Source organism: Microbacterium sp. (assembly GCF_017305435.1).
Classification (GTDB): domain Bacteria; phylum Actinomycetota; class Actinomycetes; order Actinomycetales; family Microbacteriaceae; genus Microbacterium.
On the sequence record NZ_JAFKIP010000004.1, the window covers coordinates 342,760 to 400,430 of the forward strand.

The following is a 57,671-nucleotide window of genomic DNA, read 5'->3' on the forward strand; positions in this document are numbered from 1 at the left end:
CACTGGATCGACTTCGGATCGCGGGCGGCGATCGCCTCGATGCTCTCGACGAGCGCCGTGCGCTCGGCGATCGCCGCGTCGACGGCCGCGCGCTGGGCCTGCGCCTCTTCCGCGGATGCCTCGGAGAGGGTCGCGTCGAGGGCGTCGAGCCGCGCCACGAGGGCGGCGAGATCGCCGACGGCGGCCGCGCCCACGATGCGCTCACGGACGGTGGCCGACGTCGAGCGCAGGTCGGATGCCGACGCGCCTCCCGAGCGGTGACGCGTCTCGAGGAGCGTCACCTCACCGGCGAGATCGGCGTACTTGCGCTCGAAGTAGGCGAGAGCCTCGGCGGGCGTCCCGTCGGGGTACTGTCCGACGACGCGCCACTCGTCGCCCTCGCGCACGGAGACGGTGCCGTCGTCCTCGACACGTCCGAACGGCTCGGCGGACACCGACGGAGCTGGCGCGACCGCGGGACGGGTCGCGGGCGGCCGCGGCACCGGGATGCGCGCAGGCGTGGGAACGGGAGCGGGCGTCGGGACCTCGGGGGTCTCGTCGGCCGGGGTTTCGGTGGCGTCAGTCACGGATAGCACCTCGTCGCGGCGCACGCCGCATGGGGGTTTCGGTCGGCTCACAGCCTATACGGCACGCGCCGCCGACTGGTGGGAGGGGTCAGGGCGCCGTCGGCGTCGGCGTGGGCGCCGGGTCCTCCGGCGTGGAGGAGCTCGTGGGCTGAGGCGCCCCCGGGATCGTCGGTGCGACCGTCGGGGTCGCCGTCGGCGTCGGGGACGGCAGCGGGGCGCCCGGGCCCGTCGTGAAGTAGAGCACCTGCCCGCCGATGATGGCGAGGATGAGGATGCCGCCGGCGAGGCCGGCGACGAGGTTGTCGCGCCGCCTCCGGGCCGTCAGGCCGTCGTGGAACTCCTGGCGCGCGCGGTACAGCCGCGTGCGCTCCTTCGCCTCGCGCGATTGCTTCTTGCCTGCACCCGTCGCCACGGGAACCTCCCTCAGATCCCGATGAGCCGGGCCGTAGGCATCCTAACCGGTGGCGCCGCGGCGGCCGGTGCGGGGCGCGCCCCGGTGTCGCAGGCGACGACTAGCCTGGACGGATGTCCTCGGCATCCGCTCTCTTCCAGGGTCAGACCCCGTTGGCGGTCCGGATGCGGCCGACCTCTCTCGATGAGGTCGCCGGGCAGTCGCACCTGCTCCGCCCGGGCTCGCCGCTCGTCGCCCTCGCCGACTCCGCACAGGGAGCGGCCGGCGCGGTCTCGGTGATCCTGTGGGGCCCGCCGGGAACCGGCAAGACGACCCTCGCGCAGGCGATCGCACGGACGTCCGGGCGTCGATTCGTGGAGCTCTCCGCGGTGACGGCGGGGGTCAAGGACGTCCGCGAGGTCATGCAGGACGCGCTCGACCAGCGCGATCTGTACGGCGCCTCGACGATCCTCTTCCTCGATGAGATCCATCGCTTCACGAAGGCGCAGCAGGACGCGCTGCTGCCGGGGGTGGAGAACGGCTGGGTGATCCTCATCGCGGCGACGACCGAGAACCCGTCGTTCTCCGTCATCTCGCCGCTGCTGTCGCGCTCGCTGCTGCTGACGCTGAAGACCCTCACCGACGACGACCTCGCGATGCTCCTCGAGCGCGCGGTCGCGGACCCGCGCGGACTCGACGGCGCCATCGAGCTCTCGCCGGAGGCGCGCACCGCGCTCGTCCAACTCGCCTCCGGCGACGCGCGGCGCGCCCTCACCTCGCTCGAAGCCGCGGCGGCCGTCGCGGGCGACGCCGGCGCCATCACCGCCGATCACGTCGCGCAGGCGGTCGACCGCGCGCTGCTGCGCTACGACCGCCAAGGCGACGAGCACTACGACGTCATCAGTGCGTTCATCAAGTCCATCCGCGGGTCCGACGTGGATGCCGCGATGCACTACCTCGCGCGCATGATCGAAGCGGGGGAGGACCCGCGCTTCATCGCGCGCCGACTCGTCATCTCGGCATCCGAGGACATCGGGCTCGCCGACCCGCAGGCGCTCGTCATCGCGACCGCGGCCGCCGATGCAGTGGCCTTCATCGGCATGCCGGAGGGGCGCATCCCGCTTGCGGAGGCGACGGCGTACCTCGCCACGACGGCGAAGTCGAACGCGGCCTACCTCGCGATCGACCAGGCCATCGCGGATGTGCGCGCCGGCGGCATCGGGCGAGTGCCGATCCATCTCCGGGACGCCCACTACCCGGGCGCGAAGCGACTCGGGCACGGCAAGGGCTACGTGTATCCGCACGACCTCGAGGTCGGCGTCGCGACGCAGCAGTACTTGCCGGACGAGCTGCGCGGGCGCCGCTACTACGAGCCCACCGGGCGCGGCCTCGAGCGCGACATCGCGGCGCGCGTCGAGAAGATCCGGAAGATCCTGGGGGAGTGACACCGATGAGTGAGGATCGGACGACGCCGCCACACGACGGGGACGAACGGTTCGACGCCTTCTGGGCGGACGTCGATCTCGTCGATGCGGATGCCGCACGCCGAGCGCTCGCCTCTCTGCTGGCCGAGCGCGGTCTGGATGACGCCCGTGCCGCCTACGAGCGCGGTTCGCTGCACGATTCGCTCGGTGAGGAGGCCGAGGCCGTGCCGCTGTACCGTGCGGCTCTGGCCGAAGGCCTCGACCCGAGCCTGCAGACGCAGGCGACGATCCAGCTCGCGAGTACGCTGCGCAATCTGGGCGACGCGTCCGGCGCGATCGCGCTGCTGCAGGCGATCCCGGCGGACGATCCTCTGACTGATGCGGCGCGCGCCTTCCTCGCGCTCGCGCTGTTCGATGACGGCAAGCCCGCCCCCGCTCTCCGGACCGCGTTGCAGACACTCGCGCCCCGCCTTCCGCGCTATCAGCGTGCGGTCGGCGCCTATGCGGGGGAACTGCAGAACCCCGACCGGATCCGTGCCATCGCCGTCGGCCTGCTCGTGCAGGACGGCTGGGTGCTCGCGGAGGAGTATGCCGGGTCCGCTCAGAGCGGGTCGTTCCTGCGGGCTCCAGGCGGCGGCGTCGAGTTCGGCGAGCGCGCGGACGACGCCGTCCGGCGCGAGTTCGCGGAGGAGCTCGGCGTGACGCTCGACGAGGCGCGACTGCTCGGCGTCACGGAGAACATCTTCGATGCGCACGGCAAGCGCGGTCACGAGATCGTCTCCGTCTACGGCATCCGCTGCGCCGAGCTCGAAGCGCTGCCGAGGGGCGCGCGGCTCGATGTGCAGGATGCCGACACGAGCGTCGGCTGGTATCGGATCGACGCACTGCCCGCACCGTTCTACCCGGTGGGATGCCTCCAACTGGCCGTCTGATAAGCTTGACCGGCTCGAAACCGGAGTTTTCGGGCATCCCCCTCTTCTGACGAAGACCCCTCGGCATGCCCCGGCGTGCAGTCCGAGCGGGGCGAGGAGCGGGAGATACGTCCGCGAGCCGTGACAGACACGGCCGCGTCACCAGAAGGAGAGCTTCGTGGCAACGAAGTCCCAGGACCGCCGCAAGGTGCGCCTCTCGCGCGCTCTCGGCGTCGCCCTCACCCCCAAGGCCGCCCGCTACCTCGAGAAGCGTCCCTACGCTCCCGGTGAGCACGGCCGCACCAAGCGCAAGCAGGACAGCGACTTCGCCGTCCGCCTGCGCGAGAAGCAGCGTCTGCGCGAGCAGTACGGCATCCGCGAGAAGCAGATGCGCAACACGTTCAACGAGGCCCGTCGCAAGGACGGCCTGACCGGTGAGAACCTGGTCGAGCTCCTCGAGATGCGTCTCGACGCCCTCGTGCTGCGCGCCGGCTTCGCCCGTACCACGGCGCAGGCCCGCCAGCTCGTCGTGCACCGTCACATCCTCGTCGACGGTCAGCTCGTGGACCGCCCGTCCTTCCGCGTGAAGCCGGGTCAGCTCATCCACGTCAAGCCCAAGAGCGAGGCGCTCGAGCCGTTCCAGGTCGCTGCGGCCGGCGGTCACGCCGAGGTGCTGCCGAACGTTCCGGCGTACCTCGAGGTCGAGCTCGACAAGCTCCAGGCGAAGCTCGCGCGTCGTCCCAAGCGCGCCGAGGTGCCCGTCACGTGTGACGTGCAGCTCGTCGTCGAGTACTACGCGGCGCGCTAAATCCAGGTCTGCATGCGATCGAAGGGCGTCGGGGTCTCCCCGGCGCCCTTCGGCGTTTGCACCTAACATGGACAGCATGAAGAGCGTGCTGTGGTTCGTCCTGGGTCTTGCGGGAGGCTTCGTCGCCGCCCACATCATCGACAAGGATCCGCGCGGACACGACGCCCTCGCCGAGGTCGACGCACGGATCACCGAGTTCACCGACCGCATCGGCGAGGCGTACCGTGCGCAGGAGGCGAAGATCGACGGCATCGCCGCGTCGGTCAAAGACGCCGCCGCCCAGATCGCCGACTGACCCGACCCGTCGCTCCGCCGCGCGCCCTCCGGCGCGGGCGTACACGCACCTGCTTTCGCCCGAGGAACCCACATGAAGACCGCCGAGATCGCCCAGCGCTACCTGGACTACTTCGAGAAGAACGGGCACACGATCGTGCCCTCGGCATCCCTCGTCTCGCCCGACCCGGCGCTTCTGTTCGTGATCGCGGGCATGGTGCCGTTCATCCCGTATCTGTCCGGCGACGTGCCTGCGCCGTATCCGCGCGCGGCCGACAACCAGAAGTGCATCCGCACGAACGACATCGAAGAGGTCGGCAAGACCCCCCGGCACGGCACCTTCTTCCAGATGCTCGGCAACTGGTCGTTCGGCGACTACTTCAAAGAGGGCGCGATCCGGTACGCGTGGGAGCTGCTGACCTCCTCCGAAGCGGACGGCGGGCTCGGCTTCGACCCGAAGGACCTGTGGGTCACCGTCTACGAAGAGGACGACGAGGCGCACGACCTGTGGCGCGAGATCGCGGGCCTGCCGGAAGAGCGCATCCAGCGCCTCGGCAAGGACACGAACTACTGGTCGACGGGGCTTCCGGGCCCGGCGGGACCCTGCTCCGAGATCTTCTTCGACCGCGGCCCGGCGTACGGCATCGACGGGGGACCGGCGACCGATGACGACCGCTACGTCGAGATCTGGAACCTCGTGTTCATGCAGTACGAGATCACCGACGTGAAGAGCAAGTACGACTTCACGATCGTCGGCGAGCTGCCCGCCAAGAACGTCGACACCGGCATGGGTCTCGAGCGCATCGCGTTCCTCAAGCAGGGCGTCGACAACATGTACGAGACCGATCAGGTGCGTCCCGTGCTCGACAAGGCGGTGGCGCTCTCCGGCAAGACCTACGGCGAGAACCACGAGGATGACGTGCGCTTCCGCGTCGTCGCTGATCACGTGCGCTCCTCGCTCATGCTGATGAGCGACGGCGTCACGCCGTCGAACGAGGGGCGCGGGTACATCCTCCGCCGCCTCATGCGCCGCGTCATCCGCGCGATGCGCCTGCTCGGCGTCGACGCCCCGACGTTCGCCGAGCTGTTCGCGACATCGCGGGATGCCATGAAGGACGCGTATCCCGAGGTCGCGACGGACTACGCGCGAATCTCGCAGTACGCCCTCGCCGAGGAGGCGACCTTCCTGCGCACGCTCGCGGCGGGCTCGGAGAACCTCGACGCGTCGATCGCGGCGGCGAAGGCCTCCGGAGCGACCGGCATCGGCGGCGCGGAGGCGTTCCTCCTGCACGACACCTACGGGTTCCCGATCGACCTGACCCTCGAGATCGCCGAAGAGGCGGGTCTCACGGTCGACCGGGGCGCGTTCGACACCCTCATGTCCGAGCAGCGCGCCCGCGCCAAGGCCGATGCCCGTTCGCGCAAGCGCCAGCTTGCCGACACGAGCGTCTACCGCGACCTCCGCGCGAAGGGCGAGACGGTCTTCACCGGCTACACCGACCTCGAGACGGAGTCGACGGTCCTCGGCATCCTCGCCGAGGGACACCCCGTCGCGAGCGCCGGTGCCGGCCGGATCGTCGAGGTCATCCTCGCCGAGACCGCGCTGTACGCCGAGAGCGGCGGCCAGGTGGCCGACAAGGGCGTCATCGTCGGACCGGGCTACGAGCTCGAAGTGCTCGACGTGCAGCGTCCCGTGCCCGGCCTCGTCAGCCACACGGTCGAGGTGACGACCGGAGAGGTCGCCGTCGACCAGCCCGCGACGACGGTGGTGGATGCCGCGAACCGCCGCGCCGCGCAGCAGGCACACTCGGCGACGCACCTCGTGCACGCGGCTCTGCGCGACACGCTCGGCAAGACGGCGACGCAGGCCGGCTCGCTCAATCGCGCGGGGTACCTGCGCTTCGACTTCACGTGGGGCCAGGCGCTGTCCGACGCGACGAAGACGGAGATCGAGGAGATCGCCAACAACGCCGTCCGCGACAACCTGGACGTGACCACGCGAGTCCTCTCGCTCGATGAGGCGAAGGCGGCCGGGGCCATGGCGCTGTTCGGCGAGAAGTACGGCGAGACCGTGCGGATGGTCGACATCGGCGGCCCGTGGTCGCGCGAGCTCTGCGGTGGCACGCATGTCGCCTCGAGCGCCGAGGTCGGGCTCGTGAGCCTCGTCGGCGAGTCGTCCGTCGGCGCCTCGAACCGCCGCGTCGAGGCCCTCGTCGGGCTCGACGCGTTCCGCGAGCTCGCCGCCGAGCGCGCGATCGTGTCACAGCTCACCTCGTCGCTCAAGACGCCCAAGGACCAGCTCGCCACGAAGATCGCCGAGCTCTCCGCGAGCCTCAAGTCCGCCGAGAAGCGCATCGCCCAGTTCGAGGCGAAGGCGCTCGAGGGGCGCATCCCCGCCCTCGCGGGCGCGGCCACGGCGGTCGGATCGTTCCGCCTTGTCGCCGAGTCGCTCGGCGTCGCGGCGTCCGCCGACGACGTACGCTCGCTCGCCCTCCAGGTGCGCGAGCGGGTCGGCGCGGGTGCGGTCGTCGCGCTCGGCGCGGAGGTCGCGGGGCGCCCGGTCGTCATCGTCGCCACGGACGACGCCGCCCGTGTCGCCGGTGCGAAGGCCGGTCAGCTCGCCAAGGCCGCCGCATCTGCGCTCGGCGGCGGCGGCGGCGGACGCGACGACGTCGCACAGGGCGGCGGAACGGATGCCGCGGCGCTGCCCAGCGCACTGCGCGCCGTGCGGCAGGCGCTGGAGGCGGCGACCGCGTGAGCGGCTTCCGCCGCGGAGTCCGGCTCGGCATCGATGTGGGAAAGGCCCGCGTCGGCGTCGCGCGCTGCGACCCCGACGGGCTGCTGGCGGTGCCCGTCGAGACCGTGCCGCGCAGCGAGGCATCCGTCGCGCGCATCGCCGCGCTCGCGTCGGAGTACGAGGCGTTCGAGCTCCTCGTCGGCCTGCCGGTGAGCCTGTCGGGCGGAGATACGGCATCCACCGCGGATGCGCGCGACGTCGCCGCCGACCTCGCTGCCGCGACGGGCCTGCCGGTCCGCCTCGTCGACGAGCGGCTGAGCACGGTGTCGGCACACGCCGCGCTGCGGGATGCCGGAAGATCCCAGAGATCTTCTCGTAGGATTATCGACCAGGTCGCCGCGGTGGTGCTGCTCCAGCAGGCCATCGACGTCGAGAAGGGCACCGGTACCCCGGCCGGCGCTCTGCTTTCCGGATCGCAGGAGAACCCCTGATGCCCGACACCCCGCCGAACGACGATCCGTTCGCGGACCTCTTCCAGAAGCTGCCGACGCCCGCGTCGACACCGGCTCCGAACCCGGCGCCCCGGTCCGTGACGCCCCCCGCCGCCGTGCCCGGCAGCCGTCGCGCGGCGCGCGAGGCGGCGGAAGCCGAGCGTACGCACGAGGATGCCGCGGCCCCCGCAGCCCCCGTCGCCTCGGCTCCGACGCCGCAGCGATCGGCGGAGACTGTGGAGACTCCGGAACCCGCGGCGCCGCGGGGTGCGGGCTCCCCGAGGGTGACCCGCGGTCTGCTCGACGATCCGGAACCCGCGGTCGATCCCGCTCCCGTCGCTGCGCCGCGTGCGACGCAGGGCGTCGAGGCGCTCTTCGCCGCCGACACCCACCACGACGACGATCGCGCCCGCATCGAGCGTCACCAGCGAGATCGGCGCAAGAGCCGCATCGCCGGGTGGGTCGTGTTCGCGGTGATCCTCGCGATCCTCGGTGGCATCGTCGGCGGCGGCTTCTACGTCTGGACGACGTACGAGGACAAGATCCGCGCCTTCATGGGTTGGGAGGAGCCGAAGGACTACGAGGACGGCATCGCGGAAGGCGATGTGAGCGTGACCATCGTGTCGGGCGACACCGGCTCGTCGATCTCGACGACGCTCTTCCAGTCCGGGGTCACGAAGACCGACAGCGCGTTCTACGACTACCTCATCAAGACCGCTCAGAACCCCACCTTCCAGCCGGGGGTGTACGCCCTTCAGCAGAAGATGTCCTCCGCGGCTGCGCTGAAGGCCCTCCAGGACCCCGCGAACCGCCGCGAGAACACGGCGCAGCTGCCCGAGGGGTTGACGCTCGAGTCGACTCTCGCGCGAGTCGCCGACGGGACCGGCACCCCGCTCGCCGATCTCCAGGCCGCCGTCGCGGACCCATCGGTGTACGGCGTCGCCGCGTCGTCGCTCGAAGGCTGGCTGTTCCCCGCCACGTACACCTTCGACCCGGGGACGACGCCGCAGCAGATGATCCAGACGATGGTTGACCGCACGGTGCAGTCGCTGGATGCCGCCGGGGTGCCGGTCGACCAGCGCGAGCGCATTCTCACGATCGCTTCGATCATCCAGCGCGAGGCGCGCTTCACCGCGGACTTCTACAAGGTGTCGCGTGTGATCGAGAACCGCCTCGACCCGGACAACGAGGAGACTCACGGCCTCCTGCAGATGGATTCCACGGCGCAGTACGGGTACAACGAGATCAACAAGGGGACGGCGAGCTCGTCCGCCGAGGCGCTCGAGAACGACAATCCCTGGAACACCTACCTGCATCCGGGCCTCCCCATCGGGCCGATCGCGAACCCGGGCGACGTCGCGATCGACGCGGCCATGCACCCTGCCGACGGACCGTGGCTGTACTTCGTGACCGTGAACCTCGAGACGGGCGAGACCGTCTTCTCGACGACGTACGCCGAGCACGAGAAGGCCGTCGCGCAGTGGCAGGAGTGGTGCTCGGCCAATGACAGCGATGACTGCTGAGGTCGCGGACCGCCCGAGATTCGAGGTATGGGGCGATCCCATCGCGCACAGCCTCTCGCCGCGGATCCACTCGGCGGCGTACGAGCGGCTCGGCTGGGACTGGGCCTACGGGCGTCGACAGGTCGCCGCGGCCGCGTTCGGCGGTGAGCTCGAGCGAACCGAGACATCCCTCCGCGGGCTCTCGATCACCTTTCCGCTCAAGACGGAGGCCCACCGTGCGGCGACGAGCCGCGACGGTACCGCCGAGCTCACCGGGGCGGTGAACACACTCGTCCTCGCAGAGGGGCGGCGCCTCGGCTTCAACACCGATGTCGGCGGCATCGTCGCCGACGTGCGATCGCTCGGGATCGAGACCGCCGAGATCGCCAGGATCGTGGGTGCGGGAGCGACCGCGACGTCCGCCCTCGTGGCCCTCGCGCACCTCGGCGCCCGCGCGGTCGATGTCGTCGCGCGGCGCCCGGACGCGGCGGCGCATCTCGTGGCGCTGGGGAAGCGGCTCGCGGTGGCGGTCGCGGTCGTCCCGCCCGAGACGGCGGCCGCGGCATCCGTGCCGCTGACGATCTCGACGCTGCCGGGGGGTGCCGTGCTGCCCGCGGAGGCGGCCGATCGGCTCGCGGCGGGGGGTGGTCTGCTGTACGACGTCGTGTACGGACATTGGCCCACGCCGCTCGCAGAGGCGTGGGGGCGCGCGGGGGCGCCGGCTGTCGACGGGCGCGGGATGCTGCTGCGGCAGGCCGTGCTGCAGATCCGTGCGTTCGCGACGGGCGAGGTCACCCAGCCTCTCCCCGACGAAGAGGACGTCGTGGCCGTCATGCGCTCCGCGCTCATGGGAGACTAGAGGGATGCTCCGCGTGCTCACGGCCGGCGAATCGCACGGCCCCGAACTCGTCGCCTTCATGGAGGGTCTGCCGTCCGGCGTCCCGATCTCCCGAGCGGCCATCCAGGCCGACCTCGCGCGTCGCAAGCTCGGCTATGGTCGCGGCTCGCGGATGAAGTTCGAAGAGGATGACCTCACCATCTCCGCAGGCGTCCGCCACGGCTTCTCCATCGGCAGCCCGATCGCCCTGCGCGTGGGCAACACCGAGTGGCCCAAGTGGACCGAGGTCATGAGCGCGGAGCCCGTCGAGCTCACCGACCGCTCGCGTGGTCGCGGGGCGGCGCTGACCCGTCCGCGGCCCGGTCACGCCGACCTCGTCGGCATGCAGAAGTACGGGTTCGACGAGGCTCGCCCGATCCTCGAGCGCGCGAGTGCGCGCGAGACAGCGGCGCGCGTCGCGCTCGGCGCCATCGCCCGGTCATTCCTCGCTGAGCTCGGCATCCGTCTGGTGTCGCACACGCTCTCGATCGGGCCCGTCCAGGTCCCGGCCGGGCGCCCGGTGCCGACTCCCGACGACGTCGACGCGCTGGATGCCGATCCGCTGCGCTGCTTCGACGCCGAGACCTCCGCGGCCATGGTCGCCGAGGTGGATGCCGCGAAGCGCGACGGCGACACGCTGGGGGGCATCGTCGAGGTACTCGCGTACGGCCTGCCGCCGGGCCTCGGCTCTCACGTGCAGTGGGACCGACGCCTCGACGGACGGCTCGCGCAGGCGCTGATGTCGATCCAGGCGATCAAGGGTGTGGAGGTCGGTGACGGGTTCGAGACGACGCGTCGCCGCGGTTCGGTCGCGCACGACGAGCTGTTCGCGACGGACGAGGGCATCACGCGCTCCTCCGACCGCGCCGGCGGCACCGAAGGCGGCATGTCCACGGGCACCGTGCTGCGCGTCCGCGCCGGCATGAAGCCGATCGCGACCGTGCCGCACGCGCTGCGCACGATCGACGTCGCGAGCGGAGAGACCGCGACCGCGCACCACCAGCGCTCCGACGTCTGCGCCGTGCCGGCGGCCGGCGTCGTCGCCGAGGCGATGGTCGCGATCGTCCTCGCCGGCGAAGTGCTGGAGAAGTTCGGCGGCGACGCGGTCGCGGAGACGCGCCGGAACCTCGAGTCGTACCTCGCCACGATCCCGTCCGCGCTCCGGAGCGCGGCGGACAGCGACGACGCGCTCGGATGACCGAGCGCGCGATCGTCCTCATCGGGCCGATGGGGGCGGGGAAGACGAGCGTGGGTCGACGCGTCGCGCGCGCCCTCCAACGTCCCTTCTCGGACACCGACAAGATCGTCGTCCGCGACCACGGACCGATCCCGGAGCTCTTCCTCGCCCACGGGGAAGGGCATTTCCGCGCGCTCGAACGTGCCGCGGTGCGTGAGGCCCTGGCATCCGGCGGTGTCGTCGCGCTGGGCGGCGGCGCGGTGCTCGACGCCGACACGCGTGCGGACCTGCGGCGTCATCGCGTGGTCCTGCTGACGGTGCAGCCCCACATCGTCGGCTCGCGGATCGGCGGCACCGATCGCCCCCTGCTGGCCGGCGAAGACCCCGTGGCGCGGTGGATCCGCATCTACGAGGAGCGCCGCGCACTCTACGAAGAGGCTGCCGATCTCGCGCTGGACGCGTCCACCGGCCCGCTGGCGGACATCGTGACGCGCATCGTGGAGTGGGTCGGCGACGACGCCCGCGACGACAACGAAGGAGAGCACTCGTGACCGACACGACGATCATCCGCGTCGAGGGCGACGCGCCCTACGACGTGCGCGTCGGCCGCGGCATCCTCGGTGACGTCGCCGCGGCCCTCCCCGAATCGGCGCGCAAGGTGCTCGTCGTGCACCCGCCCACGCTCACCGCACAGGCGACGGCCCTGCGCGACAGCCTCGTCGCATCGGGCGACCGGCAGGTCCTCCTCGCCGAGATCCCGGACGCCGAATCCGGCAAGCGCGTCGAGGTCGCCGCGTTCTGCTGGCAGGTCATGGGCCAGGCGGACTTCACCCGCAGCGACGCCGTCATCGGCTTCGGCGGGGGAGCGGTCACGGACCTCGCCGGATTCGTCGCCGCGACGTGGTTGCGCGGTGTCGCCGTCGTCCAGGTGCCGACGACCGTGCTCGGGATGGTGGATGCCGCTGTCGGCGGCAAGACCGGCATCAACACCAACGAGGGCAAGAACCTCGTCGGCGCCTTCTGGCCGCCGCGCGCGGTGATCTGCGACCTCGACCTGCTCGACACCCTCAGCCGCAACGAGCGGGTCGCGGGGTTCGCCGAGGTCGTGAAGGCCGGCTTCATCTGGTACCCCGAGATCCTCGATCTCATCGAAGCGGACCCCGAGGCCGTCGTCGATCCGCGCAGCCCCGCGTTCCGTCGCTGCATCGAGCTCGCGATCGAAATGAAGGCGCGCGTCGTCGGCGAGGACCTGCGTGAGGCGGGGCTGCGCGAGGTGCTGAACTACGGCCACACGCTCGGGCACGCGATCGAGCATGCGGAGCGCTACCAATGGCGCCACGGCGCGGCGATCTCGATCGGCATGCTGTTCGCCGCCGAGCTCTCCCGACTCGCGGGGCGCCTGTCGGATGCCGCCGCTCAGCGCCATCGCGACATCCTCGAGCTGCTCGGGCTGCCGACGAGCTACCGCGCGGGCGCCTTTTCGCAGCTCTTCGCTACGATGCAGCGCGACAAGAAGACCCGCGGATCCATGCTGCGGTTCATCGTCCTCGACGAGATCGGCAAGCCCACGGTGCTGCAAGCCCCCGACGAGTCGCTCCTGTTCGCCGCCTACCAAGAGGTCGCCTCCGCCTGAGCGGCCTGAGCGGCCTGAGCGGCCTGAGCGGCCTGAGCCCACGCGCTGCTCGTCCCACTTACGGCACCGCATGTCCCAATGGTGGTCGGTTTCCGAGGGGGAAACCGACCACCATTGGGACATGGTCAGGGGTGGGCGGGTTGTGTGGGGCGCGGCATCCGCCTCGCCTCAGGCGTCGACGAGCTGACGCTCCTGGGTCCGCAGGCCGAGCTCCGCGGTCGGGATGTCCTTCGTCTCGCGGGCGGTGGCGGCGCTCACGATCGCGATCAGGGCGATGACGGCGGTGAACACGGAGATCACGACCCAGCCGCCGGGTGCGACGCCGCCCAGGGCGGTGACGATCGACGGCGCGAAACCGGCCATCAGGAACCCCAGCTGCGTCCCGATCGCCATGCCCGAGAAACGTACGCGGGTGGAGAACATCTCGCCGTAGAACGACGGCCATACGGCATTGGCGGCGGCGTAGCCGAACGAGAACGTGAGCACCGCGAGCGCGAACGTCAGGATGGTGTTCCCGCTGCTCATCGACAACATGTAGAACGGCATCAACACCGCGGACGCCGCCGCGCCGTAGATGAAGACCGGCTTGCGTCCGATCCGGTCGGCGAGCTTTCCGAACACCGGCTGGGTGCCCAGGGCCACGATGTTCGCGACGACCACGAGCCACAGAGTGAGGCTCTCGGCGAGACCCACCTGCTTGCCGTAGGCCAGAGCGAGATTGCCGAACACGGTCGACACCGCGGCGATGAACGCGCAGAAGATGACGCGCAGCACGTCACGCCAATGATCGCGCAACAGTGGGATGAGAGGCATCCGCGCGATCTTGCCTTCGGCCTTGGCATCCTCGAACTCCGGCGTCTCGTGCAGCGAGCGGCGGATGAAATAGGCGACGAGCACGACGATGGCGCTCAGCCAGAACGGGATGCGCCAGCCCCACGTGTACTTGATGTCGTCGGGCAGCGCGACGACGGGGATGAAGATGAGCGCCGCGAGGATCTGGCCGCCCTGCGTCCCGGTCAGTGTCCACGAGGTGAAGAAGGAACGACGGTCGTCAGGCGCGTGCTCGAGAGTGAGCGACGATGCGCCGGCCTGCTCGCCGGCCGCGGAGAGCCCCTGCATCAGGCGGCAGAGCACGAGGAGCGCGGGGGCGGCCCATCCGATCTGGGCGAAGCCGGGCAGGCAGCCGATGATGAACGTCGACAGCCCCATCAGGACGAGTGTGAACATCAGCACCTTCTGGCGGCCGATGCGGTCACCGAAGTGACCGAGAATCACGGCGCCGACGGGGCGGGCGATGTAGGCGAAGCCGAACGTGGCGAACGACATCACGAGCGCGGCCTGATCTCCGGAGGGGAAGAAGACGGTCGGGAAGATCAGCGCGGCGGCCGAGCCGAACAGGAAGAAGTCGTAGTACTCGACGGCACTGCCCATGAAAGAGGCGACGGCGGCCTTCACGGGTGTTTTCCGCGTCGTTGCGGTGGCGGACATGGTGGCATTTCTCCTTCAGTGGGTGAGGCCTTCGGTGGGTGGGGCCTTCAGCGGGTGGGGGTTCAGCGGGTGAGGATCTCGTGGTCGGCGCCGACGAGGGTGTGGAAGTGTGCGGACATGCGGTCGGGGTCGGGGTGGACCCCGGTGATGAGGGCGAAGGCATCGACGGCCTGGAACACGGCCATCCGCCCGCCGTCGAGCGTGCGCGCTCCGACGGCGCGGGCGGCGCGGAGCAGTTCGGTCTCGAACGGGCGATACACGATGTCGGCGACCCAGAGTTCCGGGCGCAGCAGCTGCGCCGAGAACGGGATGCCGGGATGCTCCGCCATCCCGGTGGGCGTGCAGTGCACGACGCCGTCGGCGGCGTCGAGAAGCGTCGACAGGTCGGGGAGGGCGCCGGCGACGACGCGCTCCCCGCCGTGACGGCCCCCCAGATCCGCCGCGAGCTCGGCGGCGCGCCGCGCGTCGACGTCGACGATCGTGAGCCGGCCGACGCCGATGCGCAGGAGGGCGTCCGCGACGGCGGATCCGGCGCCGCCGGCGCCCAGCTGGACGACGCGGTCGGTCGCGGCGTCGGGCAGGCCCGTCACGAATCCGGCGGCGAAGCCCGTCGTGTCGGTGTTGAACCCGACCCGCCCCTCGGGGGTCAGCAGCACGGTGTTGACCGCGCCGAGCGCTGCCGCGACCGGATCGACGCGATCGAGGTAGTCGAGTACGAGCCGCTTGCACGGGTGCGTGATGTTGAGGGCGTCGAATCCGAGATGCTCGGCCCAGTGGAGGACGTCCCCGATGGTGTCGGGGGAGAGGCCCAGCGCCGTGAGGTCGATCGGGCGGTACACGTAGGGGATGCCGAGGGCCTGCGCTTCGGCCATGTGCATCGGCGGTGTCAGGGACGGCGTGACGCCGTTGCCGACGAGCCCCACGAGGTACGGGCGGTCGCTCGGGCGAGCATCGGCCATGGTGGTACTCCTTCGTACGATCCAGTTATGTACTAACTGGTACGTTCAGAGTGAAGCATGGATGCCTTCGCGACGTCAAGAGATTTTTCACGGCCCTGCCGCGCGGTGGTCAGAGGGCGCTGAGCCAGGAGACGACGACGTCGCCGATGAGCGCACGCAGATGCGCGCGACGAGCGTCGAAATCGACGTCGAAGAGGTAGCCGAACGTGTGCCGGTTCGCCACCTGGAAGACGCAGTACGCGCTGATCACGAGGTGGACGTCGAGTGCATCGACATCGGTGCGGAAGACGCCCGCCGAGCGCCCGCGATCGAGAATGCCCTCGAGTATCGTCATCGCCGGCTGGCCGAGCGTGCGTAGGGAGTCGATGCGGCGGATGAACTCGCCGCGGTGGATGTTCTCGATGGAGACGAGACGGATGAAGTCGTCGTGTGTGACGTGGTGGTCGAAGGTCAGCTCGGCGAGTTCGCGGATCGCTGCGCGCGGGTCGGTGTGAGCGACGTCGATCGCACGCTCGGCCTCGCGGATGCCGCGATACGCGTTCTCGAGGACGGCGAGATAGAGACCTTCCTTGCTGCCGAAGTAGTAGTAGATCATCCGCTTCGTCGTGCGGGTGCGCTCCGCGATGATGTCGACGCGCGCTCCCGAATAGCCGTCTTCGGCGAAGACCTCCGTCGCGACGGCGAGGAGTTCTGCTCGGGTGCGCTCCGCGTCGCGTTGCTGGCTGGCCACGAGAGTCAGGATATCGATGCGGGAGAGAGCCTTCGGGAGGCGCGACGCTCTTCCGCGGCAATGTACCACCTGGTACATTGCCGCCATGAGAACCTCGATCGCCACGGTGTGCGTGAGTGGAACGCTCGTCGACAAGCTCCACGCATGCGCCGCCGCCGGTTTCGACGGGGTCGAGGTCTTCGAGCCGGACCTCATCGCCGCCCCCGAGAGCCCGGACGAGATCCGCGCCGTCGCCGAGCGCCTCGGGCTCACTCTCGATCTCTTCCAGCCGTTGCGCGATGTGGAAGGGGTGGATGCCGAGGAGTTCGCGCGCGTCCTCCGCCGCGCCGACGCGAAGTTCGCCCTCGCGGCGCGGATGGGGATCGGCACGGTGCTGTGCTGCAGCAACGTCGCCACTGCGACGATCGATGACGACGACACGAGCGCGGCGCAGCTGCGTGCTTTGGGAGACGCTGCGGCGCGGCATGGCGTCCGAATCGCGTTCGAAGCCCTCGCGTGGGGCCGCTACATCGACGACTATCGCCGTGCGTGGCGCGTCGTCGAGCTCGCCGCCCACCCCGCCGTCGGGGTGTGCCTCGACTCGTTCCACATTCTCTCGCGCGGGCACGATCCAGCGGCGATCCGCGACATCCCGGGGGAGAGGATCTTCTTCCTGCAGCTCGCCGACGCGCCGCGACTCGAGCTCGACGTGCTCTCGTGGAGCCGCCATCACCGCCTCTTCCCGGGCGAGGGCAGCTTCGATCTCGTCGACTTCATGGGGCACGTGCTGCACGCGGGGTACACGGGGCCGTGGTCGCTCGAGGTCTTCAACGACACCTTCCGGCAGACCGACGCGGCGCGCACGGCGCAGCATGCGCACCGTGCGCTGCAGTGGCTCGAGGATGCCGTCGCGCGCGCGTTCCCGGACCTCCCGGGCCTGTCGATGCTGCCGGACTCCGCTGCGCCGTCGGGCGTCGACTTCGTCGAGATCAAGGCCGAGGACACCTCGGCGATCGAAGTGCAATTGGCGCAGCTCGGATTCACCTCCCGCGGTCGGCACCGCACGAAGCCGGTGACCCTGTGGACGTCGGGGCGGGCACGCATCGTGCTGAACGAGCAGCACGCGCGCGGCGCGGTCCCGCACCTCGCCGCGATCGGATTCGAAGTGGATGACGCGGCCGCCGTCTCGCGGCGCCTCGCGCAGCTGGGCGCACCGCGCGCATGGCGGAGGACGTACGCCAGCGAGGAGCGCCTCGACGCCGCGGTCGCTCCGGGTGGCACCGAGGTGTTCTGGACGCAGGCATCCGACGCCGGCGATCCCGCGTGGACGGCGGAGTTCGAGCATGGCGAGCAGCTTCGACCGCCCGTCGTCAGGGGCGTCGACCACGTGAGCATGACCCAGCCGTGGCAGGAGATCGACGAGACCGTGCTCTTCTACACGGCCGCCTTCGGGTTGCGCGCCGAGAGCGCGACGGAGGTCCCGAGCCCGGATGGCCTCGTGCAGAGCCGCGTCCTCGCGGGGCCGCCGAGCGCGATGGGTGATCGCGTACGACTGCCGCTCAACGTCGCGCCGCCCGCACTTGCCGGCCACGGTGACAACGGCGCGTTGCCGCAGCACATCGCGTTCACGTGCGACAACGTGCGGGCGCTGGTGCGTGGCGCGCGGGAGCGCGGGCTCGACACGCTGCGGATGCCGCCGAACTACTACGACGACCTCGAGGCGCGGTTCGATCTGGATCCCGCGTTCCTCGCGGAGCTGCGTGACCTGTCGATCGCCTACGACCGCGACGGGGATGGCGAGTACCTGCAGGCGTACACCGCGACCGTCGGGCAGGTGTTCTGGGAGTTCGTGGAGCGGCGCGGTGCGTACGACGGCTTCGGCGCCGGCAATGCGGGCATCCGCCTCACCGCGCAGCGCGGCTCGCGGCAGGCGGGCGCGGGGCGCTGATAAGGTGCCGACCGTGACCACGCCGCGCCGCCTCCTGCTCGTCAACGGGCCCAACCTCAACCTGCTCGGAATCCGCGAGCCCGCCACGTATGGACACGACACGCTCGCCGATGTCGAGCGCCTCGTGACGGATGCCGCCGCTGCACGCGGGTTCGAGGTCACCGCGGTACAGAGCAACCACGAGGGGGTGCTGCTCGATGCGATCCACGCCGCGCGCACGGCGTGCGCGGGGATCGTCATCAATCCGGGCGGTCTGACGCATACCTCCGTGGTCCTGCGCGACGCGCTGTCCGGCGTCGCGCTACCCGTCGCGGAGGTCCACATCTCGAACGTGTACGAACGGGAGGAGTTCCGTCACCACTCGTACGTGCACGATGTCGCCGCCGTGCACGTGATCGGGGAGGGCATCGCGGGCTACGCCCGCGCCGTCGGCCTGCTCATCGACGTGATCGCGGGGCGCGCGGAAGGCTGACCGCTTCGGCGGACGGGGGAGACGGCGGCTTCGAGGGGAGTGCGAAGCACACCGCGATCGCGACGACGGTGAAGCCGACCGCCCACCAGAAGGCGACGTCGAAACCGTCGGCGAGTGCGTTCAGATCGGTCGCGCCGGCCACGGCGGAGTCGAGGATGACCGCGAGCAGCGCGGTCCCGAAGGCGCCGCCGAGCTGCTGCGCGAGCCTCGTGAGGATGCTCGCGTGCGGCACCTCCTCCCGGGTGAGACCCACGAAGCCGACCGACATCACGGGGATCATGACGGCGCCCATGCCGAAGCCGCGCAACCCCAGGACGACGGCCAGCCACCATGGGTTCGTCGAGGCGTCGGCGAGCGCGAAGGGCGCGGTCGCGGCGCCCATCACGACGAAGCCGGCGACCGCGACGATTTTCGCCCCGATCGCATCGGTGAGCCGCCCGGCGAGCGTGCGGCTGAGCAGTGCACCCACGCCCTGCGGGATCAGGAGGAGCGCCGCGCCGAGGGCATCGACTCCGTGCACGACCTGGAAGAACAGCGGAAGCAGCAGCATCGACCCGTAGAGGGATGCTCCGGAGAGGAACATCACTGCCGAGGCGCTTCCGACGGAGCGTCGCCGGAGCAGGCTCACATCGATCAGGCCCGTGCGGGCGGTGCGAGTCTCGAAGAGGACGAACGCGACCGTGAGGACGAGCCCCGCCGCGAGCGGTGCCCACACGTCGGCGCGCCCGAAGCCGCCGTCCTGGCTGACGTTCGAGAGCCCGTAGAGGATGCCGACGAGCCCGGGTGAGACCAGGAGCAGGCCGATCCCGTCCAGCCGCACGCGGTCGTGCGGCGGATCTGCGGGGATGAGTTTCCAGGCGAGCAGCAGCCCGATCACGCAGAAGGGCACGTTCACCCAGAACAGCCAGCGCCAGTCCGCCCACGCGAGGATCAGTCCGCCGACGACCGGGCCGAGGATCGGGCCGAGCGCCGCGGGCAGGCTGACGGTGGCCATCAGCCTGCCGAGGTTCGCGCCGCGCGGCACCTGCTGGATCGCCAGCGTCGCCATGAGCGGCATCATGAGTCCGCCGCCCAGGCCCTGGACGATGCGGAACGCGATGAGACTCGTGGCATCCCACGAGAGCGAGCAGGCGATGGATGCCAGGAGGAAGATCGTCAGCGCGATCATCCACAGCCGCTTGCCGCCGAGCCGCGACTGAGCCCAGCCCACCACGGGGATCGCGACGCCGAGGGCCAGAAGATATCCGGTGGTGACCCACTGGATCGTGGTGATCGGGACGTCGAGGTCGGCCGCGAGCGTCTTCAGCGCGATGCTCATGATGGTCGAGTCGAAGATCACGGCGAGGCCGCCGACCACGAGCACGAGGGCTGTGACGATCGCGCTCCGGGGTACGGCGGCTGTGGAGTCGGACGAGGCGACGGGGTTCACCGACATGGCATCCTTCTTAAGGTGCATTGATGTATCTAATTGCGGGAGTCTACGCCGGTGAAATAAGATACACAAATGGATCTTGACAACCCCGCAAAACGCCGACGCGGCCGCCAGCTCGAAGAGGCGATCCTCGACGCAGGCTGGCAGCAGCTGCTCGACGCCGGTTACGCCGGGTTCACGATCGACGCCGTCGCCGAGCGCGCAGGCACGAGCCGCTCAGTGCTCTACCGGCGCTGGCCCGACCGCGACGCGCTGCTGCGCGCGACGCTGAAGCACGGACTGAACCAGGGGCGGCGAGACCCCGAAGACACGGGATCGCTGCGCGGGGACATGCTCGCGGCGCTGCGGCAGGCGAACTCGACGCGCAGCACTGTCGCACCGCTGTTGAGCGTGTTCATGGGCGCCTACTACGCCGAGTCCGGGCGGACCTTCGCCGATGTGCGCGCGGACGCGTTCGGCGAGGTCGCCGGGCGCAGCGTCGACATCATCCTCGAGCGCGGGATCATCCGCGGCGAGGCCGATCCCGCCCGCCTCACCGCGCGAGTGCGCACGGTGGCGATGGATCTGTTCCGACACGATCTGCTGATGACGGCGGCGGCGCTGCCCGACGAGGACCTCGTGGCGATCGTGGACGAGGTGTTCCTGCCGCTGGTGCGCCCCGCGGGTGAGACGGGCTTCGCGTAAGATAGAGCGCTGGGTCGTGCGTGCACGGGCCCGCTGACCTCACACGAACGGAAACTCCACACTCATGGCATCCACCGCAGACATCAAGAACGGCGTCGTCCTCAACATCGACGGACAGCTCTGGAGCGTCGTGGAGTTCCAGCACGTCAAGCCCGGCAAGGGCGGCGCGTTCGTGCGTACCAAGCTGAAGAACGTGCTCACCGGCAAGGTCGTCGACCGCACATTCAACGCGGGTGCAAAGGTCGAGATCGAGAGCGTCGACCGCCGCGATTTCACCTACCTCTACAACGACGGCGACAGCTTCGTCTTCATGGACGTCGACAACTACGACCAGCTGTCGGTGGGAGCGGCGACCGTGGGCGACGCGGCGAACTTCCTGCTGGAGAACCAGCAGGTGCAGATCGCGCTCAACAACGAGAACCCGCTCTACGTGGAGATACCCGCCTCGGTCGTCCTCGAGATCACCTACACCGAGCCCGGCCTCCAGGGCGACCGCTCATCGGCCGGCACCAAGCCCGCGACCGTCGAGACCGGCTACGAGATCCAGGTGCCGCTGTTCGTCGAGCAGGGCACGAAGGTCAAGGTCGACACCCGCACGGGCGACTACCTCGGCCGCGTCAACTGACGCGGCGCTGACGCATGAGCGCACGTTCCAAGGCGCGCAAGCGCGCCCTCGACATCCTGTACCAGTCCGACATCCGCGGCGATGAGCTCGCGGTGACCCTCGCCGCCGAGGCTAAGCGCGCCGCGAGCGAGCCGGCCCGCGAGGCGTCGTGGCTGTACGCACGTGAGATCGTCGACGGCGTCATCGACAACGGGGATGCGATCGACGAGCAGATCGTGACCCACGCCCGCGATTGGAAGCTCGAACGGATGCCGGCGGTCGATCGCGCGATCCTGCGCATCGGCGTGTGGGAGATCCTCTTCAACGACGAGGTCCCCACCGCCGTCGCGATCGACGAGGCGGTGGAACTCGCGAAGGAGTTCTCCACCGATGACTCGGGCTCGTTCGTGCACGGCGTGCTGGCGCGCATCGATCGCGCCGGCTGAGTCGTCGCCGCCTCTTTACGGGGCTCAGGGCAGCGCGTCGAACACGCCGCCCGCGATGTCGAGCGCATCGCCCCCGGCACCGATGAGGTCGCCGACGGCGAACCCGATCTCGACGAGCCCGCCGAGCGCGTCCGCGACCTGGAGGATGTCGAGGGTGCTGGCAGCGACCTCGCCGAGCGCGCTGAGGCTCGTGGCATCCAGCTCGTCGTAGGCGATCTTCAGGTGGGCGAGCCATGCGCGCTCGACGCCGAACACGACGGCCCACGGCAGCAGCTTCTCGTGCAGGAGGAACGTCTCGACGGGTCCCTGACGGGTCAGCGCACCGCTCGGTGACTGCAGCACGCGCAGGCGATCCGTCTCGGCGAGCGTCAGGTACTGGCGGAGACCGTCCAGGTGCGTGCGCCGCGGCTCGGCATCGGGAGTCGGTGCGCGCCGTTCGCCGGGCGGCACGATCCACAACGCGAGTGCGAGCAGGAGGACGGCGAGCGCGCACACGATGCCCGGCGCCCAGACGCCGGCGACGAGCGTGAGGGCCGCGGCGGGGACGGCGATCATGAGCAGCAGGACGGCGGCGACCCGCACGGTGAGGCGGGCACGGGTGACACGGGGGCTCAGCAGTCCGCGCCGCGCGAGGACGGCGGCGCGGCGGTCGACGTACGCGCGCACCCGGCGGGCGACGGCGCGACGGTCCTTCGAGAAGCGGCGGACCCTCTCACGGGGATGCCCCGGGCCGAACAGCGCCTCGAGCAGCTCCGCTCCGGCAGGGGTGAGGTCGGCGCCGTCGACGAGTTCCACGCCGACGGCGGCGCGTCCGCGCGGCCCGGTGTCGGCGACGAGGCGCACCGCGCCCGTCGTCGCGAGCTGGAGCAGGCCCGCCGCGACGGCGCGCCGCTCTCGCCCCGCGAGGATCGCGTCGTCCACGACATCGGCGGATCGCGCCGGCGGCTGGATCGGCGAGTACTCGACGACGATCGATCGTGGCAGGGCCGTCGCGCGGACGCGTGCGACGAGCGCGCAGACGAGCAGTACGGCGGCGATGAGGGCGAGCGCGGTCGCGATGAGCACCCGCCCAGTGTAGGGACGGGCAGGATGGATGCCATGGATTCCTGGCGCACGGTCCTGCTGCCGGCGGCTGCCGACCCCGTGCACGAGCTCGCGCTCGGTGTCGAGCTGCGCGTGCGCGAATCGGCCGCCGCGGCGCACTGGGGTGCCCGCCGGGTCCGTGTCGCGACGGCGCGCGACCTCACGGGGGACGACCCCGGAGCGGAGCTGCTCGTCGGCCTCCGGCCGCTCGCGCGGCGCGAGCAGACCGCGGCGTGGGCGCGCTCCGGGGTCTCGTGGGACCTGCTCCGCCGCGGTGGTGGGGCATTCGCCCGCGCGCAGCGCGAGTGGTTCGTGGAGCTGTACGGGATCGCGCACGACGCCCGCCTGCTCGCGGGGCTTCGCGACGACTCCGACTGGGTCACCCTCGACGCCGTGACCTCGCCGCTCGTCTGGGCGCACCTGGACGCGGCATCCGCGCGGGAGATCCCCATCGTCCCGGCGGGCAAGGGTCAGACGGTGCGTATGGCTGCGCAGGCGACGGCAGCGGTGCGCGTGCGCTCGGAGTCACGCGGCGCGCTGCGGCTGGAAGCGGAGATCGCGGTGGGGGAGACGGTCCTCGATCCCCGCACGGTGCATCCCGTCGGCCGCACGGGGTTCTATGCCGCGCGAGCGGAGCGCAGCGGCATCCACCTCACTCTCGCCGCCGCCGACCTCGGCGAGGGCGTGTGCGCGCTGCTCTCCGCACCGGGCGGCGTCACCGTGCCCGCCGCCGACGTGCGTGACTTCGCGCGCGAAGCGCTGCCGCGTCTGGGCAGGCAGAACACGGTCCTCCTGGGGCCCGGGGTCGTGCTCCCCGAGCCGGACCCGACGACGCTCGTCGTGACGGTCGCATTCGGGGAGGGTGACGCGCTGACGTATCGGCTGGAGTGGGTGCGCGAGGGCTCCGATCGCGAACCATGTGGTGCGGTTCGCGAGGGAGACCTGGTGGAGCGCGACCTGCGGGCCGCGGTCGCCGAGGCATGGAGCCGCGCGCCCGACATCGCCTTCGCGCCCAGCGCCGAGCTGGACGGAGTGGATGCCGCGGAGTTCGCCGCGCTCATCCTCCCCGCCGTGGAGGAGGGCGACCACGTCCGGGTGGAGACGCGCGGGCGGCGCCGCGAGTACCGTGAGCTGCGCGGCGATCCGCGCATCACCGTGAAGACGGTCGAAAGCGCAGAACCCGACTGGTTCGACCTCGGCGTCCTCGTCGAGATCGATGGGCGCAGCATCCCTTTCACGCCGCTGTTCACGGCGCTCGCCCTGCGCAAGAAGAAGCTCCTCCTCCTCGACGGGAGCTACTTCTCGCTCGCCCATCCCGCCCTCGACCGTCTTCGCGACCTCATCGACGAGGCGACTGAACTCGCCGAGTGGGAGACGGGGCCGCGCGTCAGCCGCTATCAGGTGCCCCTGTGGGAGGCGTTCGAGGACCTCGCGGACGAGGCGCAGCCGGCGGTCGCGTGGCGGGCCGCCGTCGAGGCGCTGCGCGCGAGCGCCCCGAGCGCGCGGACGCCCGTGCCGCGCGCGCTGACGGCGCAGCTGCGTCCCTACCAGCAGGAGGGGTTCGATCGGCTCGCGCTGTGGTGGCGTCACCGCGTCGGAGGCATCCTCGCCGATGACATGGGTCTCGGAAAGACGCTGCAGGTGCTCGCGCTCCTCGCGCACGCGCGGGAGACAGGCGAACGGAGGCCCTTCCTCGTCGTCGCGCCGACATCCGTCATGGATACGTGGCGGGCCGAGGCGGCGCGGTTCACGCCGGACGTGCGCGTCCACGTGCAGGACGCCACACTCAGGAAGGCCCGAACGCGGCTGGAGGACATCGACGCGGAGGTCATCGTCACGTCCTACGGACTGCTCCGCCTCGACGAGGACGCGTACGCAGCCCGCTCGTGGGCGCTGGTCGTGCTCGACGAGGCGCAGTTCGTGAAGAACCCCGCGACCGGCCAGCATCGCGCGGTTCAGCGGCTGCGCGCCGACACGGTCATCGCCGTCACCGGCACACCGCTGGAGAACTCGCTCACCGAGCTGTGGGCGCTCCTCTCGCTCACGTGCCCGGGTCTCTTCGCGTCCGCGCGCCGGTTCCGCGAGGACTACGTGAAACCCATCGAGCGCGGCAAGGTCCCCGAGAACGAGGAGGGATCGAGCTACCGCGCGGCCCGACTCGCACGGCTGCGCTCGCGCCTGCGTCCCTTCGTCCTGCGGCGTACGAAGGAGCGCGTCGCCCCCGAGCTGCCGCCGCGGCAGGAGCAGGAGCTGCGCATCGAGCTCAGCGCCGCGCACCGCGCGGTGTACGACACTGTGCTGCAGCGTGAACGGCAGAAGGTTCTGGGCCTGCTCGACGACCTCGATCGCAACCGCTTCATCGTGTTCCGCTCGCTGACGCTCCTGCGCCGCCTGGCCCTCTCGCCGCTCCTCGTCGATGCCGTGGATGCCGACGAGGCTCGCTCCCGCGGCATCCGTTCGGCCAAGCTCGACGCCTTGCGGGAGCGCCTCGTCGAGCTCGCCGCCGAAGGCCACCGCGCGCTCGTGTTCAGCCAGTTCACCTCGTTCCTCGACCTCGTGCGCGCCGATCTCGACGCGCACCACATCGCGTACTCCTCTCTCGACGGCTCGACGCGGCGGCGCGCGGAGGTCGTCGACGGCTTCCGCGACGGCGACGCGCCGGTGTTCCTGATCAGCCTCAAGGCGGGCGGGTTCGGGCTCACGCTGACGGAGGCGGACTACGTGTTCCTGTTGGATCCGTGGTGGAACCCCGCCGCCGAGGCGCAGGCCGTCGACCGGACGCATCGGATCGGCCAGACCCGCCCCGTCACGGTGTATCGGTTGATCGCGAGCGGCACGATCGAGGAGAAGGTGCTCGCGCTGCAGCAGCGCAAGGCGCGCCTCTTCCGGGCTGTCGTGGGCGACGACGACGCGCTCGCCCGCGCGCTCACGGCGGAGGACATCCGGGGGCTTCTCGAGCCGTGATGGTCGCGAACACACGCGCGCTATTCCCGGCCCGCCGCCAGGATCGAGCCCGGGCCGCCGCGTAGACTCGTCGTCGCTCGTCGCCCGCCCCTGCCAGGAGGTCACCCATGCGCATCACAGGTCTCGGTCACGCCGGCATGTTCATCGAGACGACCGGCGGCTCGATCCTCTGCGACCCGGTGATCGGCCCCAGCTTCTTCGGCTCGTGGTTCCCGTTCCCCGACAACCGCGGCCTCGATTGGGAGCGCTTCGGGCGCGCCGACTTCCTCTACATCTCGCACCGGCACCGTGACCACTTCGACGGGGCGCTGCTCGAGCGCTACGTGCCGAAGGACATCCGTGTGCTCCTGCCCGCGTACCCGACGGACGATCTCGAGGTGGACATCCGCGCGCTCGGCTACGAGAACATCGTCTACACGCAACCGGGGGAGACGCTGGAGTACGAGAACGGCCTGAAGATCATGGTGACGCCGCTGCGTGCGCCGAGCGACGGCCCGATCGGCGACTCGTCGCTCTCGGTGGACGACGGCACGGCATCCATCCTCAATCAGAACGACTCTCACCCGCTCGATCTCGAGAAGCTGCTGAGCTTCTCGAAGCCCGATGCCTACTTCACGCAGGTGTCCGGAGCGATCTGGTGGCCGATGGTCTACGACCTCGAGCTGGCGGCGAAGCAGAACTTCGCGCAGCTCAAGCGCGACGCGCAGAACAAGCGCGCCATGTACTACATCGAGAAGGTGGATGCCGAGCACGTCTTCCCGATGGCAGGCCCACCCATGTTCCTGCGCGAGGACCTCTTCCGCTACAACGGCCTGGGCCTGGACAACGAGTCGATCTTCACCGATCAGCGTCAGTTCCTCGCGCACATGCGCGAGGTGCGGCCGGAGCAGAAAGGGTACGAGTTCGTCCCCGGGACCCAGGTCGACATCACGGGGGGCGAGCTCACCGTCACGCAGACGCTCTACACGTCGGCGGAGATCGACCACATCTTCGACGAGAAGTGGGACTACCTGGCATCCCAGCGGGACTCGCGCCAGGGCGAGATCACGGCGGAGATTGCTCGGCGCGCCGAGGTCCTGCCCCCGGACGAGATGCTCGCGGCGATCAAGGAGTGGTGGGAGCCGTTGCTGCGACGCGCCCGCACGATCCGGATGGGCGTCGGCGGCAACGTCCGATTCCGCATCGGTGAACTCGACATGATCGTCGACTTCCCGAAGGCGAAGGTGCGGGAGTACGCGGGGGAGGAGTGCATCTACTGGTACACGATTCCCGCCGATCTCGTCTCGACGAACATCGCCGATCACGAGATCGACTGGTCGAACTCGATCTTCCTGTCGATGCAGTTCGAGGTGGGGCGTTCGGGCAAGTTCAACGAGTTCCTGACGACGTTCCTCAAATGCCTCTCACGCGACCGGATCGAGTACGTGGAGAACTGGTACGCCGAGCAGTCGGATCAGACCGAGGATGCCGAGATCGATGGCTGGAGCGTTCAGCGCCGGTGCCCGCATCTGCGCGCCGATCTGACGAAGACCGGGAAGATCGAGGACGGGGTGCTCACGTGCGCCCTGCACGACTGGAAGTGGGACCTCGCGTCCGGCCAATGCCTCACGACACCCGGGCACCCGATCCGCTCCTCTCGGATCGTCGAGACCGCCGCCGCGGCGGCGTCGTGACGTCGTCGTGACATCGCGCCGGCGGATGCTCGATCCGCTGCATCTCGTCGACGTCTTCGTCTACGTCATCGTGCTGAACCTCGCGGCGCAGTTCTTCCCGAGTGTCGTGAGCGAGAGCTTCGCGACGTCGCTGCTGACCGCGATCATGCTCAAGCTCGTGCTGGAGGTGATCCTGAAGGTCAAGAAGGCCGTCCTCGCGCGGCGCGCCGCGGCATCCACCCGTGCGCAGCGGGTCGTATCGCTGGTCATGCTCATCCTGATCCTGCCGGGCAGCAAGTTCGTGCTGCTGTGGCTCGAGGACGCGCTCTTCGGCGATGCCGTCAGCCTCGGCGGGTTCTGGTCGGTGACAGTGCTCGTCTTCGCGTTGACCGGGGCGCGTGCACTTGTACGGCTCGTGCTCGAGCCCGTGCCCACCCGGTGATCGAGTGCCAGCCGCGCAGCGGCTGCTCGACCCGGTGATCGAGTGCTTGCCGCGCAGCGGCTGTTCGACCCGGTGATCGAGTGCCCGCCGCGCAGCGGCGGGTGTATCGAGATCACATACGGAGCACGCGCATCTTGAGTCGCACCGGCGAGGTCGTGACCGCCCGCCACCGGTGACCCGTGCCGTGCCACGATGGCGCCTTCACTTCGGGCACGCCCGCGTTCATCCGGATACCCCACCCATATCGGTCGAGGAACCGGTGGTGGTACCAGCACAGGAGCACCCCGTTGTCCGTGTGAGTCGGCCCGCCGCGAGCGTGCTCGGTGACGTGGTGGATCTCGTACCACCCGGCCGGCACGCCGCAGCCGGGAATGACACACCCGCCGTCGCGCAGGGCGATGGCGCGACGTTGATGCCGGTTGAAGACCCTCTCCTCGTTCCCGATCCCAACGATCCGCCCGTTCGCTGCGGTGGTCACGCGTTGGATGACACCCGTGCACGCGATCCGACGCGCGGCGGCGATGCTGAGCGGGCTCTCGCACGCGTCGGCGTGCGCGTGTCCGAGGTCGTCGGCGAGGTCCGTCGCGTCGACCGACACGACGAGAACCGGCGCAGCCCCGCCGATGGTGGGGAGCAGACCGCTCGATGCCGCAACGGAGAGCGCGGAGGCCAGGGCGTCGTGCTGCTTCTGTGCTCTCGTCCGGTCATCCCGTGCCGGGAGGGGTACGAGCTCACCGCTCTCATCCGTCGCGTACGGGTCGTCGAAGGCGACGGCCGGAGCGAGGTGCGCGTCGAAGATCGTCTGCAACTGCGCCGCGACGTCGGGGAGCAGCATGCCCCGCACGGGCACACCGTGCTGCGTCGCGGTACCGATAAGGAGAGACCGCTTGCGTTCCGCAGCGCGTTCGCGGGGTTCGGCGCCGTCCTGGTCGAGGGCGAGGGCCCAGGTCTGCGCATGGATCCGCAGCAGCGCTGCACACGCGGGAGGCGCTCCGTCCGGCCCTTCCCCACGCGCCTCCGCGACGACGATCGCCGCGGCTTCCTCCCGCACCTCCGCGGAGATGCGGGGCGCGGCGGCCTGGAGGGCGTCGGTGATGGCGAGGATGCCGTCGACCCCGATCGCTCCGTCGAGCATCGCTTCGCGCACCGCGGGATACTCGGCATCGAGGAGCTCGCCGGTCATGTCGGAGATCCGCGGCCGGACGGACTTCGCGGCACGCTGCCACCGGGTCACTGTCCGCGGCGCGGCAACGGTCAGCGTCTGGAGCAGTTCGGTGACGTCACGGCATCCCAGGTGCGACGTCATCCGCTCGTCGCGCACCGCGCCCTCCGAGCGGCGCTCCACTTCGCCGACCGCGTCCACCGTCAGCGCCTCGAGCAGTCGTCCGAGCCGACCGATCGCCGCCACCTGCGCCGCGAGTTCGACCTCGGTCGCACACTGCAGCGCCCGGCACGATACGCCGGTATCGAGGACCTCCGCGACCTGCGCGAGCAGGTCGTCGAGCGGAGCGGTGAGGAGGTCCATACCCTCCATTGTGACGAGGGCCTCCGACATTGAGGGCCAGGAAAAGACCAGATCGACGGACTTATCGGAGTCCATCTTGATGACACTCGCCTCATCTCCGAGAGCTGCGACCGTTCGACGATCGCGAATGGGGACGGATCCTGCCTTTGTCTTTCGACACGTTCAGACGGACTCGAGTGGTTGACTTGTGATGTGCATCTCGAGCTGTGCCGGGTAGTCGATGTGGGTGCGCTGACGACATTCTTGAGCGAAGTCGATCTCACCCTGAGTGGTTTGGACGCGCCGAGCGTGCGGCTTTGGATCGAGCGCGACGAGAGCGGCAGGATCGTCGGCAGCACGGGGTACGAGATCAGTGATGATGGGTACCATGCGTTGATCCGGAGCGTGGCAGTCGCCCCGACGCGCCGGTCGCGTGGCCGAGGCAGTGCCCTCGCGAGCTTCGCGCTTGAGCGTGCGGCTGAAGAGGGTGCGATGAGAGCCTGGCTTTTCAGTCGTCGTTCTGGGCCTTTCTGGCAGAGCCTCGGTTTCGAGTCCGCTGATCGTGATGAACTCGCTGCAGCGCTGGCGGACACGCATCAGGTTCGACTGTTCCAGCAGACGGGGCAACTGGGTCGGGAAGTCGCGTGGTCGCGCGCTCTCTCGACGAGGACTGAACTCATGCGGCGATGACGTGCATTCTGCTCCTGACGATCACCAAGAAACCACCGCACCGTGACCTCGACGCGATCCGGTAGGCTGAAGCTCGATACACCCGCAACCTTTAACCCCGTCCTGTGAGGCGGAGAAGGGAGCAGCGCATGGTCACGCCCGAGTCAGTTCGGACAGTGATGCACGCCGCCGACATCGCCCGTGCCCTGACTCGGATCTCCCACGAGATCCTCGAGTCCAACAAGGGGCCCGACGGCCTCGTGCTCCTCGGCATCCCGACTCGCGGCGTCACGCTCGCCGAGCGCGTCGGCGCACTCCTCGCCGAGATCTCCGGCACCGCCGTCCCGGTCGGTGCGCTCGACGTCACGATGTACCGCGACGACCTGCACCGGAACCCGACGCGCGCGCCGCATCCGACGTCGATCCCCGCCGGCGGCATCGACGGGAAGACGGTCGTGCTCGTCGACGACGTGCTGTTCTCCGGCCGATCGATCCGCGCCGCCCTCGACGCCCTCGGCGACATCGGTCGTCCGGCCGCCGTGCGCCTCGCGATCCTCGTCGACCGCGGCCACCGCGAACTGCCGATCCGGCCCGACTTCGTGGGCAAGAACCTGCCGTCGGCGCGCAGCGAGCGCGTCAACGTGCACCTCGCCGAGACCGACGGCATCGAGGAGGTGACGATCGCATCATGAGGCACCTGCTCGACACCAAGACGCTCACCCGTGAGGCCGCTCTGCAGCTCCTCGACGTCGCCGAGGACATGCGCGACACGCAGTCGCGCGAGGTCAAGAAGCTCCCCACGCTGCGCGGCAAGACGGTCGTGAACCTCTTCTTCGAAGACTCCACGCGCACCCGCATCTCGTTCGAGGCCGCGGCCAAGCGGCTGTCCGCCGACGTCATCAACTTCTCGGCGAAGGGATCGTCGGTCAGCAAGGGCGAGTCCCTCAAGGACACGGCGCAGACGTTGCAGGCGATGGGGGCGGATGCCGTCGTCATCCGGCACGGCGCCTCCGGAGCCCCGCGCACCCTCGCGACGAGCGGCTGGATCACCGCCGGTGTCGTCAACGCCGGCGACGGCACGCACGAGCACCCGACACAGGCCCTCCTCGACGCGTTCACGATCCGCAAGCGCACCTTCGGCGACGACAGCCGGGGGCGCGACCTCAGCGGCATCCGCGTCACGATCGTCGGCGACATCCTGCACTCGCGTGTCGCGCGTTCCAACGTGTGGCTGCTCGCGACGCTCGGCGCGCACGTGAGGATCGTCGCTCCGCCCACGCTCGTGCCGCAGGACGTCTCGGCGTGGCCCGTCGAAGTCTCCTACGACCTCGACGAGGCCATCGCTGCGGGCCCCGATGCGATCATGATGCTGCGCATCCAGCTGGAGCGGATGAGCGCCGCGTTCTTCCCGACGGAGCGCGAGTACGCGCGCCGCTGGGGACTCGATCGGGCGCGCCTTCGTGCCCTGCCGGAAGGTAGCATCGTGATGCACCCCGGACCCATGAACCGAGGGCTGGAGATCTCCGCCGACGCCGCCGATTCGCCGCGTTCGACCGTGCTGGAGCAGGTCGCGAACGGCGTCTCGGTGCGCATGGCGGCCCTCTACCTGCTGCTCGCCGGTGAACGGGAAGAGCAGCGCGACACGACCCTTCGACAAGCTCAGGGACCGAAAGACGAGGACGCCCGATGACGTATCTGATCAAGGGAGCCCGCCTCAGCGGCGGGGATGCCACCGACCTGATCGTCTCGGACGGCGTGATCACCGAGGTCGGCCCGGGCCTCTCGCTGGCGGGCGCGACCATGATCGACGCCGAGGGCCTCGTCGCCCTGCCGGGCCTGGTCGACCTGCACACGCATCTGCGCGAGCCGGGCTACGAGGCATCCGAGACGATCCTCACCGGATCGCGCGCGGCCGCCGCGGGCGGCTACACGACGGTGTTCGCCATGCCGAACACCTCACCCGTCGCCGACACGGCGGGCGTCGTCGAGCAGGAGCTCGCCCTCGGCGAGGCCGCCGGTTACGTGCACGTCCAGCCGATCGGTGCCGTGACGGTCGGGCAGAAGGGCGAGCGACTCGCCGAGATCGGCGCGATGGCGTCGTCCCGCGCGCGGGTGCGCGTCTTCAGTGACGACGGTTTCTGCGTCTTCGACCCGCTCATCATGCGCCGCGCACTGGAGTACGTGAAGGCGTTCGACGGCGTCGTCGCTCAGCACGCCCAGGATCCGCGCCTCACCGAGGGTGCCCAGATGAACGAGGGCACCGTCTCGGCGGAGCTGGGACTCGCCGGCTGGCCCGCCGTTGCGGAAGAGGCCATCATCGCGCGCGATGTGCTGCTCGCCGAGCACGTGGGTTCGCGCCTGCACGTCTGCCACCTCTCCACGGCCGGGTCGGTCGACATCATCCGGTGGGCGAAGAAGCGCGGCGTGAACGTCACCGCCGAGGTGACCCCCCACCACCTGCTGCTGACCGAAGAGCTCGTGCGCGGCTACGACGCACGCTTCAAGGTCAACCCGCCGCTCCGCCGTGACGAGGACGTGCGGGCCGTGCGCGAGGGTCTCGCCGACGGCACGATCGACATCGTCGCGACCGATCACGCCCCGCATCCCGACGAGAGCAAGTCATGCGAGTGGCAGGCGGCCGCCAATGGCATGGTCGGGCTGGAATCGGCGCTGCGGGTCGTGCACGAGGCGGTGGTCGCGACCGGGCTCCTGGACTGGGCAGATGTCGCCCGCGTGATGTCGGCGACGCCGGCACGCATCGGACGTCTGACGGATGCCGGGACGCCCCTCACCGTCGGCGCACCGGCCTCGCTCACGCTCTACGACCCGTCCCCGGTCCGCCCCTTCACCAGTGATGATCTGCGGGGGAGCAGCGTCAACTCGCCGTACCTCGGCCGGGAGCTGCCCGGCGAGGTTCGCTGGACCCTGTTCCGCGGCGCCCCCACCGTCGCCGACGGCGTCGTCGCCGAGAGCATGACGGAGGTGCGCGCATGAGCCGCGAGGGCGCCCTGCTCGTCATCCTCGCCGTCGTCGTCGTGCTGATCGGGCTCGGGGTCGTCGCATGGCGCCGACGCGCCCGCCGCGACTCGGGCTTTGTCGCCCCTGTCGGCGAGATCCCCTCCGGCGCCGAGGCGACGTCGACCGCTTCCGGGTTCTACGTCGCCACGACGCGCCATGACGAGCCGCTCGAACGCCTCGCGATCGCGGGACTCGCCTTCCGATCGCGCGTGGTCGTGACGGTCACCGACCGCGGCGTCGGCCTCGCCCTCGCGGGCTCCGCGCCGCTCTTCCTCCCGGTCGCGCAGATCGCCGCGGTCGACCTCGCGCGCGTCGCGATCGACCGCGTCGTCGAGCCCGGCGGGCTCGTTCGTCTGACGTGGAGCGCCGCGCGCACCGGCGGTGGGAGCGAGCTCGTCGACACCTTCCTCCGACCGCAGGATGCCTCAGCACGCGCGCTCGCGGACGCGATCGCCGCGACGCTGCCCGCGCCGTCCGCACCCGCTGAGGCATCCGCCTCGAAGACTTCACCGACCGACACCCCGACGGGAACCGACGCATGACGCGCACCACCTCCTTCACCGCCGATCCGGCCGTCCTCGTGCTCGAGGACGGGTCGCGCCACCCCGGCCGCGCCTACGGCGCGCGCGGGGTGACCCTGGGCGAGGTCGTCTTCTCGACCGGCATGACCGGGTACCAGGAGACTCTCACCGACCCCTCCTACGCCGGCCAGATCGTGCTGCAGACCGCGCCGCACATCGGTAACACCGGCATGAACGGCGAAGACCCCGAGTCCCGCCGCATCTGGGTCGCCGGCTACATCGTGCGCGACCCCTCGCGCGTCGTCTCCAACTGGCGCGCCGAGGAGTCTCTGGACGACGCGCTCGTCCGCGACGGCATCGTCGGCATCTCGGGCGTCGACACCCGCGCCATCACGCGGGTGCTGCGCTCGGCGGGGTCGATGCGGGGCGGCGTGTTCTCCGGCGAGGCCGCGGCGCTGGATGCCGAGGAGCAGCTGCGTCTCGTCCGTGAGGCCCCCGAGATGTCGGGCCAGAATCTCTCCGCCGAGGTCTCCGTCTCCGTCGCCGAGCTGACCCCCGCCATGGGGGAGCGGATCGGCAACCTCGCCGTGCTCGATCTCGGCGTCAAGCAGGCCACGATCGACAATCTCGCCGCGCGCGGCTTCGACGTGCACGTGCTGCCGCAGTCCGTGACGATCGACGAGATCCGCGCGATCGAGCCGGTCGCGGTCTTCTACTCGAACGGTCCCGGCGACCCCGCGGCATCCGGCGATCACGTCGCCCTCCTGCGCGCCGTGCTCGACGAGAAGCTGCCGTTCTTCGGGATCTGCTTCGGCAACCAGCTGCTCGGTCGCGCGCTCGGCTTCGGCACCTACAAGCTCCCCTTCGGCCACCGGGGCATCAACCAGCCGGTGCTCGACAAGCAGACCGGGCGCGTCGAGATCACGGCGCACAACCACGGCTTCGCGGTCGACGCTCCGCTCGAGGGTGAGGTCGAGTCGCCGAACGGGTACGGCCGCGTCGAAGTGAGTCACGTCGGGCTCAACGACAACGTCGTGGAAGGCCTGCGCGCGCTCGACATCCCCGCCTTCAGCGTGCAGTACCACCCCGAGGCCGCCGCCGGCCCCCACGACGCCAACTACCTCTTCGATCGGTTCCGCGACCTCGTCGTCGCTGATCTCGATACACGCGCTACGCGCGCACTCGATCACCGAGAAGATACACGCGCTACGCGCGCACTCGATCACCGAAAGGGTGACAAGTAATGCCCAAGCGCGACGACATCAAGAGCGTCCTCGTCATCGGGTCCGGCCCGATCGTCATCGGCCAGGCGTGCGAGTTCGACTACTCCGGCACGCAGGCATGCCGCGTGCTGCGCGAGGAGGGCGTCCGTGTCATCCTCGTGAACTCGAACCCGGCCACGATCATGACCGATCCCGACTTCGCCGACGCGACCTACATCGAGCCGATCACGCCGGCCGTCATCGAGACGATCATCCAGAAGGAGAAGCCGGACGCGATCCTGCCGACCCTCGGCGGACAGACCGCGCTCAACGCCGCGATGGCCCTGCACGAGCAGGGGATCCTCGAGCGCTACGGCGTCGAGCTCATCGGCGCGAAGGTCGACGCGATCCGCAAGGGCGAGGACCGTCAGATCTTCAAGCAGCTGGTGCTGGATGCCGGCGCCGACGTCGCGCGCTCGGTGATCGCGCACACGATGGACGACCTGCTGGCCGGTGCCGCCGAGCTCGGCTACCCGCTCGTCGTCCGCCCCTCGTTCACGATGGGCGGGCTCGGCTCGGGTTTCGCGTACGACGAGGAGGACCTCCGCCGCATCGGCGGCGCGGGCCTGCGCGACTCGCCGACCACGGAGGTGCTCCTGGAGGAGTCGATCCTGGGCTGGAAGGAGTACGAGCTCGAGCTCATGCGCGACACGGCTGACAACACGGTCGTCGTCTGCTCGATCGAGAACGTCGACCCCGTCGGCGTGCACACGGGCGACTCGATCACGGTCGCTCCGGCGCTGACTCTGACCGACCGCGAGTACCAGAAGCTCCGCGACATCGGCATCGACATCATCCGCGCCGTCGGCGTCGACACCGGTGGCTGCAACATCCAGTTCGCGGTGGACCCGGCATCCGGCCGCATCATCGTCATCGAGATGAACCCGCGGGTGTCGCGCTCGTCGGCGCTCGCCTCCAAGGCGACCGGCTTCCCGATCGCGAAGCTCGCTGCGAAGCTGGCGATCGGCTACCGCCTCGACGAGGTGCCCAACGACATCACGCAGGCGACGCCGGCGAGCTTCGAGCCGACGCTCGACTACGTCGTCGTGAAGGTGCCGCGGTTCAACTTCGAGAAGTTCCCGAATGCCGACACGACGCTGACGACGACCATGAAGTCGGTCGGCGAGGCGATGGCGATCGGCCGCAACTACACGACCGCGCTGCAGAAGGCGCTCCGCTCGCTCGAGAAGCGCGGGTCGAGCTTTCACTGGGGCGAGGAGTCGCGCTCGGTCGCCGAGCTCCTCGAGATCGCGAAGAAGCCCACCGACGGGCGCATCGTCGTCCTGCAGCAGGCCATGCGCTTTGGTGCCACGGTCGAGCAGGCCTTCGAGGCGACCAAGATCGACCCCTGGTTCCTCGACCAGATGGCGCTCATCAACGAGGTCGCCGCGTTCGTGCAGGACGCGCCCGAGCTGGATGCCGCGACCCTGCGCCTCGCGAAGGAGCACGGCTTCTCGGACGCCCAGCTCGCGCAGCTGCGCGGCATATCAGAGGCCGAGGTCCGCGGCATCCGGTACGGCCTCGGCATCCGGCCCGTCTACAAGACCGTCGACACGTGCGCGGGGGAGTTCCCGGCTCTCACGCCGTACCACTACTCCTCGTACGACTACGAGACCGAGGTCACGCCGTCGGAGCGGCAGAAGGTCGTCATCATCGGCTCCGGACCGAACCGCATCGGGCAGGGCGTCGAGTTCGACTACTCGTGTGTGCACGCGTCGTTCGCCCTCGCCGACGCCGGCTACGAGACGATCATGGTCAACTGCAACCCGGAGACGGTCTCGACCGACTACGACACGTCGGACCGCCTGTACTTCGAGCCGCTGACCCTCGAGGACGTCCTCGAGGTGCTGCACGCGGAGAGCGCGTCGGGCGAGATCCTCGGCGTCGTGTGCCAGCTCGGCGGGCAGACGCCGCTCGGCCTCGCGAAGGGCATCGAGGATGCCGGTTACACGATCCTCGGGACCTCTCCCGCCGCGATCGACATCGCGGAGGAGCGCGAGCTCTTCTCGCAGCTGCTCGACCGGGCGGGGCTCATCGCGCCGCGTCACGGCACGGCGACGGACGAGGCCGGCGCGATCGCGATCGCCGAGGAGATCGGCTACCCCGTCCTCGTCCGCCCGAGCTTCGTGCTCGGCGGGCGCGGCATGGAGATCGTCTACGACACCGAGAGCCTGCGCGACTACTTCGTGCGCACCGCGGGCGAGGTGGTCATCGAGGACGGCAAGCCCCTCCTCGTCGACCGGTTCCTCGACGACGCCGTGGAACTCGACGTCGACGCGCTCTACGACGGTCACGAGCTGTACATCGGCGGGGTCATGGAGCACCTCGAAGAGGCCGGCATCCACTCGGGCGACTCCTCGTGCACGCTACCGCCCGTCTCGCTCGGCCGCACCGAGATCGACCGCGTGCGCACCGCGACCCTCGCGATCGCCGAGGGGGTGGGCGTGCGGGGCCTCCTCAACGTGCAGTTCGCCGTCTCGGCCGGGGTGCTCTACGTCATCGAGGCGAATCCGCGCGCGTCGCGCACCGTCCCGTTCGTGTCGAAGGCTCTCGGCATCCCGCTCGCGAAGGCCGCCAGCCGCATCATGGCCGGCGCGACGATCGCGGAGCTGAAGGCCGAGGGGCTCCTGCCCCTGCAGGACGGCTCGCGCGTTCCGCTCGACGCCCCCGTCGCCGTCAAGGAGGCGGTGCTGCCGTTCAAGCGGTTCCGCACCGCCGACGGCCACACGGTCGACTCCGTGCTCGGCCCCGAGATGCGTTCGACGGGTGAGGTCATGGGCATCGACCGCGACTTCCCGACGGCGTTCGCGAAGAGCCAGGCGGGCGCGTACGGCGGACTTCCGACGTCGGGGACCGTCTTCCTCTCCGTCGCCGACGACGACAAGCGCGCCGTGATCCTGCCGGCGCACCGCCTGCAGGAGCTCGGCTTCCGCCTGACGGCGACCGAGGGCACGGCCGAGATCCTCGCGCGCAACGGGATCCGCGTCGAGGTCGTGCACAAGTACTCCGACACGCAGGAGTCGGGGGAGCGCAACGTCGTCGACCTCATCAATGCGGGCGAGATCGACATCGTCGTGAACACCCCGTCGGGCGGCATCGCGCGCGCCGACGGCTACGAGATCCGCGCGGCCGCGGTCGCCGCCGACAAGGCCCTCTTCACGACGATGGCCGTGCTGGGCGCCGCTGTGAGCGCTCTGCCGGTACTCCGCGAGGGCTTCGCGGTGAAGAGTCTCCAGGAGTACGCGACGGACCGCGCCGAGCGCTTGGCGGAGGCCCGACGGTGAGCTTCGGCGCCCGCCTGCGGGTCGCGATCGACGCCTACGGCCCGCTGTGCGTCGGCATCGACCCGCACGAGGTGCTGCTCCGGGCGTGGGGGCTGGATGCCTCGGCATCGGGCGCGCGCGAGTTCGGCCTCCGCACGGTCGAGGCCGCGACGGGGCGGGTCGGGGTCGTGAAGCCGCAGGTCGCGTTCTACGAGCGCTACGGCGCGGCGGGGTTCGCCGCGCTCGAGGACGTGATGGCGGCCGCTCGTGCTGCGGACCTTCTCGTCATCGCCGATGCGAAGCGCGGGGACATCGGCACGACGATGGACGGCTACGCGGCCGCGTGGCTCGTGCCGGGCGCGCCGCTCGAGTGCGATGCCGTGACGCTGAGCCCCTACCTCGGCGCCGACGCGCTGCACGGCGCCCTCACGACGGCGCTCGACCACGACAAGGGAGCGTTCGTCCTCGCTGCGACGAGCAATCCCGAGGCCGCCGCGATCCAGCGGGCCCGCGTCGACGAGGAGGAGAGCGTCGCCGAGCGCATCGCGCACGATGTCGCGGCGCGCAACATCGGCGCGCCCGGATCCCTCGGCTCGGTCGGGCTCGTCGTGGGCGCGACCGTCGACCGGCGCGCTTTCGGACTCACGGACATCGTGCTCGCCGGCACCCCGATCCTCGCGCCCGGATTCGGCGCGCAGGGGGCGGAGCCCGCAGATCTCGCGCGCCTGTTCGGCTACGTCGCCTCCCAGGTCGTCGCGAGCGAGAGTCGCAGCGTCCTGTCGGCCGGCGCCGCCGGCCCCGGAGCCCTCGCGACGCGCATCGAGGAGCGTGCGGCGCTGTACCGTAGACGGTGATGATCCAGACGCGCCGCCCACCCGAGGTCGACCGCGCCGCGGCATCCCGACGTGCCGTTGCGGCGCGCCGGGAGAGAGCGGCCCTGAAGAAGGACGTCGCCATGCGCGTCCTCTCTCCGCAGGAGCTGCTGCGCCGCGCCGGCGAGCATCCCGACACGCCCGCCGGCGCGATGCGCGTGACCGAATACCTCACCGCGCTGCCGGCGATCGGCGAGGGCAAGCGGGATCGGATCCTCGCGGAGCTCGGCATCGCCCCCGTGAAGCGCCTCGGCGGGCTGGGCCCCCGGCAGCGCGTCGCGCTCTCGCGCTGGCTCGACGAGCGCTTCCCCGAGCCGTCGCCGCGGGCGGGTCGCAGCCGCCTCGTCGTCCTCGCCGGTCCGACAGCGGTCGGCAAGGGGACGGTCGCCGCGCACGTCAAGGAGCACCACCCGGAGATCCTCCTCTCGGTCTCCGCCACGACCCGCGTGCCCCGCCCCGGCGAGGTGAACGGCGAGCACTACTTCTTCGTCGACGACGCGGAGTTCGACCGGCTCATCGCCTCGGGCGAGCTCCTCGAGTGGGCCACGGTGCACAACGCCCACCGCTATGGCACGCCGAAGGCGCCCATCGAGAAGGCCCTCGCCGAGGGACGTACGGTCCTCCTCGAGATCGATCTGCAGGGGGCCCGACAGGTACGGGCGGCCGCGCCCGACGCGGCGCTCGTCTTCCTCCTCCCGCCCAGCTGGGACGAGCTCGTGCACCGCCTCGTCGGGCGGGGCACGGAGGGTGAGGAGGAGCGGGCGCGGCGTCTGCGCACGGCCAAGACGGAGCTCGCCTCGCAGGGGGAGTTCGACTATCTCGTCGTCAACGACGACGTCGCCCGCGCGGCTGCCGAGGTCGCCGCGCTCGCGCGCTGATAGAATGGCCGGATGCCGCGGCATCCTGCGGCCCGCGAGTTTCCACCACACGCTTTCACCGCCATCCGATCCTGGAGGTTCATCATGGCCGGACGTGACAAGGGCATCATCGACCCGCCCATCGACGCTCTCCTCGAGAAGGTCGACTCGAAGTATCAGCTCGTCATCTACGCGTCCAAGCGCGCGCGTCAGATCAACGACTACTACTCCGACCTGCACGAGGGCAACCTCTTCGACAACGTCGGGCCGCTCGTCGACTCGTCGGTCGAGGACAAGCCCCTGACGATCGCGCTGCACGAGATCCACGAGGACAAGCTCCGCCTGCGTCAGGCCGAGTGATCCGGATGCCGTGGAGCCGTTGACGCTCCATGACCTCTTCCATGCCCGCGTTTCCCGAGAAGTCGTGCGTCCACGCCGATGTCGGGGACCGCGGGCATGATGGTGTCCGTGCCCGCTGAACCCTGGAGATCCCGATGAGTCTGCGCCTGTTCACCTCCGAGTCCGTCACGGAGGGGCACCCCGACAAGATCTGCGACCAGATCTCCGATTCCGTCCTGGACGCCCTCCTCGCGGAGGACGCGGGTAGCCGCGTCGCGGTGGAGACCCTCGTCACGACGGGCCTCGTGCACGTCGCGGGAGAGGTGCGCACCGACGGGTACGTCGACATTTCCGGGATCGTGCGCCGTGTCGTCAACCGCATCGGGTACACCTCGAGCGAGACCGGCTTCGACGGCGATTCGTGCGGTGTGACGGTGTCGATCGGCGAGCAGTCGAGCGACATCGCCGCCGGTGTCGACACCGCGATCGAGCATCGCGAAGGCGGGTCGGAGGACCCCGTCGACGCGCTCGGCGCCGGCGACCAGGGCATCATGTTCGGATACGCCACGACCGAGACGCCGCAGCTCATGCCGATGGCGATCTGGACGGCGCATCGGCTCGCCGAGCGCCTCACCGACGCGCGCCGGTCGGGCGCACTCGGGTTCCTCCGGCCGGACGGCAAGACGCAGGTCACGCTCGGTTACGACGGCGCCGTGCCGCGGACCGTCGACACGGTCGTGCTGTCGACGCAGCACAACCCCGACATCTCGCTCCCGGCGCTCCGGGCAGCGGTGCAGGCCGAGGTCATCGACCCCGTGCTCGCGACGACGGGGCTCGACCTCTCCAACGTGCGCTACGTCATCAACCCCGCAGGCCCGTTCGTCACGGGGGGTCCGAAGGGCGACGCCGGCCTCACCGGCCGCAAGATCATCATCGACACGTACGGGGGAGCGGCGCGTCACGGCGGCGGTGCGTTCAGCGGCAAGGACCCGTCCAAGGTCGATCGTTCCGCCGCCTACGCGATGCGCTGGGTCGCGAAGAACGCCGTCGCCGCCGGCCTCGCGGAGCGGCTCGAGGTGCAGGTCGCGTACGCGATCGGCCGCGCCGAGCCCGTCGGGCTGTACGTCGAGACCTTCGGGACGGGTGCCGTCGACGACGAGGCGATCACGAAGGCGATCCGCGACGTGTTCGATCTGCGCCCCAAAGCGATCATCGACGACCTCGACCTGCTGCGGCCGATCTACGCACAGACCGCTGCGTACGGCCACTTCGGCCGCGAACTCCCCGACTTCACGTGGGAGCAGACGACGCGCGTCGACGAGCTGCGCGCAGCCGCCGGGCTCTGACCGCTCCGGCGCGCGCCATGCCCCTCGTCGGGCGAGTCCTGATCGACTCGCCGCTGCCGCAGCTGGATCGGCTGTTCGACTATGCGATCCCGGCGGCGCTCGAAGCAGATGCGGTGCCCGGCGTCCGCGTCAAGGTCCCGCTGCGGACCGCCGGCCGCGTCGTCGAGGGGTATCTCGTTGAGACGGTGGATGCCGCGGACGCCGCGCGCACGACGAAGCCGCTGTCCGAGATCGACGCGATCGTGTCGCCCGTCGCCGTGCTGTCTCCTGCGCTCTACGCGCTGGCTCGCCGCGCTGCCGACCGCGCGGCCGGCTCAGCGAGCGACATCCTGCGCCTCGTGATCCCGAAGCGCATGGTGCGCGCGGAGAAAGCGTGGCTCGCGGCGCGCGGCGACGAGGAGGAGCCCGGCGCTCCTCCGCCCGCGGTCGAGGCCGCCGCGACGGCGTGGGCCGACGGCATCCTCGCGGTCTATCCCGAGCTGAGCGCTGCGCTCGAGGCCCGGGCGCGGATCGCCATCGATGCGCCGCCGCGCCCCGCGTCGGCGGCTGACTTTCCGGTGGGCGCATGGTCAGAACTCGTGGCGGCGATCGCCGTCCACACGCTCGCCCGCGCGCAGAGCACGCTCATCGTCGTCCCGGACCAGCGCGACGAGGACCAGGTGCTGACGGTCCTCGCCGCCCACCTCCCGGCGGACGCGATCATCCGCGACGATGCCCGCCGCTCCGGGCCGGAGCGCTATAGCGCGTATCTGCGGCTGCTGGACGGTGCGCCCGCGGTCGTGGTCGGCAACCGCTCGACGGTCTATGCGCCGGCACGCGACGTCGGTGCCGTCATCGTGTGGGACGACGGCGATCCGCTCCTCGCCGAACCGCTGAGTCCGGGTGTCCACGCGCGCGACGCGGCACTCGTGCGGCAGGAGCTGGAGGAGTCGGCGCTCGTGTTCGCGGGGCATACGCGGACGACCGACGTCGAGCGTCTCGTCCAGCTCGGCTGGGTCCGCGACGTCCCCGCGCGCCGTCGGGAGAGCCCGAGCGTCGTGCTCTCCGCGACGCGCGAGGGCGAGTCGCGGGGCCAGCGCGTGCCGTCCGCGGCCTTCGCCGCCGCGCGTGCCGCGCTGGAGAGCGGCCCCGTGCTCGTCCAGGTCGCGCGTCCCGGTTACGCACCCGTGCTCGTGTGCGCGCAGTGCCGCACGCCCGCGCGCTGTCCGCACTGCACGGGGCCGCTGCGCGCGCGCCGACCCGGTGCCGCGCCGGAGTGCACGTGGTGCGGGCGGAGCATCTCGTCGTGGACGTGCGCGCACTGCCAGTCCACGACGCTGCGCATGGCCTCCTCGGGGAGCGAGCGCACGGCCGACGAACTCGGTCGGGCCTTCCCGAACACCCGCGTCATCCTCGCCGACGGCGACCACCCGGTGGTCTCGGTCGATGCGCGGCCCGCGCTCGTCGTCGCGACGCGGGGTGCCGAACCGCACGCCGACGGCGGTTACCACGCGGTGATCCTCCTCGACGGTGATCGGATGCTGCTCGCCGAGCAGCTGCGCATCGGCGAGTCGGCGCTGCGCTGGTGGTCGAATGCCGCCGCGCTCGCACGCCCGGGCGCCCCTGTGCATCTCGTCGGGGTGACCGGGCCCGTCGCGCGGGCACTCGCGACCTGGACCCAGCCGGCCTACGCGCGCGCCGAGCTCGCCGACCGTGCTCCGCTGCACATGCCTCCGACCGTGCGGGTCGCGGTGATCGAGGGAGCGACCACGGCGGTGCAGACGGCGCTCGAGGCGCTCCGCGTGGCGGTGCCGGCGATGGATGCCGCGGCGGTCCTCGGCCCCGTTCCGCGCGAGGACGGGGGCGTGCGTGCTCTCGTGCGCTTCGACTACGCACTCGGGAGGCCTGTTGCCGAGAGCCTGCGCGCCGCCGTCGTCGCCGACGCGCTGAACGGTCGTCGGGCGCGGGCACGCGGCGATCGCGCCGCGCCGCGGACTACCCTGAGAGTCCGGCTCGACGTGCCCGAACTCGATCTGTGACCCTCCCGTCAACCACCTTCCGACCCTTCCCCAGGAGATCCATGCGCATCGTCTTCGCCGGCACCCCGGCGCCCGCGGTTCCGTCGTTGCGCGCCCTCGCCGCGTCGAGCCACGAGCTCGTCGGCGTCGTCACGCGCACGGACGCGCCGCTCGGCCGCAAGCGCGTGCTGACGCCGTCGCCCGTCGCGCAGGCCGCCGCCGAGCTCGGCCTGCCGGTGATCAAGACCGATCGGCTGGATGCCGCGGCGACCGAGTCCATCGCGGCGCTGGGCGCCGACCTCGGCGTGATCGTGGCCTATGGCGGCCTCGTGCGGGAGCCGCTGCTCTCGACGCCCGCCCACGGCTGGATCAACCTGCACTTCTCGCTCCTGCCGCGCTGGCGCGGCGCGGCGCCCGTGCAGCGGGCGCTCATCGCGGGCGACCGGACGACCGGCGCGGCGGTGTTCCAGCTCGTGCCGGAGCTCGACGCCGGCGACGTGTATGCGCAGCTGCGTTATGACGTCCCGCGCGGTGACACGGCCGGAGACGTGCTCGCTGCGCTGGCCGAGCGCGGCGCGCCTCTCGTGACGGGCGTCGTCGACGGCATCGCCGCCGGTACGGCGCGAGCGGTCCCCCAGGAGGGGGAGCCGACCCTGGCGCCCAAGCTCACGCTCGCCGACGGGGCGCTCGACCTCCAGGCATCCGCCGACGCGGTCGTGGACCGGTACCGCGGGACGACACCCGAACCGGGCGCACACCTCGTCGTCGATGGGCAGCGCCTCAAGGTGCTCGCGGCGCTCCGCGGGCCCGACGAATCGCTCGCACCCGGTGAGTTCGCGCTCGTGGGCAAAGACGTACTGGTGGGCACGGGGGAGGGGACCCTCCTCCTGAAGACGGTGCAGCCCGCCGGCAAGGGGCCGATGCCCGCGACGGACTGGTGGCGCGGGCGGCGCGGCGAGGCGCTTCGAGCACAGCTCGGGGAGGAGGGCCGGTGACGGGAGAGCCCGAGGAGCGCACGCGACCGGCGTCCGGGCGCACGCCGCGCTGGGTCGCGTACGACGTCCTGCGTGCCGTGCACACCTCCGACGCCTACGCGAATCTGCTCCTTCCCCGCATGCTCGCGCGGGCCGGTCTGTCGGGGCCGGACGCCGCCCTCGCGACCGAGCTCACGTACGGAACGCTCCGCCGCGAGGGGACCTACGACGCGATCATCGCGGATGCCGCGGGTCGCCCTGTCTCGGCGATCGATCCAACCGTCCTCGACGCACTGCGGCTCGGTGCACACCAGCTTCTCGCGATGCGCACGCCGACGCACGCGGCGGTGAACGAGACCGTCCGCCAGGTGCGTCAGGCGGCCGGGAAGCCCGCGTCGGGGTTCGCCAACGCGGTGCTGCGTCGCGTCTCCGAGCGCAGCCGCGACGCGTGGCTGGAGCGGCTGGATGCCGCCGCGCGCTCCGACGACGAACGGCTCGCGCTCCGCTACGCGCACCCCGTGTGGGTGATCCGCGCATTCCGCCGCGCGCTGGCCGCCGAGGACCGCTCGGAGGAGCTCGAAGCGCTCCTGGATGCCGACAACGCGTCGCCGACCGTGACACTCGCGGCCCTTCCCGGGCTCGCCGAGCGCCCCGCGGACGCCGCCCCGACGCCCTATTCTCCGATCGGCTTCCGCTCGGCCGGAGGAGACCCCGGTGCCGTCGTCGCGGCATCCGATGGTCGCATCCGGGTGCAGGACGAAGGATCGCAGTTGGCGGCGCTCGCCCTCGCGCGCGCCGTGCCGGTCGCACCGGGGGAGGTCTGGCTCGACCTGTGCGCGGCCCCGGGGGGCAAGACGGCCGTCCTCGCCGCCGAGGCGCTGGCGCACGGGGCGCGGCTCGAGGCGAATGAGCTGTCGCCCGCGCGTGCCGGGCTCGTGCGCGACTCTGTCGCGGGCGTGCCGCTCGAGGTGCCCGTGTCGGAGGAGGACGGCCGCGTGCGGGCCGGCCGCGGGAAGTACGACCGCATCCTCGTCGACGCGCCGTGCACGGGCCTCGGCGCGCTCCGCCGCCGCCCGGAGGCGCGCTGGCGCAAGCAGCCCGCGGACGTCCCCGCCCTCGCCGCGCTCCAGACGGAGCTCCTCGATGCGGCGGTCGCCGCGCTGAAGCCGGGCGGCATCGTCGCGTACGTGACGTGCTCGCCCCACCTCGCCGAGACCGCAGGCATCGTCGCGGAAGTGCTGCGCACGCACGAGGGCGATCTCGAAGAGCTCGACGCCCGCGCGGTCGTCGCCGGAGTCGCGGAGCGGGACATCGACCTGGCGGATGCCGCGGGCTCGCTTCGCGCGCAGCTGTGGCCGCACCGCCACGGCACCGACGCGATGTCGATCTCGCTGCTGCGCCGGCGGTGAGCGCGCAGTCGGGCCCGATCCGGCGCAGTGGATAATGGGCGCGTGGCGCGTATCAACCCCAGCATCCTGTCCGCCGACTTCGTCAACATGCAGGCCGACCTCGACCGCATCGCGAGTGCGGATTTCGTGCACGTGGACGTCATGGACAATCACTTCGTGCCGAACCTGACTTTCGGTCCGCAGATGGTCGAGCGCATCCAGGCGACGAGCCCCGTGCCGCTCGACGTGCATCTCATGATCACCGACCCCGACCGCTGGGCACCGGGCTACGCCGAGATCGGCGCGGCATCGGTGACGTTCCATCTCGAAGCGGCGGCCGACCCCGTCACACTCGCGCGGCGCCTGCGCGACATCGGCGCGCGTGCCGGTGTCGCCGTCAAGCCCGCGACGCCCGTCGAGGGCCTGTACGAGGTACTGGACGAGTTCGACCAGATCCTGGTGATGACGGTCGAGCCGGGCTTCGGGGGTCAGTCTTTCATGGCCGATCAGATGCCGAAGCTCGCGCGGCTCCGTGACGAGGCGCGCCGCCGCGGATCCGAGGTGTGGCTCCAGGTCGACGGCGGGATCTCCGAGTCGACGATCGCGCAGGCTGCCGAAGCGGGTGCCGACACGTTCGTCGCCGGGTCCGCCGTGTTCGGGGCGGCCGACCCCGCCGCGGCGATCGCGGCGCTGCGCGCCCAGGCATCCGCCCACCGCCACTGAAGGCCACTGAACCAGGACGGGCGGCGGGCGCGACACCCCTCGCGGACCGGTAGCCTGTCAGGGTGAAGACGTTCGACGGCCTGTTCGCGGAGCTGACCGCCACTGCGGCCACCCGCCCCGAAGGATCAGGGACGGTCGCGCAGCTCGATCGCGGTGTGCACGCGATCGGCAAGAAGATCGTCGAGGAGGCGGCCGAGGTGTGGATGGCCGCTGAGTACCAGTCCGACGCCGAGACGGCCGAGGAGATCTCGCAGCTGCTGTACCACCTGCAGGTGCTGATGCTCGCGAAGGGTCTCAGCCTCGAAGACGTCTACCGACATCTCTGAGCGCGCTCCCGCCCCACCACAGCCGCTCCGAACCGAAAGCTCACTCGACATGCTGCGAATCGCCGTGCCGAACAAGGGGTCGCTCGCCGACACCGCCGCCGAGATGCTCGCCGAAGCCGGATACACCGGCCGCCGTGACCCGAAGGACCTGCACGTCATCGACCCGGTCAACGAGGTCGAGTTCTTCTACCTCCGCCCCAAGGACATCGCCACCTACGTCGGCTCGGGGGCTCTCGATGTCGGCATCACGGGCCGTGATCTGCTGCTGGATGCCCGGATGCCGGGAGCGCGCGAGATCGAACGGCTCGGCTTCGGCGGCTCCACGTTCCGCTTCGCCGGCCCTCCCGGCCGCTTCCACGACGTAAGCGATCTCGAGGGTCTCCGTGTCGCGACCGCCTACCCCGGTCTCGTCGACGGCTTCCTCGACGAGCAGGGCGTCGCGGTCGACCTCGTGCCGCTCGACGGCGCGGTCGAGTCCGCGGTCCAGTTGGGCGTCGCCGACGCCGTGGCCGATGTCGTCTCGACGGGAACGACGCTCCGCCAGGCGGGGCTCGAGATCTTCGGACCCGTGCTGCTCGAGTCGGAGGCCGTGCTCATCGGTGCTCCCGTCGAGGCGGACGGCACGGAGACGCTCCTGCGGCGCCTGCGCGGAGTCATGGTCGCACGTCGCTACGTGCTGATCGACTACGACCTGCCCGCCGACCTCGTCGACCAGGCCGTGGCGCTCGCGCCGGGCATCGAGTCGCCGACGATCTCGCCGCTGCGCGATCCCGCCTGGGTCGCCGTGCGCGTCATGAGCCCCCGCAAGACGGTGAACCAGGTCATGGACGCCCTCTATGCGATCGGTGCGCGCGCCATCCTCGTGACGGCGATCCACAACGCGAGGCTGTGATGACGCTCGCCTGCCGGGTCATCCCGTGTCTCGACGTCGCTGCCGGACGCGTCGTCAAGGGCGTCAACTTCGAGAACCTCCGCGACATGGGCGACCCCGTCGAACTCGCGGCGCTGTACTTCGCGCAGGGAGCCGACGAGCTGACCTTTCTCGACGTGACGGCGACGGTCGACGATCGCGCGACGACGTATGACGTCGTGCGGCGGACGGCCGAGGAGGTCTTCATCCCGCTGACGGTGGGCGGGGGAGTGCGCTCGGCCGAGGACGTCGCGCGCCTTCTCGGCGTGGGCGCCGACAAGGTCGGCGTGAACTCGGCGGCGATCGCGCGCCCGGAGCTCATCGGCGAGATCGCCGACCGCTTCGGCGCGCAGGTGCTCGTCCTCTCCCTCGACGTCAAGCGGGCCTCTCGAGCGGGTGCACCGGGTACGCACTCCGGCTTCGTCGTGACGACGCACGGCGGCCGCACCCTCACCGACCTCGACGCGCTCGACTGGGCGCGCGAGGCGATCGACCGCGGTGCGGGCGAGCTGCTCGTCAACTCGATCGACGCCGACGGCACGAAGGACGGGTTCGACCTCGAGCTCATCGGCCTCATGCGGGAGATCTCCTCGGTCCCGGTGATCGCCTCCGGCGGTGCGGGCGCGGCCCGCGACTTCGCTCCGGCTGTCCACGCCGGTGCGGATGCCGTCCTCGCGGCATCCGTCTTCCACTCGGGCGAGCTGTCGATCGGCGACGTCAAGGATGCCCTCTCCGAGAGCGGGATCGAGGTGCGGCGATGACCGGCGACGTCCGCGTCGAGCGCGTCGCGTGGAACGCGGACGGGCTCGCCCCCGCGATCATCCAGCAGCACGACACGCGCGAGGTACTCATGCTCGGATGGATGGATGCCGAGGCGCTCCGCCGCACCCTGACGGAGGGGCGTGTCACGTTCTGGTCCCGCTCTCGGCAGGAGTATTGGCGCAAGGGCGACACCTCGGGTCACGCGCAGTACGTGAAGGGCGCACGCCTCGACTGCGACGGCGACGCGCTGCTCATCACCGTCGAGCAGATCGGCGCCGCGTGCCACACCGGCGATCACACCTGCTTCGACGCCGACGATCTCGAGCCCGTCGCGGGCGAAGCCCCGTGATCGCGCGCGCCCGGCTGCTCAGCGTCCTCGCGATCGTCGTCGGCGGCGCGATCGCGATCATCTCGTCGACGCAGACGTGGCTGGATGTCACGCTGCGCGCGGGTGCGAACGAACCGCTCGCCGTCCCTGGTGCCTCGGCGATGCCGATCCTGGCGCCCCTCAGCCTCGCGGCCCTCGCCCTCGGGCTGGCGCTGACGGTCGTCGGGCGGGTGCTCCGGTACGTCTTCGGCCTGCTCGGCGTCGCGATCGGCGGAACGCTCCTCATCAGCGCCATGCGGATCGGCGTCGAGCATCCGCTGGATGCCGTGGCCACCGTCGTGACGACATCGACGGGCCTCTCCGGTGCGGACGCCATCTCAGACCTCGTGGGTGAGGTCACCGGCACGTTCTGGCCGTACGCCGCCGCCTTCGCGGGGCTGCTGATCCTGATCGGCGGGGTCCTCGCGCTCACGACGGCGCACCGGTGGCGTTCCGGAGGTCGTCGGTACCGGCGCGAGTCCGCCGCGGCGGAGACCTCGACCGGGTCCCGCCCCCACGACGCGATCGACTCGTGGGACGACCTGTCGCACGGCGACGATCCGACCGCCCGCTAGACTTGGCGACGACCCGCCCGCGCCAGAACCGTGCCCCACGGCAGAAGGAGAATCATGAGCAGCATCGACGACCCCGGCCACGGACACTCCCCGGCCGCTTGGACCGCCGTTGTGATCATGCTCCTCGCCGTGACCCTGGGGACCGTGTTCTTCTTCTTCGACATGCCTGCCCTCGTCTGGGCGTCGGTCGGCCTCCTCGTCGCGGGTGCGATCGTCGGCTGGGCACTCGCCAAGGCCGGTTACGGCGCACGCGGCCCCAAGTACTCGCCGAAGCAGCACTGATCATGCTGGCAGACCTCACCGCGGGCGCGGTGGAGGATGCCGAGGCGCGCGCCGCGCACCGCCCGCTCGCCGAGGTGGAGCGCGCTGCGCTCGCCCAGAGCCCGGCGCTCGACGCCCTCGCCGCTCTCGCCCCGGCCGACCGCGTCAAGATCATCGCCGAGGTCAAGCGCGCGAGCCCCTCGCGCGGGGACCTGGCATCCATTCCCGACCCGGCACTGCAGGCCGCACGCTACGAGGAGGGCGGCGCCTCTGCGATCTCCGTCCTCACCGAAGGGCGGAAGTTCAAGGGATCGCTCGCCGACCTCGAGGCGGTGAAGTCCCGCGTGGCGCTGCCCGTCCTGCGCAAGGACTTCATCGCGACGCCGTACCAGGTGCTCGAGGCGCGGGCGTCCGGCGCCGACCTCGTGCTGCTCATCGTCGCTGCGCTCGAGCAGCCGCTCCTGAGGGAGCTGCACGCGCTCGTCCTCGACCTCGGCATGACCCCGCTCGTCGAGACGCACTCGCGCGAGGAGGTGGATCGCGCCGCGGACCTCGGGGCGCGGCTCATCGGCGTCAACGCGCGGAACCTCTCCACGTTCGAACTCGACCGTGATCTGTTCGGTTCGCTCGTCGAGCACCTGCCCGCGGATGCCGTGAAGATCGCCGAGTCCGCTGTGCTCGCCCCCGCCGATGTTGCGCACTACCGCGCGGCGGGAGCGGACGTCGCGCTCGTGGGCGAGGCTCTCGTCACGAACGATCCGGTGTCCACCCTGCACGCCTTCCTCGAGGCGGGATCATGCGACGTACTGAGCGAGCGGAGCGAGTCGAAGTGACCAGCTTGAGGGACCAGCACGGTCCGTTCTTCGGCGATTTCGGCGGGCGCTACATGCCCGAGTCGCTCATCGCCGCGATCGACGAGCTCACCGCGGAGTACGAGGCGGCGAAGGCCGATCCCGCATTCCAGGCCGAGTTCGAGGAGCTCCTGCGCTCGTACGCTGGTCGGCCGTCGGCGCTCACCGAGGTGCCGCGGTTCGCGGAGCACGCGGGCGGCGCGCGGATCTTCCTCAAGCGCGAGGATCTCAACCACACCGGCTCGCACAAGATCAACAACGTCATCGGCCAGGCGCTGCTGACGAAGCGGCTCGGGAAGACGCGGGTCATCGCGGAGACCGGTGCCGGCCAGCACGGTGTCGCGACGGCGACCGCTGCCGCGCTGTTCGGCTTCGAGTGCACGGTCTACATGGGCGAGGTCGACACGGAACGGCAGGCGCTCAACGTCGCCCGCATGCGGTTGCTCGGCGCCGAGGTCGTCCCCGTGACGACCGGCTCGCGCACCCTGAAGGACGCGATCAACGAGGCGTATCGCGACTGGGTGGCCTCCGTCGAGACGACGAACTACATCTTCGGCACGGCCGCCGGGCCGCACCCGTTCCCCGCGATGGTGCGCGACTTCCAGAAGATCATCTCCGAGGAGGCGCGCGCGCAGCTCCTCGAGGAGACCGGGCGACTGCCGGATGCCGTCGTCGCCTGCGTCGGCGGCGGCTCGAACGCGATCGGCATGTTCGACGCATTCCTCGACGACGCGGACGTGCGCCTGTACGGCGTCGAGGCGGCGGGCGACGGCGTCGACACGGACAAGCACGCGGCATCCATCGAACGCGGACGCCCCGGCGTCCTGCACGGCGCGCGGACGTTCGTCCTGCAGGACGAGGACGGGCAGACGATCGAGTCGCACTCGATCTCGGCAGGCCTCGACTACCCCGGCGTCGGTCCCGAGCACTCGTGGCTGGCCTCCATCGGCCGGGCGTCGTACATCCCCGCGACCGACACCGAGGCGATGGAGGCGCTCCGCCTCCTCAGCCGCACGGAGGGCATCATCCCGGCGATCGAATCTGCGCACGCCCTCGCGGGTGCGCTGCGTCTCGGACGGGAGCTCGGACCGGATGCGATCATCGCGGTGAGCCTCTCCGGGCGCGGCGACAAGGACATGGACACCGCGGCGCGCTGGTTCGGCCTCTATGACGGGGACGAAGACGAAGCCGGTCCCGTCGTGGAGCCTCCGCCCGTAGACGGCGCGAAGGGCGAGGGGATCGAGCTGTGAGCCGAGTCACGGATGCCATCGACGCCGCGCGCGCGGACGGACGCGGCGCGTTCGTCGGCTACCTGCCGATCGGATACCCCGACCTGCAGACCTCCATCGACGCGGCCGTCGCTCTCGCGGAGGCCGGCGCCGACATCCTCGAGCTCGGTCCGCCGTATTCCGATCCGGTCATGGACGGCCCGGTCATCCAGGAGGCCACCGGGGCCGCGCTCGCGGCCGGCATCCGGCTGCGCGACACCTTCACCGCGGTGCGCGCGATCGCCGATCGCACCGACGTCCCGATCCTCGTCATGACGTACTGGAACCCGGTGGTGCAGTACGGCGTCGATCGCTACGCCGACGACCTCGCCGCCGCCGGTGGTGCGGGTCTCATCACGCCGGACATCACGCCGGATGCCGCGGCGGACTGGATCGCCGCGTCGGAACGGACGGGTCTGGACCGCGTCTTCCTCGCGGCCCCCACCTCGACCGACGAGCGACTCGACCTGATCGTGCGCTCGTCGACGGGCTTCGTCTACACCGTGTCGACGATGGGGATCACGGGAGAGCGAGCCGAGCTGGATGCCGCGGCGCGGACCCTCGTCGCGCGACTGCGCGATCACGGCGCCGAGCGCGCGTGCGTCGGCATCGGCATCTCCACACCCGATCAGGTCGCCGGCGTCGTCGAGTACGCCGACGGAGCGATCGTCGGCACGGCCCTCGTCCGCGCGCTGCGCGACGGCGGCGTCGCGGGTCTGTCCGCCGAAGCCCGCGCCCTGGCATCCGGAACCGCCCGCTGACCCCGCTGCGGGACGGGCGCGGAGCGGCGCGCGCAGGGCGCCGCGCGGCGGCGAAGTAGACTTCCCCTCGTGCTTTCCACCGCCTCCGTCGCCGCCAGCATCCCGAGCCCGTCGATCAGCTCGTTCCAGATCGGCCCGCTGACGATCCACTTCTACGCCCTGTGCATCCTCACGGGCATCGTCGTCGCGGCGATCATGACCAACCGCCGCCTGACCAAGCGCGGCGCGGAGCCGTGGGTGGTGATCGACATCTGCCTGATCGCGGTTCCGCTGGCGATCATCGGAGCCCGCATCTTCCACGTCGTCACGCACTGGGACTTCTACTTCGGCGAAGGCAAGGACATCACGGCGATCTTCCGCATCTGGGAAGGGGGCATCGCGATCTTCGGCGCCCTCATCGGGGGCGCGATCGGCGCCTGGCTGGGATGCAAGTGGACCGGCATCCGGTTCTGGACCTTCGCCGACGCCCTCGCGCCGGGACTCCTGCTCGCGCAGGCGCTCGGCCGGTTCGGCAACTGGTTCAACCAGGAGCTCTACGGCCTCCCCACGGACCTGCCCTGGGGTCTGCAGATCGACTACCCGAACCCGGCGTGGCCGGCAGGCCTGCCGGAAGGGACCCTCTTCCACCCCACATTCCTGTACGAGGTCATCTGGAACACGCTCGGCGTCCTCTTCCTCCTCTGGGCCGGCAAGCGGTTCACGCTGCAGTGGGGGCGGCTGTTCGCGCTGTACCTCGTCTGGTACTGCGCGGGTCGTATCGTGTGGGAGAACATTCGCATCGACCCGAGCGAGGTCTTCTTCGGCTTGCGCACGAACGTCTGGGCCGCGATCTTCGGTGTCGTCATCGGGATCGTGATCTTCTTCGTGCAGAAGCGTCGCCACCCGGGGATCGAGCCGTCGCCCTACCAGCCCGGACGCGAAGCCACGCGCAGCGGGAATGTACAATCGCAGAACACCGATGATTTCGTCGACGTCAGCGCACCCCCGACGTCCGAAACCGTCGCGGACACTGCCACAAGCGCCGTCGCCTCGAAGTAGCACCCCGCTACACACTCTGCTTGACACACACCCTGCTTGACATCGGGCCGACGTCGTCCCCACTTCAGCAAGATCATTGAGGACGGTAGGTATGGCACTGAGCCCCCGTCGTGAATCGACGTCCACGTCGCCCGGCAGCTTCCCCGCGAAGCAGGGCATGTACAACCCGGCCTTCGAGAAGGATGCCTGCGGTCTGGCGATGGTCGCCACGCTCCGCGGCGAGCCCGGGCACGACATCGTCTCGCTCGCGCTCGAGGCGCTCCGCAACCTGGAGCACCGCGGCGCCATCGGCTCGGATGCGGGAACCGGCGACGGCGCCGGCATCCTCACGCAGATGCCGGATGCCTTCCTGCGGGCCGTCACGGACTTCGACCTGCCGCCCGTGGGGGAGTACGCCGCAGGCCTGGCGTTCCTGCCGCTCGACGAGGACGCCCGCGCGGCCGTCAAAGCCGGGGTCGAGCAGATCGCGGCATCCGAAGGGCTGACCGTCCTCGGCTGGCGCGAGGTGCCCACCGACGACACGCATCTCGGCAAGCTCGCCCACGCCGCACAGCCCGCGTTCGAGCAGCTCTTCGTCTCGCGTCCCGCCGTCGGCGATGCGCCCGCGCTGTCGGGCATCGACCTCGACCGTCGCGTGTTCCGGCTGCGCAAGCGTGCTCGGCACGAGCACGACGCCTATTTCGTGTCGCTGAGCGCCCGCACCCTGGGGTACAAGGGCATGGTGACGACGCTCCAGCTGGAGCCGTTCTACCCCGATCTCTCCGATGAGCGCTTCACCTCCGAGCTCGCCGTCGTCCACTCGCGGTACTCGACCAACACGTTCCCGTCCTGGCCGCTCGCGCAGCCGCTGCGCATGCTCGCGCACAACGGCGAGATCAACACGGTCGGCGCGAACCGCAACTGGATGCGCGCGCGCCAGTCGCAGCTAGAGTCCGAGCTCATCGGCGACATCCGGCCGCTCCTGCCGATCTGCACGGAGGGCGCGAGCGACTCGGCATCCTTCGACGAGGTCCTCGAGCTTCTGACCCTCACGGGTCGCAGCCTGCCGCACGCGATCATGATGATGGTCCCCGAGGCGTACGAGAAGCAGGCCGACATCGCGCCGGACCTGCGCGCGTTCTACGAGTACCACTCGATGCAGATGGAGCCGTGGGACGGTCCCGCAGCGCTCATCTTCACCGACGGCACGCTCGTCGGCGCGACGCTCGACCGCAACGGGCTGCGCCCGGGACGCTGGACCGAGACGACCGACGGCATCGTCGTCATCGGTTCCGAGACCGGCGTGCTGGACTTCGCCCCCGAGCGCATCAAGCGCCGCGGACGCCTCCGCCCGGGTCGTATGTTCCTCGTCGACACGGCGCAGCGCCGCATCATCGAGGACGACGAGGTCAAGCAGGGCCTCGCCGCGCTCGAGCCGTGGCAGGAGTGGCTGGATGCCGGCCGCGTGCGTCTGAAGGACCTGCCCGAGCGCGAGCACATCGTGCACCCGATCGCGTCGATCACGCGTCGCCAGCGCACCTTCGGCTACACGGAGGAGGAGGTCCGCATCCTCCTCACTCCGATGGGCCAGAACGGCGCGGAGCCCCTCGGCGCGATGGGATCGGATGCGCCGATCGCCGTCCTCAGCGAGCGTCCGCGTCTGCTGTTCGACTACTTCGTGCAGCAGTTCGCGCAGGTCACCAACCCGCCGCTCGACTCGATCCGCGAAGAGGTCGTGACCTCGCTCGCCCACGGACTCGGCCCGGAGCGGAACCTCCTCGAGTGGGGGCCCGAGCACACCCGCACGATCACGCTCGACTTCCCGGTGATCGACAACGACGAGCTCGCGAAGCTCCAGAACATCGACAAGGCCCTGCCCGGTCGCCGTTCGGTCACCGTGCGCGGTCTCTACCACTTCGACAAGGGCCCGGATGCCCTGGAGCACCGTCTCGACGAGATGTGCGCAGAGGTGGATGCCGCGATCGCGCAGGGTGCCGAATTCATCATCCTGAGCGACCGCGACTCGAACAAGGATCTCGTCCCGATCCCGTCCCTGCTGATGCTGTCGGCCGTGCATCACCACCTCATCCGCCGGGAGAACCGCATGAAGGTCGGTCTCGTGGTCGAGGCGGGCGACGTGCGCGAAGTGCACCACGTGGCGACCCTCATCGGCTACGGCGCCTCTGCGGTCAACCCGTATCTTGCGATGGAGACCGTCGAGTACCTCGTACGGGCGGGCTTCATCACAGGAGTCACGCCGGAGAAGGCGGTCCGCAACCTGATCTACGCCCTCGGCAAGGGCGTCCTGAAGATCATGTCGAAGATGGGCATCTCGACGGTGTCCTCCTATGCGGGCTCACAGGTGTTCGAGGCGGTCGGGCTGTCCGAGGCCTTCGTCGCGAAGTACTTCACCGGCACGGAGACGAAGCTCGGTGGCATCGGCATCCGCGAGATCGCCGCGGAGAACCAGGCACGCCACGATTACGCGTACCCGGAGGACGGTGCCGCGCGCGCCCATGAGCGCCTGTGGACCGGCGGCGAGTACCAGTGGCGTCGCGACGGCGCCCCGCACCTCTTCACGCCCGACACGGTGTTCCGGCTGCAGCACTCGACGCGCGCCCGCCGGTACGACATCTTCCGCGAGTACACGAAGCTCATCGACGATCAGGCGGCGGAGCTGAAGACGCTGCGCGGCATGTTCCGGCTGAAGACCGGCGAGCGTCCGCCCGTCCCGATCGACGAGGTCGAGCCGGTCGAGTCGATCGTCAAGCGGTTCTCGACGGGCGCGATGAGCTACGGCTCCATCTCGAAAGAGGCGCACGAGACCCTCGCGATCGCGATGAACTCGATCGGCGCCAAGTCGAACACGGGCGAGGGCGGCGAGGACGTCGAGCGCCTGCTCGACCCTGAGCGCCGCAGCGCGATCAAGCAGGTCGCGTCCGGCCGTTTCGGCGTCACGAGCATGTATCTGACGCACGCCGACGACATCCAGATCAAGCTCGCCCAGGGCGCGAAGCCCGGCGAGGGTGGTCAGTTGCCTCCCGGGAAGGTGTATCCCTGGATCGCGCGGACGCGTGGGGGTACGCCCGGAGTCGGGCTCATCTCGCCGCCGCCACACCACGACATCTACTCGATCGAGGACCTCAAGCAGCTGATCTTCGACCTGAAGCGGGCGAACCCCGCGGCACGGGTGCACGTGAAGCTCGTGAGCCAGTCGGGCATCGGCGCGGTCGCCGCGGGCACCGCGAAGGCCCTCGCCGACGTCATCCTGGTGTCCGGCCACGACGGCGGCACGGGGGCGAGCCCGCTGAACTCGCTCAAGCACGCCGGCACGCCGTGGGAGCTCGGCCTCGCCGAGACCCAGCAGACCCTCATGCTCAACGACATGCGCGATCGCGTCGTCGTGCAGGCCGACGGGCAGCTCAAGACCGGTCGTGACGTCATCATCGCGGCGCTGCTGGGCGCCGAGGAGTTCGGCTTCGCGACGACGGCCCTCGTAGTCGAAGGCTGCATCATGATGCGCGTCTGTCATCTCGACACGTGCCCCGTGGGCGTCGCGACCCAGAACCCCGTCCTGCGCAGTCGATTCACCGGCAAGCCGGAATTCGTCGTCAACTTCATGCAGTTCCTCGCTCAGGAGGTGCGCGAGTACCTCGCCGAGCTCGGCTTCCGCTCGCTCGACGAGGCGATCGGTCGCAACGATCTGCTGGACGTCAACGGCGCGATCGAGCACTGGAAGGCATCCGGCCTCGACCTCACGCCGATCCTCGACGGACCGGCGTTCGCCGAGGATGCGCCGCGTCGTCATGCGCGTGAGCAGGACCACGAGCTCGAGAAGCACTTCGACGTGCCGCTCATCGAGCAGGCTCAGGACGTCATCGCGCACGGCGGTCACTTCGAGGTCTCGCTGCCGATCCGCAACACGGAGCGTGCGGTCGGCACGATGCTCGGCAACCGGGTGACCCTCGCGCACGGGGAGCACGGGCTCCCCGCCGGAACGATCGAGATCAACCTCACCGGCTCGGCGGGGCAGTCCTTCGGCGCCTTCCTCCCCGCGGGTATCACGCTGCGTCTGGAGGGCGACTCGAACGACTACGTCGGCAAGGGGCTGTCCGGCGGGCAGATCGTCGTGCGTCCCCCGCGGGATGCCTCCTTCGACGCCTCGCG

At 70.5% G+C, this 57,671-nt stretch carries 53 protein-coding genes (2 of these 53 only partly in view); 45 read left to right on the forward strand and 8 right to left on the reverse strand.

Annotated elements, in window-relative coordinates:
* A protein-coding gene (locus J0I43_RS07740) for a DUF349 domain-containing protein (RefSeq protein WP_292861971.1) crosses the window boundary here: on the reverse strand, positions 1-482 show its 5' portion. The gene continues 796 nt to the left of window position 1, outside the view; only the first 482 of its 1,278 coding nucleotides appear in the window; its start codon is at positions 480-482; its stop codon lies beyond the left edge, outside the window.
* A gap of 172 nt (positions 483-654) precedes the next feature.
* Positions 655-978, reverse strand: a complete 324-nt coding sequence (locus J0I43_RS07745) for a dioxygenase (protein ID WP_292861501.1) — start codon at positions 976-978, stop codon at positions 655-657.
* 113 nt (positions 979-1,091) lie between these two features.
* Between J0I43_RS07745 and J0I43_RS07750 the strand changes: the two genes are divergently transcribed.
* The 11 genes from J0I43_RS07750 (at position 1,092) to aroB (ending at position 12,790) form a co-directional block, all read left to right on the forward strand.
* Positions 1,092-2,402 carry a replication-associated recombination protein A gene (locus tag J0I43_RS07750; RefSeq protein WP_292861504.1) on the forward strand — a complete coding sequence of 437 codons (1,311 nt, stop codon included), beginning with the start codon at positions 1,092-1,094 and terminating at the stop codon, positions 2,400-2,402.
* 5 nt (positions 2,403-2,407) lie between these two features.
* Positions 2,408-3,313: a tetratricopeptide repeat protein gene (locus J0I43_RS07755; protein WP_292861507.1), complete on the forward strand. Its 906-nt coding sequence runs from the start codon at positions 2,408-2,410 to the stop codon at positions 3,311-3,313.
* A gap of 157 nt (positions 3,314-3,470) precedes the next feature.
* On the forward strand, positions 3,471-4,100 hold the full coding sequence (gene rpsD / locus J0I43_RS07760) for a 30S ribosomal protein S4 (RefSeq protein WP_292861510.1): 630 nt from the start codon (positions 3,471-3,473) through the stop codon (positions 4,098-4,100).
* A gap of 76 nt (positions 4,101-4,176) precedes the next feature.
* Complete coding sequence (locus J0I43_RS07765; protein WP_292861513.1) at positions 4,177-4,395, forward strand: ATPase; 219 nt, start codon at positions 4,177-4,179, stop codon at positions 4,393-4,395.
* A gap of 72 nt (positions 4,396-4,467) precedes the next feature.
* Positions 4,468-7,131, forward strand: a complete 2,664-nt coding sequence (gene alaS, locus J0I43_RS07770) for an alanine--tRNA ligase (RefSeq protein ID WP_292861516.1) — start codon at positions 4,468-4,470, stop codon at positions 7,129-7,131.
* Positions 7,128-7,601 (forward strand): Holliday junction resolvase RuvX, encoded by a 474-nt coding sequence (gene ruvX, locus J0I43_RS07775; RefSeq protein WP_292861519.1) that lies wholly within the window; start codon positions 7,128-7,130, stop codon positions 7,599-7,601. Before alaS ends, ruvX begins: the two co-directional genes overlap by 4 nt.
* Positions 7,601-9,124 carry an endolytic transglycosylase MltG gene (mltG, locus tag J0I43_RS07780; protein ID WP_292861522.1) on the forward strand — a complete coding sequence of 508 codons (1,524 nt, stop codon included), beginning with the start codon at positions 7,601-7,603 and terminating at the stop codon, positions 9,122-9,124. The genes ruvX and mltG overlap by 1 nt, the downstream gene beginning before the upstream one ends.
* On the forward strand, positions 9,114-9,962 hold the full coding sequence (locus tag J0I43_RS07785) for a shikimate dehydrogenase (protein ID WP_292861525.1): 849 nt from the start codon (positions 9,114-9,116) through the stop codon (positions 9,960-9,962). The genes mltG and J0I43_RS07785 overlap by 11 nt, the downstream gene beginning before the upstream one ends.
* A gap of 4 nt (positions 9,963-9,966) precedes the next feature.
* Entirely contained in the window at positions 9,967-11,178 is a 1,212-nt protein-coding gene (gene aroC / locus J0I43_RS07790) for a chorismate synthase (protein ID WP_292861528.1), read from the forward strand.
* Positions 11,175-11,708, forward strand: a complete 534-nt coding sequence (locus tag J0I43_RS07795; RefSeq protein ID WP_292861531.1) for a shikimate kinase — start codon at positions 11,175-11,177, stop codon at positions 11,706-11,708. The genes aroC and J0I43_RS07795 overlap by 4 nt, the downstream gene beginning before the upstream one ends.
* The gene (aroB, locus tag J0I43_RS07800) at positions 11,705-12,790 is read left to right on the forward strand and encodes a 3-dehydroquinate synthase (protein ID WP_292861534.1); all 1,086 of its coding nucleotides are present in this window, start codon (positions 11,705-11,707) and stop codon (positions 12,788-12,790) included. Before J0I43_RS07795 ends, aroB begins: the two co-directional genes overlap by 4 nt.
* Before the next feature lie 168 nt (positions 12,791-12,958).
* Here the strand turns inward: aroB and J0I43_RS07805 are convergent, their stop codons facing one another.
* From J0I43_RS07805 to J0I43_RS07815, 3 genes are all read right to left on the reverse strand, one after another.
* Positions 12,959-14,278, reverse strand: a complete 1,320-nt coding sequence (locus J0I43_RS07805; RefSeq protein ID WP_292861537.1) for an MFS transporter — start codon at positions 14,276-14,278, stop codon at positions 12,959-12,961.
* A gap of 62 nt (positions 14,279-14,340) precedes the next feature.
* Positions 14,341-15,237, reverse strand: coding sequence for a shikimate dehydrogenase (locus tag J0I43_RS07810; protein ID WP_292861540.1), 897 nt, complete (start codon positions 15,235-15,237; stop codon positions 14,341-14,343).
* Positions 15,238-15,346: 109 nt separating this feature from the next.
* A complete protein-coding gene (locus tag J0I43_RS07815) occupies positions 15,347-15,967 on the reverse strand; it encodes a TetR family transcriptional regulator (protein ID WP_292861543.1) in 621 nt (206 codons plus the stop codon).
* Between the two features lie 85 nt (positions 15,968-16,052).
* Between J0I43_RS07815 and J0I43_RS07820 the strand changes: the two genes are divergently transcribed.
* Positions 16,053-17,894 carry a bifunctional sugar phosphate isomerase/epimerase/4-hydroxyphenylpyruvate dioxygenase family protein gene (locus J0I43_RS07820; protein WP_292861546.1) on the forward strand — a complete coding sequence of 614 codons (1,842 nt, stop codon included), beginning with the start codon at positions 16,053-16,055 and terminating at the stop codon, positions 17,892-17,894.
* 13 nt (positions 17,895-17,907) lie between these two features.
* The gene (locus tag J0I43_RS07825; RefSeq protein ID WP_292861549.1) at positions 17,908-18,366 is read left to right on the forward strand and encodes a type II 3-dehydroquinate dehydratase; all 459 of its coding nucleotides are present in this window, start codon (positions 17,908-17,910) and stop codon (positions 18,364-18,366) included.
* Here J0I43_RS07825 and J0I43_RS07830 read toward each other — a convergent pair.
* Positions 18,332-19,801: an MDR family MFS transporter gene (locus tag J0I43_RS07830; RefSeq protein WP_292861552.1), complete on the reverse strand. Its 1,470-nt coding sequence runs from the start codon at positions 19,799-19,801 to the stop codon at positions 18,332-18,334. The genes J0I43_RS07825 and J0I43_RS07830 overlap by 35 nt on opposite strands.
* Positions 19,802-19,870: 69 nt before the next feature.
* Here J0I43_RS07830 and J0I43_RS07835 point away from each other — a divergent pair, with 69 nt between their 5' ends.
* The 3 genes from J0I43_RS07835 (at position 19,871) to nusB (ending at position 21,532) form a co-directional block, all read left to right on the forward strand.
* Complete coding sequence (locus J0I43_RS07835) at positions 19,871-20,482, forward strand: TetR/AcrR family transcriptional regulator (RefSeq protein WP_292861555.1); 612 nt, start codon at positions 19,871-19,873, stop codon at positions 20,480-20,482.
* Positions 20,483-20,546: 64 nt separating this feature from the next.
* Positions 20,547-21,107, forward strand: coding sequence for an elongation factor P (efp, locus tag J0I43_RS07840; protein WP_292861558.1), 561 nt, complete (start codon positions 20,547-20,549; stop codon positions 21,105-21,107).
* Positions 21,108-21,121: 14 nt separating this feature from the next.
* Entirely contained in the window at positions 21,122-21,532 is a 411-nt protein-coding gene (gene nusB, locus J0I43_RS07845) for a transcription antitermination factor NusB (RefSeq protein WP_292861561.1), read from the forward strand.
* 24 nt (positions 21,533-21,556) lie between these two features.
* Here nusB and J0I43_RS07850 read toward each other — a convergent pair whose 3' ends face one another.
* Positions 21,557-22,597, reverse strand: a complete 1,041-nt coding sequence (locus tag J0I43_RS07850) for a DUF2207 domain-containing protein (RefSeq protein WP_292861564.1) — start codon at positions 22,595-22,597, stop codon at positions 21,557-21,559.
* 33 nt (positions 22,598-22,630) lie between these two features.
* On the opposite strand from J0I43_RS07850, the gene J0I43_RS07855 reads away from it, so the two are divergent.
* From J0I43_RS07855 to J0I43_RS07865, 3 genes are all read left to right on the forward strand, one after another.
* Complete coding sequence (locus J0I43_RS07855; protein WP_292861567.1) at positions 22,631-25,579, forward strand: DEAD/DEAH box helicase; 2,949 nt, start codon at positions 22,631-22,633, stop codon at positions 25,577-25,579.
* Between the two features lie 107 nt (positions 25,580-25,686).
* Positions 25,687-27,252: a Rieske 2Fe-2S domain-containing protein gene (locus tag J0I43_RS07860; RefSeq protein WP_292861570.1), complete on the forward strand. Its 1,566-nt coding sequence runs from the start codon at positions 25,687-25,689 to the stop codon at positions 27,250-27,252.
* A gap of 7 nt (positions 27,253-27,259) precedes the next feature.
* Entirely contained in the window at positions 27,260-27,673 is a 414-nt protein-coding gene (locus tag J0I43_RS07865) for a hypothetical protein (RefSeq protein ID WP_292861574.1), read from the forward strand.
* Positions 27,674-27,785: 112 nt separating this feature from the next.
* On the opposite strand, the gene J0I43_RS07870 is transcribed toward J0I43_RS07865, so the two are convergent.
* Positions 27,786-29,198 carry an HNH endonuclease signature motif containing protein gene (locus J0I43_RS07870; RefSeq protein WP_292861577.1) on the reverse strand — a complete coding sequence of 471 codons (1,413 nt, stop codon included), beginning with the start codon at positions 29,196-29,198 and terminating at the stop codon, positions 27,786-27,788.
* A 192-nt stretch (positions 29,199-29,390) separates the two neighbouring features.
* Here J0I43_RS07870 and J0I43_RS07875 point away from each other — a divergent pair, with 192 nt between their 5' ends.
* The 26 genes from J0I43_RS07875 to gltB all read left to right on the forward strand — a co-directional run.
* Complete coding sequence (locus J0I43_RS07875; RefSeq protein ID WP_292861580.1) at positions 29,391-29,867, forward strand: GNAT family N-acetyltransferase; 477 nt, start codon at positions 29,391-29,393, stop codon at positions 29,865-29,867.
* A gap of 128 nt (positions 29,868-29,995) precedes the next feature.
* The gene (gene pyrR / locus J0I43_RS07880) at positions 29,996-30,538 is read left to right on the forward strand and encodes a bifunctional pyr operon transcriptional regulator/uracil phosphoribosyltransferase PyrR (protein ID WP_292861583.1); all 543 of its coding nucleotides are present in this window, start codon (positions 29,996-29,998) and stop codon (positions 30,536-30,538) included.
* Complete coding sequence (locus J0I43_RS07885; protein WP_292861586.1) at positions 30,535-31,536, forward strand: aspartate carbamoyltransferase catalytic subunit; 1,002 nt, start codon at positions 30,535-30,537, stop codon at positions 31,534-31,536. Before pyrR ends, J0I43_RS07885 begins: the two co-directional genes overlap by 4 nt.
* Complete coding sequence (locus J0I43_RS07890) at positions 31,533-32,840, forward strand: dihydroorotase (RefSeq protein ID WP_292861589.1); 1,308 nt, start codon at positions 31,533-31,535, stop codon at positions 32,838-32,840. Before J0I43_RS07885 ends, J0I43_RS07890 begins: the two co-directional genes overlap by 4 nt.
* Positions 32,837-33,406, forward strand: a complete 570-nt coding sequence (locus tag J0I43_RS07895) for a hypothetical protein (protein ID WP_292861592.1) — start codon at positions 32,837-32,839, stop codon at positions 33,404-33,406. The genes J0I43_RS07890 and J0I43_RS07895 overlap by 4 nt, the downstream gene beginning before the upstream one ends.
* On the forward strand, positions 33,403-34,629 hold the full coding sequence (gene carA, locus J0I43_RS07900; protein WP_292861595.1) for a glutamine-hydrolyzing carbamoyl-phosphate synthase small subunit: 1,227 nt from the start codon (positions 33,403-33,405) through the stop codon (positions 34,627-34,629). The genes J0I43_RS07895 and carA overlap by 4 nt, the downstream gene beginning before the upstream one ends.
* Complete coding sequence (gene carB, locus J0I43_RS07905; RefSeq protein ID WP_292861598.1) at positions 34,629-37,931, forward strand: carbamoyl-phosphate synthase large subunit; 3,303 nt, start codon at positions 34,629-34,631, stop codon at positions 37,929-37,931. The genes carA and carB overlap by 1 nt, the downstream gene beginning before the upstream one ends.
* A complete protein-coding gene (pyrF, locus tag J0I43_RS07910; RefSeq protein WP_292861601.1) occupies positions 37,928-38,764 on the forward strand; it encodes an orotidine-5'-phosphate decarboxylase in 837 nt (278 codons plus the stop codon). The genes carB and pyrF overlap by 4 nt, the downstream gene beginning before the upstream one ends.
* On the forward strand, positions 38,764-39,660 hold the full coding sequence (gene gmk, locus J0I43_RS07915; protein ID WP_292861604.1) for a guanylate kinase: 897 nt from the start codon (positions 38,764-38,766) through the stop codon (positions 39,658-39,660). The genes pyrF and gmk overlap by 1 nt, the downstream gene beginning before the upstream one ends.
* An 84-nt stretch (positions 39,661-39,744) precedes the next feature.
* Positions 39,745-39,999 (forward strand): DNA-directed RNA polymerase subunit omega, encoded by a 255-nt coding sequence (gene rpoZ, locus J0I43_RS07920; RefSeq protein WP_292861607.1) that lies wholly within the window; start codon positions 39,745-39,747, stop codon positions 39,997-39,999.
* A gap of 134 nt (positions 40,000-40,133) precedes the next feature.
* Complete coding sequence (gene metK, locus J0I43_RS07925) at positions 40,134-41,324, forward strand: methionine adenosyltransferase (RefSeq protein WP_292861610.1); 1,191 nt, start codon at positions 40,134-40,136, stop codon at positions 41,322-41,324.
* A 17-nt stretch (positions 41,325-41,341) separates the two neighbouring features.
* Positions 41,342-43,342: a primosomal protein N' gene (locus J0I43_RS07930; RefSeq protein WP_292861613.1), complete on the forward strand. Its 2,001-nt coding sequence runs from the start codon at positions 41,342-41,344 to the stop codon at positions 43,340-43,342.
* A gap of 41 nt (positions 43,343-43,383) precedes the next feature.
* Positions 43,384-44,316, forward strand: a complete 933-nt coding sequence (gene fmt / locus J0I43_RS07935; RefSeq protein ID WP_292861616.1) for a methionyl-tRNA formyltransferase — start codon at positions 43,384-43,386, stop codon at positions 44,314-44,316.
* Entirely contained in the window at positions 44,313-45,704 is a 1,392-nt protein-coding gene (locus tag J0I43_RS07940; RefSeq protein WP_292861619.1) for a transcription antitermination factor NusB, read from the forward strand. Before fmt ends, J0I43_RS07940 begins: the two co-directional genes overlap by 4 nt.
* A 42-nt stretch (positions 45,705-45,746) precedes the next feature.
* Positions 45,747-46,406 (forward strand): ribulose-phosphate 3-epimerase, encoded by a 660-nt coding sequence (gene rpe / locus J0I43_RS07945; RefSeq protein WP_292861622.1) that lies wholly within the window; start codon positions 45,747-45,749, stop codon positions 46,404-46,406.
* A gap of 62 nt (positions 46,407-46,468) precedes the next feature.
* Positions 46,469-46,732 (forward strand): phosphoribosyl-ATP diphosphatase, encoded by a 264-nt coding sequence (locus J0I43_RS07950; protein ID WP_292861625.1) that lies wholly within the window; start codon positions 46,469-46,471, stop codon positions 46,730-46,732.
* Positions 46,733-46,781: 49 nt separating this feature from the next.
* Complete coding sequence (gene hisG, locus J0I43_RS07955) at positions 46,782-47,624, forward strand: ATP phosphoribosyltransferase (RefSeq protein WP_292861628.1); 843 nt, start codon at positions 46,782-46,784, stop codon at positions 47,622-47,624.
* Positions 47,624-48,403, forward strand: a complete 780-nt coding sequence (gene hisF, locus J0I43_RS07960; RefSeq protein WP_292861631.1) for an imidazole glycerol phosphate synthase subunit HisF — start codon at positions 47,624-47,626, stop codon at positions 48,401-48,403. Before hisG ends, hisF begins: the two co-directional genes overlap by 1 nt.
* Positions 48,400-48,753: a phosphoribosyl-AMP cyclohydrolase gene (gene hisI, locus J0I43_RS07965; protein ID WP_292861634.1), complete on the forward strand. Its 354-nt coding sequence runs from the start codon at positions 48,400-48,402 to the stop codon at positions 48,751-48,753. Before hisF ends, hisI begins: the two co-directional genes overlap by 4 nt.
* Positions 48,750-49,346 (forward strand): Trp biosynthesis-associated membrane protein, encoded by a 597-nt coding sequence (locus tag J0I43_RS07970; RefSeq protein ID WP_292861637.1) that lies wholly within the window; start codon positions 48,750-48,752, stop codon positions 49,344-49,346. Before hisI ends, J0I43_RS07970 begins: the two co-directional genes overlap by 4 nt.
* A 51-nt stretch (positions 49,347-49,397) precedes the next feature.
* Positions 49,398-49,628 carry a DUF6704 family protein gene (locus J0I43_RS07975; RefSeq protein ID WP_292861974.1) on the forward strand — a complete coding sequence of 77 codons (231 nt, stop codon included), beginning with the start codon at positions 49,398-49,400 and terminating at the stop codon, positions 49,626-49,628.
* A 2-nt stretch (positions 49,629-49,630) separates the two neighbouring features.
* On the forward strand, positions 49,631-50,440 hold the full coding sequence (gene trpC, locus J0I43_RS07980; protein WP_292861640.1) for an indole-3-glycerol phosphate synthase TrpC: 810 nt from the start codon (positions 49,631-49,633) through the stop codon (positions 50,438-50,440).
* On the forward strand, positions 50,404-51,708 hold the full coding sequence (gene trpB, locus J0I43_RS07985) for a tryptophan synthase subunit beta (protein WP_292861643.1): 1,305 nt from the start codon (positions 50,404-50,406) through the stop codon (positions 51,706-51,708). Before trpC ends, trpB begins: the two co-directional genes overlap by 37 nt.
* A complete protein-coding gene (trpA, locus tag J0I43_RS07990; RefSeq protein WP_292861646.1) occupies positions 51,705-52,487 on the forward strand; it encodes a tryptophan synthase subunit alpha in 783 nt (260 codons plus the stop codon). Before trpB ends, trpA begins: the two co-directional genes overlap by 4 nt.
* 69 nt (positions 52,488-52,556) lie before the next feature.
* Positions 52,557-53,525 carry a prolipoprotein diacylglyceryl transferase gene (lgt, locus tag J0I43_RS07995; protein WP_292861649.1) on the forward strand — a complete coding sequence of 323 codons (969 nt, stop codon included), beginning with the start codon at positions 52,557-52,559 and terminating at the stop codon, positions 53,523-53,525.
* 91 nt (positions 53,526-53,616) lie between these two features.
* Positions 53,617-57,671: the 5' portion of a glutamate synthase large subunit gene (gltB, locus tag J0I43_RS08000; protein ID WP_292861652.1), read on the forward strand. Its footprint extends 532 nt past the window's final position; 4,055 of the gene's 4,587 nt are visible here — the first part of the coding sequence; it begins with the start codon at positions 53,617-53,619; the stop codon falls past the right edge of the window.

Excerpts from the sequence above, each read along its gene's own strand:
- J0I43_RS07870 (WP_292861577.1), bottom strand. The coding sequence starts at position 29,198 with ATGGACCTCCTCACCGCTCCGCTCGACGACCTGCTCGCGCAGGTCGCG.
- efp (WP_292861558.1), top strand. The coding sequence starts at position 20,547 with ATGGCATCCACCGCAGACATCAAGAACGGCGTCGTCCTCAACATCGAC.
- J0I43_RS07820 (WP_292861546.1), top strand. The coding sequence starts at position 16,053 with ATGAGAACCTCGATCGCCACGGTGTGCGTGAGTGGAACGCTCGTCGAC.
- J0I43_RS07930 (WP_292861613.1), top strand. The coding sequence starts at position 41,342 with ATGCCCCTCGTCGGGCGAGTCCTGATCGACTCGCCGCTGCCGCAGCTG.
- mltG (WP_292861522.1), top strand. The coding sequence starts at position 7,601 with ATGCCCGACACCCCGCCGAACGACGATCCGTTCGCGGACCTCTTCCAG.
- J0I43_RS07860 (WP_292861570.1), top strand. The coding sequence starts at position 25,687 with ATGCGCATCACAGGTCTCGGTCACGCCGGCATGTTCATCGAGACGACC.
- J0I43_RS07805 (WP_292861537.1), bottom strand. The coding sequence starts at position 14,278 with ATGTCCGCCACCGCAACGACGCGGAAAACACCCGTGAAGGCCGCCGTC.
- pyrR (WP_292861583.1), top strand. The coding sequence starts at position 29,996 with ATGGTCACGCCCGAGTCAGTTCGGACAGTGATGCACGCCGCCGACATC.
- J0I43_RS07755 (WP_292861507.1), top strand. The coding sequence starts at position 2,408 with ATGAGTGAGGATCGGACGACGCCGCCACACGACGGGGACGAACGGTTC.
- J0I43_RS07750 (WP_292861504.1), top strand. The coding sequence starts at position 1,092 with ATGTCCTCGGCATCCGCTCTCTTCCAGGGTCAGACCCCGTTGGCGGTC.
- J0I43_RS07835 (WP_292861555.1), top strand. The coding sequence starts at position 19,871 with ATGGATCTTGACAACCCCGCAAAACGCCGACGCGGCCGCCAGCTCGAA.
- J0I43_RS07830 (WP_292861552.1), bottom strand. The coding sequence starts at position 19,801 with ATGTCGGTGAACCCCGTCGCCTCGTCCGACTCCACAGCCGCCGTACCC.
- carA (WP_292861595.1), top strand. The coding sequence starts at position 33,403 with ATGACGCGCACCACCTCCTTCACCGCCGATCCGGCCGTCCTCGTGCTC.
- gmk (WP_292861604.1), top strand. The coding sequence starts at position 38,764 with ATGATCCAGACGCGCCGCCCACCCGAGGTCGACCGCGCCGCGGCATCC.
- metK (WP_292861610.1), top strand. The coding sequence starts at position 40,134 with ATGAGTCTGCGCCTGTTCACCTCCGAGTCCGTCACGGAGGGGCACCCC.
- hisF (WP_292861631.1), top strand. The coding sequence starts at position 47,624 with ATGACGCTCGCCTGCCGGGTCATCCCGTGTCTCGACGTCGCTGCCGGA.
- fmt (WP_292861616.1), top strand. The coding sequence starts at position 43,384 with ATGCGCATCGTCTTCGCCGGCACCCCGGCGCCCGCGGTTCCGTCGTTG.
- J0I43_RS07795 (WP_292861531.1), top strand. The coding sequence starts at position 11,175 with ATGACCGAGCGCGCGATCGTCCTCATCGGGCCGATGGGGGCGGGGAAG.
- J0I43_RS07785 (WP_292861525.1), top strand. The coding sequence starts at position 9,114 with ATGACTGCTGAGGTCGCGGACCGCCCGAGATTCGAGGTATGGGGCGAT.
- J0I43_RS07895 (WP_292861592.1), top strand. The coding sequence starts at position 32,837 with ATGAGCCGCGAGGGCGCCCTGCTCGTCATCCTCGCCGTCGTCGTCGTG.
- J0I43_RS07885 (WP_292861586.1), top strand. The coding sequence starts at position 30,535 with ATGAGGCACCTGCTCGACACCAAGACGCTCACCCGTGAGGCCGCTCTG.
- hisI (WP_292861634.1), top strand. The coding sequence starts at position 48,400 with ATGACCGGCGACGTCCGCGTCGAGCGCGTCGCGTGGAACGCGGACGGG.
- J0I43_RS07855 (WP_292861567.1), top strand. The coding sequence starts at position 22,631 with ATGGATTCCTGGCGCACGGTCCTGCTGCCGGCGGCTGCCGACCCCGTG.
- trpB (WP_292861643.1), top strand. The coding sequence starts at position 50,404 with ATGCGACGTACTGAGCGAGCGGAGCGAGTCGAAGTGACCAGCTTGAGG.
- trpC (WP_292861640.1), top strand. The coding sequence starts at position 49,631 with ATGCTGGCAGACCTCACCGCGGGCGCGGTGGAGGATGCCGAGGCGCGC.
- J0I43_RS07890 (WP_292861589.1), top strand. The coding sequence starts at position 31,533 with ATGACGTATCTGATCAAGGGAGCCCGCCTCAGCGGCGGGGATGCCACC.
- hisG (WP_292861628.1), top strand. The coding sequence starts at position 46,782 with ATGCTGCGAATCGCCGTGCCGAACAAGGGGTCGCTCGCCGACACCGCC.
- rpoZ (WP_292861607.1), top strand. The coding sequence starts at position 39,745 with ATGGCCGGACGTGACAAGGGCATCATCGACCCGCCCATCGACGCTCTC.
- alaS (WP_292861516.1), top strand. The coding sequence starts at position 4,468 with ATGAAGACCGCCGAGATCGCCCAGCGCTACCTGGACTACTTCGAGAAG.
- J0I43_RS07765 (WP_292861513.1), top strand. The coding sequence starts at position 4,177 with ATGAAGAGCGTGCTGTGGTTCGTCCTGGGTCTTGCGGGAGGCTTCGTC.
- carB (WP_292861598.1), top strand. The coding sequence starts at position 34,629 with ATGCCCAAGCGCGACGACATCAAGAGCGTCCTCGTCATCGGGTCCGGC.
- J0I43_RS07810 (WP_292861540.1), bottom strand. The coding sequence starts at position 15,237 with ATGGCCGATGCTCGCCCGAGCGACCGCCCGTACCTCGTGGGGCTCGTC.
- nusB (WP_292861561.1), top strand. The coding sequence starts at position 21,122 with ATGAGCGCACGTTCCAAGGCGCGCAAGCGCGCCCTCGACATCCTGTAC.
- aroC (WP_292861528.1), top strand. The coding sequence starts at position 9,967 with ATGCTCCGCGTGCTCACGGCCGGCGAATCGCACGGCCCCGAACTCGTC.